Here is a 57,671-nt window from a genome sequence, read left to right on the forward strand (position 1 = left end):
TCATCGATTTCGGTCACGCCCTGCTCGGCGAGGGACGCGCGGTAATTCTCGGCCATCGCGTTGGCGATCTTCGACGCGAGTTCTGCGTCGATCGACGTCATGCGAATGCCGATGAAGCGGCTCTCTTTCGCCGTGTAGACTTCGAGACGGCTCCGCAATGCCGACATGACGCGATCACGTTCGCTTTCGCCGCTGCGGGGACCGCCGATGCCGATCATGCGGAGCACGGCGTCGAGCTGATCGACGGGGCCAAGCGCGCTGTTGAACTCGGGCCGCTCAGCGAGTTTCAGGTCGTTGGCGATTTGCAGCATCAGATCGGACGATTGCAAAGCGCGGACGTGGGTGTTGATGGCTTCCTTATCCATCCGCGTCGTGACGAGATCGGGGCCCGAGGACGCGCTGCGCGGATCGGAAAACGTGCTTGAGGCGCCTTTCGCAACGATCGCCAGCTCAGCTTCGCTTTGATAACGCGGCGCCATCATCATCAGCACGACAAAGGTCAAGCCGCCGAGCACGACGGACAGAGGCACGAGCCATCTGCCTTTCCGCTTCAAGGCGTCGAAGACTGTCGACATTTGAATTTCGTCGGGCGAAGCGGGGGCTCGCGGCGGCATATGTGGTGCTCGGTCAAGGATTTCAGCGCAGCTAGAGTAAGCGGTCCTCGAGGTTAGCAACTGCTTAAGCGCACCGAAAAAATACACCTTCTCAGGTTTTGTTAACCTCGCGGACCTAATGTTCCGGGTGTTCATTTGCCCCGGAAAAGTTGCTGATGTCAGTCCGCCTGATCTCGTTTTGTGCTGCCGCTCTGTCGCTCTTTGCAGGGGCATGTGCGCCTGATCAGGACATCGCGCACCTTAATACCCGGATTGGCGGCGATAGCGGTCCCGTGGCGGACGGATATCCGGTTCCGGTCGTGCCGGCTTCGGCGGAGTCCGTCGCATGGGGGAGGCCGGCTGTCTTCACGGTCGCTGCCGATGACAACGAGGGGCCGTACCGGCTCGATACCGGCGACCGGCTTCGGATCTTTGTCTATGGCCAGCCAAATCTCTCGCGCCTCTACATCGTCGATCAAGAAGGCAAGATTTCCGTGCCGTTGATCGGCAATATCGGCGCGCGCGGGAAGACAACCTACGAACTTCAAAAGCTCATACGTTCACGGCTTGGCACCGAGTTCGTCAAAGATCCGCAAGTCACGGTCGATATTCAGCAGAACCGGCCCTTTTTCATCCTCGGCGAAGTGAAGAGCGCGGGTCAGTATCCCTACGTTTCCGGGATGACCGTCGAAACGGCCATCGCCATCGCAGGCGGCTACACCGAGCGCGCCAGCGATCGCAGCTTCCGCATCAAGCGGCGGCAGAACGGGTTCGTTCAGGAACTCGAAGTTCCGGCCGACTATCTCGTGAAGCCGAGCGACACCGTTTACGTGTTCGAGAGGTTCTTCTGATCTCTCCTTTCCTTCGCCCGCCGTTCCCCCACAAATCGTCGAGTTGAGAAAAGATGCGGATCCTTCACTGTCTCCGGGCTCCTGTGGGCGGCCTCTTCCGCCATGTTCTCGACCTTGCCGAGGAACAGGCGAACCGCGGTCACGATGTCGGCATTCTCTCCGGCAACACAGCAGAGGACCGTCTGACGGCGGGAAGGTTCGCCGCTCTTGCTCCAAAGCTCACGCTCGGGATTTCGCGCATTCCAATGAAGCGCATGCCGGGTCTTGGAGATTTCGCGGCCGTTCACGCCGCTTTCCGGCATGCAGGCTCACTCGATCTCGACGTCGTGCACGGCCATGGCGCCAAGGGCGGCGCCTATGCGCGCCTTGCTTGCTACGGCCTGTCGGTTACCGGGCGCGATGTGAAGTCGTTCTACACACCGCACGGCGGTAGCTTGAATTTCAAACCCGGCACGCTCGAAAGCAGGGTTTTCCTCTCCGTCGAGCGCAGCCTTGATGCCATGACGACCGGTCTCATCTTCGAAAGCCAGTACGCCGCCGACAAATATGCCGCCCACGTCGGAACGCAGGGGGCGCCCCGGCGTGTTATTCCGAACGGTTTGGGAAGCCGGGATTTCGAACGCGCCGCAGCGCTGCCCAACGCGACTGACGTGCTTTTCATCGGCGAGCTTCGTCAGATCAAAGGCGTCGACATTCTTCTCAAGGCGATCGCGAAGCTCAAACCTTCACGCGCCGTCACAGCGACGATCGTCGGCTCCGGGCCGGATAGCGAGGCGCTTCGCAGCTTGGCGTCGAGCCTCGGACTTGATGACATCGTGCATTTCGCCGGTGCAATGCCCGCGCGCGAGGCGTTCAAGCTCGGTCGCGTCATGGTCGTCCCGTCACTGGCGGAGAGCTTTCCCTACGTCGTGCTTGAAGCATCGGCGGCTGGGCTTCCCCTGATCGCGACAAACGTCGGCGGCATTCCCGAGATTGTCGCTGGCACCGATACGGGGCTCATCGAACCGGGAAGCGTCGACGCGCTCGCGATCGCTCTTACCGATACACTCGGCGATCTCGACGCCGCGGCGGAACGCGCGAGCCGCGTCAGAGCAAAGGTCGAGCAGACATTCACGGTCGCTGCGATGACCGACGCGGTACTCGACTTTTATGAAGAGGCCTCGTTCCGCCGGACGCGGCTGCCGCTTCGGATTCCGAAGCTCCTCGGACAGCGCGGTTAACGCGACGTCGTTAATGGGTGTCGGCGTCGGTTTCGGTAGCTGATGCTTCGCGAGGGTTAACGGCGCGCGGCTGGTTGATCAGCGGATTGATCACAATCGAGAGCCGCACCTTGCCATGGCGAACGCGCGCCAGATGATGATCGATCAGCTCTGCGAGACGCACGCGGTTCAAATTCGAGACATAAGATTTAAAATACGTTGACATAAAACGGTACGTTCCCGGTCTCGGATGCGCTTTCGCGTGCCAGCCCTCGCGATGGATGCACGTTCTCTGCCAGCGAGCCGGTTCGGGAATTTTTCCCTATATAACTGTGGCTTGACGGCCAATGCGGTGTGGCTCAAAGCTATAATGTTACACAGATCCTGGCGATTTTCGGATGCCTCTCAGACGCCGCCTTCTCGCGCTTGTCGCGCTCGTCTTGGCGTTTTGCCTCATCGCCGGAGGTGCGCTCACCTATTGGCACGGGCTCAGGAAGGTCGATCTCGAGATGTCGTCGGCGATCGACGTCGGCTCTAGCGCCGTCAGCGATGCGTTGTCGACGATCGGCTCGAGCGCGGACGCTCCGGCTCAAGTGCACAGGCTCATTTCGTCGTTTGATGGCGACCGCCACCTCTCCGTGCGCCTTATCTCTCCTAATGGAAAAGTCACCAGCGCTTCGCGCCTTCCGCCACCGTCAGATCCTCCGCCGAGATGGCTTTATTGGCTGCTTTCCGGCTCACCGCGCACGCGCTTGTTCGACATGCCCGGTGAACTGAAGCAATTCGGAACGATCGCGATCGCTGCAGACTCTCACAACGAGGTGGGCGAGGTTTGGGAAGATCTCAAACTGAAGTTCACTATCATCGGGAGCTTTTGCTTTGTCGTGCTGGCCCTCATCTACGCCTCTCTGGGGCGAGCGCTGCGGCCACTCGAGCAGCTTTCCTCGGCGCTCGACCGCGTCGGCCAGGGAGATTATACGGCGCACGTCCCGGAAGACGGACCCCAGGATCTGAAGCTCATCTATCGCGCCTTCAACCGCATGGCCGGACAGCTGCAGGAGTCCGAGCAGCAGAACCAGCGGCTCAACGAACAGCTGTCGACAGTCCAGGAAGAAGAGCGCTCGGAAATCGCCCGCGATCTTCACGACGAGATCGGGCCGTTTCTGTTCGCGGCTGATGTCGACGCGCAGGCGATACCTCTTCTCCTATCGCGGGGCGCGGCGGACGAGGCCGTCGATCGCAGCAAGGCGATCCGGCAATCCGTCCAGCATATGCAGGTGCATTTGCGGGGTGTCCTCAGCCGCCTGAGGCCGGCACTACTCATCGATCAGGGTCTGACGCATGCGGTGGAGAACCTCGTCGCCTTCTGGAAGGCGCGGCGTCCCCAGATCGAATTTCGCATGGATATCGAGGACGCGCGGTACCCGTCTGCGATCGAGGACACGGCATTCCGCATTCTGCAAGAAGGTACCAGCAATGCCGTTCGCCACGGGCAACCGGCGTCCGTCGGGCTCGCCGCGCGGCGAACGGACGAGGGAATGCTGCGTGTCGTCGTCACCGATGACGGCTCTGGAATTACTGCAAAAGGAACACGTGGCTTCGGGCTTCCCGGGATGCGAGAGCGCGTTGCTTCGCTCGATGGGCGGCTCAGCATTGCCGATCGTGAAGAAGGTAAAGGTGTGATGTTGATCGTTGAAATCCCCCTCCCCGCCTCGACCGGCAGTGCCGCGCGGCAAGAACCCCTATCTGAGAGCGCGGCATGAAAATTCTCATCGTTGACGATCACGGCGTCGTTCGTGAAGGCTTGAGGAAGCTCTTCGTCGTGCATTTCGAAGCTACCGTCATCGAAACGGCAGGCCTTGAGGATGCGCTCGCGGTTTACGCGGCCGAGCGTCCGGACGTCGTCGTGCTCGACCTCAACCTCGAAGGCGCGGGCGGGCTCGAAGTCCTGAGGCGGATCGTGGCGGCGGATAGTGCGGCTCGCGTCGTCGTTTTCAGCATGCATCACGAACCGATCTACGCCGTGCGGGCGCTTCGCGGCGGGGCACGTGGCTATGTCAGCAAGAGCGCGCCTGTCGAGGAACTGATCTCGGCCATCCGCAAGGTGCGCGCGGGCGAGCAATACATCGACCGCGATCTCGCGTCTCGCATTGCGGTCAGCCAGATTTCATCCGACGATCCATTGCAATCGCTTTCGACACGCGAAGTCGAAATCCTGAGAATGCTCGGGCAAGGCAAGAGCATGACGGCGATTTCCGACAATCTGGGCATCGCGTACAAGACGGTCGCCAATATCTGCACGCAGATGAAGGTGAAGCTCGGCGTTGACCGCACCGCCGATCTCATTCGCCTCGCAATCGAGACGCTGAAGACGTGAACAAAAGGGCGCCGGATCGACCGGCGCCTTTTTGCGTGCTCTCTCTTTCAGCACGATAGCTTCGCGAGACCGTCCTGCGGTCAGTCGTCCGCCTTGGCGCCGGCCGTCGCTTTGATGTTGTCCAATCCGGCCTTGAAGATGCCTTCGATGACGCCCTTGGCTTCCGCATCAGGTTTGCCTTCAGCGTCGAAAACCGCCGACCAGGCAAAGTTGATCTCGTCCTCGTCATCATCGTCGGGCGTCAGCGCGAACTGAGCCTGATAATTTTTGACGGGCAGCGGGCTTTCGATGATCTCGTAGCGATAGAAGTTCGGCTTCTCGTCCAGAAGCTTTTCCTTGATCTTGCCGCCGTCCTTGAGCGTCAAAATGCGGAATTTCGCGTCACCTTCGGTGACCTCCTCGCAACTCGCAATTGCCGGATGCCAATCCTTGATTCCGCACCAGCCCCCGAACTTGGCCCAGAGCCTCGCCCGCTCTTCGTTCATCTTCGCGGCGTCGACTTTGAGTTCGAGCTTCTTGCCTACCGCGAGGCTTGCGGCGTCGGCGTGCGGAGCAGCGGCTAGCATTCCCGCAACCGCGCCAGCGATCACAAGGCCCTGTGCGAATTTCATTGGACGTAACTCCCTTCTCTTTTTTGCCCTACGCTATTACCGAAAAAACGCGGGTGGCTGCATTCACAACCGTGTTACTTTATTACAAGGAAGTTTTCTACGCCGACGTGGCCGGTGCAGCGGACGACATCACAGCACGGACCCAGCACGCCCCCTGTGCGGGTCGCCCAACTCATTCTAAGCGGCGGCCGTTCTCGGATGGGCTTTGGTGTCGAAAAACAACGCCTGGCTGATGATGGCCATGACCGTGTCGCGCTGGAAGGGCTTTGAAATCAGAAACGTCGGTTCGGGCCGTTCGCCGGTCAGGACCTTCTCGGGGTAGGCCGTTATGAAAATGATCGGCACCTCGCGCTCGGCGACGATCTCTTTGGCGGCCTCCAGTCCGCTGCTGCCGTCAGCGAGCTTGACGTCGGCCAGGATCAGCCCCGGCATCTGACGTTTGACCGCGGCGAGCGCCTCATTCTTCGTCGTCGCGACGTCCTGTACGGTGTGGCCGAGGCTCGTCACGATCGTTTCGAGGTCCATTGCGATCAGCAGCTCATCCTCGATGATCAGGACGTTTGTCGCCACCTGGTGAGCGATTTCCTGCCCAGCGATCTCGAGCAGCTTTTCAACTTCGGGCTCGCCGACTTCCAGAATTCCAGCCGTCTCAGAGGACGTGAAGCCCTCTACCGCGACCAGCAGGAAGGCCTGCCGCGGCAGCGAGCTTATGGAATTTATGCGCCTCTGGGCGGCGCCGAGAGAATTCGGGCCGTCCTCCGCGCCTTGTCCGTCCAGACGGACGGAATTCCATACCCGCAGAAACATATGATAGAGCGCCATCCGCGGCGGCATGTTCGCTGGAAAATCGGACGGCGTGGAAACCAAGCTTTCAAGCAGCGTGGCAACATAAGCGTCACCCGTTTGCTGAGCGCCGGTCAGCGTGCGCGCGAACCGCCGAAGGTACGGCAAATGCACGCGGATCATCTGGGCAATCGACATAATTCCTGAGCCTCCCGAACCAGCCAGATGAGCTTTTTTCAACTCTCTGGAACCACCAGCTCCACCGCGTGTTTCTGCATGGCGGCCAATATGCACCGTAACACCAACGCGGGACCAATCGGGACGGTTCCCCCTCAGGAACAAATTCTCTCGCGCCACGTTCGGCAGACGAGCCCCACATCAGAACTTTCCTAGAGGAGTTTGTCCCAATCGGGGCCAATCATGAACTTCAAGGGCAAATAGCTATCATGCAGCAGCGCCTCGACCCGCCTGATGATAGCGCGCGGACCGAAGATGAATTTCCGAATTCCGAGCGCCATCCGGAGCTCGATGTTGCACAGCCTGCGGTTCCGCAGCTTCCAGGCTTCGCAGCGCAGCTGATCGGGCAGCGCATGCGAGCCATGTACGACAACATCGCTCAGGAACCTGTACCTGACGACCTTCTCGATCTCGTTCGCCAGCTCGAGAGCAAGGAGCAGTCAAAGTGACAGAAACTCCAAGCTTCGGCGACGCCCTCATACAGGCGATCCCAAATCTCCGGGCTTTCGCTCATTCACTCAGCGGCGATGCGCAGCTTTCGAACGACCTCGTGCAGGAAACGCTTTTGAAGGCCTGGACGCACAAAGACTCGTTCGTGCCCGATTCCAACCTGAAGGCCTGGCTCTTCACCATCCTTCGCAACACGTACTTTACGCATTACCGCAAATCGCAACGCGAAGAGCTCGATGAGGATCACGCGGCCATGAACGCAAGCGTTCCGGCCACGCAACTTACCCACCTCGAATTCGACGATATGCAGAAAGCCTTGATGCGATTGACGGCCGATCATCGCGAGGCGTTACTGCTGATCACGGCGGAAGGATTTTCCTATGAAGACGCAGCGAGGGTCTGCGGTTGTGCGGTCGGCACGATGAAGAGCCGCGTCAATCGGGCTCGCAGCCGGTTGCTCGAGGAGATGACGGGGCGGCCGGCAACGGAAGATCACGGCCACGAGCCGTTCAAAACTTCGACCAGCCGCTGAGACCGGGGCGCCGAAGTCCCAAGGGGCCGACGCCGCATAAAAAAGACGGATAACGAGCCTCAGTAGGTAGAACTTGTGCTGTCCAAGAAGCCGGGAACTATTTTTCGGGGCCGGGCGTTGTTTGGGGTTAATTGTGACTCGCGGGGAGTTGTATATGTCGGAGCAGATTGTCGCCGTTGGGTCCGACCGAATAACTTCGGGGCCGGGCAGCATTCTGTTCGAGATGCTCCAAACACTTCAAGCGGTTAAGGCCGGCGATTTTAGCGTCCGCATGCGCGGCGATTGGGAAGGTCTGCCCGGAAAAATCGCCGACACGGTCAACGACATTATTATTACCAACCAGCGCATGGCGAACCAGCTTCAGCGCGTTGGCCAAGTCGTCGGCAAGGACGGCCTGACGAACGAGCGCGTGAGGCTCGGTCTTGCGCACGGCGCCTGGGGCGAGATGGAGCAGTCGGTCAACTCGCTCATCGACGACCTGCTGCAGCCAACGACCGAAGTGACGCGCACGATCGAAGCCGTGGCGCAAGGCAACCTCTTGCAGCCGATGCGTCTCGACGTGGACGGGCGTCCCCTCAGGGGCGAGTTCCTGCGTTCGGCGACCATCGTCAATACGATGATCAAGCAGCTTTCGGTCTTCACATCCGAAGTGACGCGCGTTGCGCGCGAGGTCGGCACGGAAGGCAAGCTCGGCGGGCAGGCGCAGATTCGCGAGGTCACCGGCGTCTGGAAAGACCTGACCGAGAGCGTCAACTCGATGGCCTCGAACCTGACCGCTCAGGTCCGCAACATCGCAGACGTTACGATCGCAGTCGCGAACGGCGACTTGTCGAAGAAGATCACGGTCGACGTGCGCGGCGAGATCCTGCAGCTGAAAGAAGCCATCAACACGATGGTCGAGCAGCTTCGCTCGTTCGCTGCCGAGGTGACGCGCGTGGCGCGCGAGGTCGGCACCGAAGGGCGTCTCGGCGGTCAGGCCGTCGTGCCGGGCGTCGGCGGCACGTGGAAGGATCTTACCGACAACGTCAACCTGCTCGCCGCAAACCTGACGACGCAGGTTCGAAACATCGCCGAAGTGACGACGGCCGTGGCGCGCGGCGACCTTTCGCGCAAGATCACCGTCGACGTCAAAGGCGAAATTCTCGAGCTCAAGAACACCATCAACACGATGGTCGATCAGCTCAACGGCTTCGCCTCGGAAGTGACGCGCGTCGCGCGCGAAGTCGGCACGGAAGGCCGCCTCGGCGGTCAGGCCACGGTGCCCGGCGTCGCCGGTACGTGGAAGGATTTGACCGACAACGTCAACTCGATGGCCGGCAACCTGACCGGACAGGTTCGCAATATCGCCGAGGTCGCGACGGCAATTGCGCGCGGCGACTTGTCGAAGAAGATTACCGTCAACGTGTCGGGTGAAATCCGGCAGCTGAAGGAAACCATCAACACGATGGTCGATCAGCTCAATGCCTTTGCTTCCGAAGTGACGCGCGTCGCGCGCGAAGTCGGCACGGAAGGCAAGCTCGGCGGACAGGCCCAGGTGTCGGGCGTCGCGGGAACGTGGAAAGATTTGACCGACAGCGTCAACTCGATGGCTTCGAACCTCACGACGCAGGTTCGCAATATCGCCGAGGTTTCGACGGCGATTGCGAGCGGCGACTTGTCGAAGAAGATCGATGTCGACGTTCGCGGCGAGGTGCTGGAGCTGAAAGAGACCATCAACACGATGGTCGATCAGCTCAATGGTTTCGCCTCGGAAGTGACGCGCGTTGCGCGCGAGGTTGGCACCGAAGGCAAACTCGGCGGTCAGGCGACCGTGCCGGGCGTCGCCGGTACGTGGAAGGACTTGACCGACAACGTCAACTCGATGGCGGGCAACCTGACGGGTCAGGTTCGCAACATTGCCGAGGTGACGACGGCCGTGGCGCGCGGCGACCTTTCGCGCAAGATCACCGTCGACGTCAAAGGCGAAATTCTCGAACTCAAAAACACCATCAACACGATGGTCGATCAGCTCAATGCCTTTGCTTCCGAAGTGACGCGCGTTGCGCGCGAGGTGGGCACCGAAGGCAAGCTCGGCGGCCAAGCGCAGGTGTCGGGCGTCGCCGGTACGTGGAAGGATCTCACCGACAACGTCAACTTCATGGCCGGCAACCTGACGGCCCAGGTTCGAAACATCGCGGAAGTGGCGACGGCTATCGCGAGCGGCGACTTGTCGAAAAAGATCACCGTCGACGTGCGCGGCGAGATTTTGCTGCTCAAAGAAACGTTGAACACGATGGTCGAGCAGCTTCGCTCGTTCGCGGCTGAAGTGACGCGCGTTGCGCGCGAGGTCGGCACGGAAGGGCGTCTCGGTGGCCAAGCCGTCGTGCCGGGCGTCGGCGGCACGTGGAAAGACCTCACCGATAACGTCAACCTGCTCGCCGCAAACCTGACGACGCAGGTTCGCAACATCGCCGAAGTGACGACCGCTGTGGCGCGCGGCGACCTTTCGCGGAAAATCACCGTCGACGTCAAAGGTGAAATTCTCGAGCTCAAGAACACCATCAACACGATGGTCGATCAGCTCAACGGCTTCGCTTCGGAAGTGACGCGCGTTGCGCGCGAGGTCGGCACCGAAGGACGCCTCGGCGGTCAGGCCACCGTGCCCGGCGTTGGCGGTACGTGGAAGGATTTGACCGACACCGTCAACGTCATGGCGGCGAACTTGACGGAACAGGTTCGCGGCATCGTGAAAGTCGTGACCGCGGTTGCCAACGGCGACCTCAAGCCGAAGCTGACCGTCAAGTCCAAGGGCGAAGTCGCGGCACTGGCCGAGACGATCAACGACATGACGGACACTCTGGCGCTCTTTGCCGATCAGGTGACGACGGTCGCGCGCGAAGTCGGCGTCGAAGGCCGTCTCGGCGGCCAGGCGAACGTTCCGGGCGCTGCCGGCACGTGGAAAGATCTCACCGGCAACGTCAACCTGCTTGCCGCAAACCTCACGACACAGGTCCGCGCGATCGCAGAAGTGACGACGGCGGTGACGAAAGGCGACTTGACCCGCTCCATTCAGGTCGACGCGCGCGGCGAGGTGGCCGAACTCAAAGACTACATCAATACGATGATCGGGAATCTGCGGTTGACGACGCAGCTCAACACCGAACAGGACTGGCTAAACACAAACCTCGCCCGCTTCACGAGCATGCTGCAGGGGCAGCGTGACGTCATCACCGTCGCGAGAAAGCTGCTGTCGGAACTTGTGCCCCTGATCAATGCGCATCAGGGCGTTATCTACCAGTTCGATGCCACGCGAAGCGAGCTGAAGATTCTTGCAAAGTATGCCGACGATGTGGACGTTCGATATCCCGAGAGGCTCGAGCTTGGTTCGAGCCTCATCGGACAATGTGCGATCGAAAAGAAACGCCGCGTCCTGACGGACATTCCGGAGCCGACGGCCAGCATCGACGCCGTTGTGTTCAAGGCCCCTCCTCGCAGCGTCATCGTGCATCCGATCACGTTCGAGGATCAGATTAAGGCCGTCATTTCGCTCAGTTCTCTGCAGAATTTCGAACCGGCTCAGCTGATGTTCCTCGAACAGCTATCGGTCAGCATCGGCGTCGTTCTCAACAGTATCGAAGCGACGATGCAAACGGAAAGCCTGCTCATGCAGTCGCAACAGCTCGCCGCCGAGCTTCAAGACCAGCAGAAGGCGATGCAGAAGACGAACGAGGAGTTGGCGCAGAAGGCGCAACAGCTCGCCGAACGCAACGTCGAAGTCGAACGCAAGAACGAGGAAATCGATCAGGCCCGCCGCGCCGTCGAAGAGAAGGCCGCCGAGCTCGCGCTCACATCGCGGTACAAATCCGAATTCCTCGCGAACATGTCTCACGAGCTTCGGACGCCGCTCAACAGCATTCTCATTCTCGGGCAGCAACTGACCGACAATCCCGACGGCAACCTCTCCGACCGGCAGGTCGAGTTCGCGCGGACAATTCATGGCGCCGGCACGGATCTTCTGAATTTGATCAGCGACATTCTCGATCTTTCGAAGATCGAATCCGGAACGGTGTCGGTCGACGCCGAAGAGATTGCGTTCAACGGGCTGATCGAAGCGGTTGCCCGGCCGTTCCGTCACGAGGCAGAGCGCCGCGCGCTCGATTTCCAGGTCGTCTTCAATGCCGATCTCGGGAAATCGATTTTTACGGACTCGAAGCGCCTGCAGCAGGTGCTGAAGAACCTGCTGTCGAACGCATTCAAGTTCACACGCGAGGGTCACGTTCGGCTGACGGTCAAGCCTGCGACCGGAAAGTGGGGGCCCGATCATCCGATCCTCTCGGCGGCGCAGACCATCGTCGCCTTCGAGGTGCAAGATTCAGGGATCGGCATTCCTGCCGACAAGCAGAAGCTCATCTTCGAAGCGTTTCAACAGGCCGATGCGAGTACGAGCCGAAAATACGGCGGTACCGGACTTGGCCTCGCGATCAGCCGCGAACTCGCGCATCTTCTCGGCGGCGAGATCCAGCTCCGAAGCGAACCCGGAGTGGGCAGCGTGTTCACGCTTTACCTGCCGCTCCGCTACGCGTCGCTGGCGAGCGAGGTTCGGACCAAGCCCGATTCCGTCGCTCCAGTGCCGGTCCCAATGTCACTCGCCGGTCCGCTGCCGCCGCCGATCGAAGACGATCGCGACAACATCGCGGCCGGAGATCAGGTTCTTCTCATTGTCGAGGACGATCCGAACTTCGCGCGGATACTGCTCGACGCGGCGCACGAGACCGGATTCAAGGGCATCGTTTCTCAACGCGGCATCGATGCCATGACGCTCGCGACCGATTTCAATCCGACCGCCATTTCGCTCGATATCCATCTTCCGGACGTGCTCGGCTGGTCGGTTCTCAGCCAGCTCAAGCACAACCCGCTCACCCGTCATATTCCCGTTCAGGTCCTCACCCTCGACGACGATCGTCATCACGGGCTGGCACGTGGCGCATATTCGTTCCTTACGAAGCCACTGCAGACTGAGCAGCTGAAAGCGGCGTTACGCAAGATCGGCACATTCTCCGCTTCCAGAACCAAGAAATTGCTGATCATCGAAGACGACGCTTCCGAGCTGTTGAGCGTCTCGGTGCTGCTCGAAGATAGCGACGTCGAAATCTTGACAGCATCCAGCGGAAATTCCGCCATCGAAATTCTAAAAAGCGAGAGCGTGGATTGCGTCGTTCTCGACCTCAAACTCCCGGATATGTCGGGTTTCGAAATCCTCGAACACATGAGCCGTCAGGATGCGATGCGGGATATCCCCGTCATTGTGTTCACAGGACGAGAACTGTCGAGCGAGGAGAACTTGCAGATACGGCAATACGCCCGTACGATCGTGGTCAAGGGCGTGGAATCCCCCGAGCGTCTTCTCGACGAGACCGCGCTATTCCTGCACCGTGTCGTTACCGAACTTCCGGCCGAGAAGCAGGAACTATTGTCTCGGCTGCACGAAACAGACGACTATCTGATCGGGCGCAAGGTTCTTCTGGTTGACGACGATGCGCGAAATATTTTCGCGTTGAGCAGTCTCCTCGAACGTCGCGGCATGGAAGTCCTGACGGCGACAACCGGATTGGAAGCGATCGAGACCTTGAGCAAGACCGATGTTTCGATCGTCTTGATGGATATCATGATGCCGGAGATGGACGGTTATCAGACCATGCAGAAAATTCGGAGCAGCGAGAAGAACCAGCGGCTGCCTATCATCGCACTCACTGCAAAGGCGATGAAGGGCGACCGCGAGAAATGTCTCGAAGCCGGCGCATCCGATTATCTCGCGAAGCCTGTCGATACGGAGCAGTTGATTTCCGCGTTGCGCATGTGGCTGCACCGTTGACGGGGAAACCATGACAGGCCAATCCGCTTCGACAGAACCCGTCAACATACTTCTCGTCGATGATCAGCCGGGAAAGCTGATGACGTATGAGGCCATTCTCGATGGCCTCGATGCGAACCTCATCAAAGCGACGACCGCGGAAGAAGCTCTGACCGCGCTGCTCAAAACGGACATCGCCGTTATCCTAATGGACGTTTGCATGCCGGATCTCGATGGCTTCGAGCTGGCGGCGATGATCAGAGACCATCCGCGGCACGAGAAGACCGCGGTCATATTCATCTCGGCGGTTCGCCTTGAAATCGACGACCTGCTCAAAGGTTACCGGACGGGCGCGGTCGATTACGTGTCGGTTCCGGTCGTGCCGGAAATTCTCAAGGCGAAAGTCCAGATCTTCGTCGAGCTCTACAGAAAGAGCCGGCAACTCGATACGCTCAACGCCGAACTCGAGGAGCGCGTGCGCCAACGCGCGCTGCAGCTCGAAGAATCCCATGCCCGTCTGCAGGAGAGCGAAGAACGGCTTCGCCTTGCGAGCGAGGCCGCGAACCTTGCAACATTCGAATTCGACCAGAGGGCGCAGACCCTGCAATGGTCGGCCAATATCTCCGAGGTTCTTCATAACAACCTGCCGGAACATCAAACCTTCGAGTCGTTCGTTCAGTTCGTGCACGAAGACGACCGCGAAATGGTCCGCAGCTATGTTCGCACCGCAAATTACGCGGAAACGACGGCCGAATTGGAATTTCGCGTAACGGGTGCGCGCGGCGTTGCATGGATTCTCGCCCGTGCGCGCGCCTTCAGCACCGGCAACGCAGAGACACCGCGCGTGCTTGGAACGCTGCTCGACATCACCGATCGCAAGTCCGCCGAGAGCCATCAGCAGCTTCTCATGGCCGAACTCGATCACAGGGTGAAAAACATTCTCGCCAACGTTGCGGCGATTGCCCGGCTCTCGAGTTCCAATGCGGTTTCCGTCGGATCATTCGCATCGGCGCTCGACGGGCGCATTCATGCAATGTCGGCTGCGCACGACCTTTTGCGGCAGAGCAGCTGGACGGGCGTCGATCTCCACGAACTCGTTCAGGGAGCGCTGGCGCCGTTCCGCTCGCGATCGGACAACGACATCGTCGTCGACGGCGAGCGCGTCCGGCTGACATCGAAGTTCGGTCAGTCCATGGCTCTCGTGCTGCACGAGCTCGTCACGAACGCAGTAAAACACGGCTCGCTTTCGGCACCCGGAGGAAGGGTTGCCATCGGCTGGTCGCGGATCCCGACGCCGGACGGCGACAAGATCGGGTTCTCGTGGCGAGAGAGCGGAGGTCCGCTTTGCGCCAAGCCCGAGCGCAACGGATTTGGGCTAGCCGTCATTCGCAGCGCTGCATCGGAATGCGGCGGCGTCGCTGAAATGAATTTCGCATCGGAAGGTTTTCAATTCGACTTCCAGGGCGAGCTGTCGACACGGACACACATGGTTGGCACACGCCACATCGCGATTGTGCCGAAAGCGCGGGGGCCGCTGGTGGCGGCCAACATGCCGGCGCCTCATCGTCCCTGTCGCATCCTGCTCGTCGAAGATGAAGCCCTCATCGCCATGCAGCTGAAGCTCGATCTCGAGGCGGAAGGTCATACCGTGCTTGGGCCGATTAGCCGGCTTTCCGATGGTCTCAAGGCTGCCGCCGATTCCAATTTCGACATTGCGTTAATCGACATAAATCTTGGAGCGGACAACAGCGCGCCGATAGCTGAAATCCTCGACCGGCGCCGGATCCCGTTCGCTTTCACCACGGGATACAACGATCTGGTGTTTCTGCCGCCACGGCTCAGGGATTACCCGCATCTGACGAAGCCCTACAATCCGGCGGATGTGAAGGATCTCGTGACCATGCTCGCGTATGGCGCCGAGGAGCGCCGCTCGGCCGATAGCGCTTCCAACCAAGTCGCGTAAATACCGCCGCCCCTGTGGGAATAGTGGACGGCTTCGACGCACACGATCGAAATGGATAACGGCGCGTTACTTAAGATCGCTCGTCAAAAGTCAGACATCTCGCTCTTGAAATGCCCATTTGTTGGCCCGATTTCCTACGAAGACATCGCCTTCTCGGAGCCTACTATATAAATTGGGCCGGACGCCCTGAAGCAGGCTCATCCCGTGATGCATGTCTCCGAGCGCTCCGGACGTCGACCCTGCCATCGTGCGCCGCAGGCAACCATCGCCGTCGCTTCGGAGTTGTTCCCGTTTGCACGTTTCACTCCTAGGGGGACCTGATGACCCTGTCCACTTCCCATCCTTATCGCTCGTCACTCGACGTCGCGGCGATTGGCAACGGGCGCATCGCTGCGCTCATTGATCAGAGCGCGCGCATCGTCTGGTGGTGCTTTCCGCGGCTGGATGGCGATCCAATCTTTTGCCGGTTGCTTGCCGGTGACGAGGAAAAAGGTTTTTGCGACGTCGTGCTCGACGGGCAGGTCTCGGCGTCATCGTATTACATTCGCAACACGAGCATTCTCGAGACGATCCTGATTGCCGAGAATGGCGCAAGCGTCAAAGTGACGGACTTCTGCCCGCGCTTCTGGCGCTACGACCGGCCCTTCCATCCCGCACAGCTCGTTCGCCGGATCGAACCGCTGAGAGGACGGCCGCGAATTTCCGTGCGCGTCAGGCCAACGTCCAATTACGGCCAGCCTGTCACCAACTCCTCGTACGGGTCTAACCACGTTCGCTACCTCTGCGGTTCCTCATCCGTTCGCGTCACGACCGATCTTCCGGTATCTTATATCGCGCACGAGACGTCGTTTTCGCTGACGCATCCGGCGACGCTCGTTATCGGCGCGGATGAGCCGATCGAAAGCTCGATCGATTCCATGTCGCGAGAGTTTCTGGAACGGACGCGCGATTTCTGGGTGACGTGGGTGCGCGGGCTTGCCGTCAGCTACGAATGGCAGCCGGAGATCATACGCGCTGCAATTTCGCTGAAGCTCTGCACCTACGAGGAAACGGGCGCAATCACAGCGGCCCTGACGACGTCGATACCGGAAGCGCCGAATACTCCCAGAACGTGGGATTACCGGTTCTGCTGGCTACGCGACGCATATTTCGTCATCCGCGCGCTCAATCGTTTGGGCGCCACGCAGTCGATGGAAAATTATCTCGACTACATCACGACGGTCGTCTCGGACACGCAGAGCCCCTTGAAGCCGGTATATGGCATCGTCCACAATGATGCGGCTCAAGAGAGCATCGCCCCGCACCTGCAGGGCTTCCTCGGCATGGGACCCGTGCGCGTCGGCAATCTCGCGTCCGACCAATTGCAGCATGATGCTTATGGCAGCGTCATACTCGGCGTCGCTCAGATGTTCATCGATCAACGCCTGCCGCGGATGGGCGACGTCAGCCTTTTTCGCGAGCTTGAATATCTCGGCGAGCATGCCCGCCGTCTCTATCTGGAACCGGATGCGGGCATATGGGAGTATCGCGGGCGGATGCGCATTCATACGCATTCCGCAGTGTTGTGCTGGGTCGCTTGCGACCGCCTGGCCCGGATAGCCACGCTTTTGGGATTGGGCGAGCGCGCCGTCTACTGGAAAGAATCCGCCGACAAAATCCGGGCAGAGATTTTGAGCAGAGCGTGGAGCGACAAGCGCGGCTCGTTTACGGGCGCGTTCGATCACGAAGAACTCGACGCCAGTGTCTTGTTGCTGGCCGATCTCGGTTTTCTGCCGCCGAGCGATCCGCGCTTCGTCAAGACGGTCAACGCCGTTGGCCGGGAATTGATGCGCAATGGTTTGATGCTGCGTTACGCAGCCGAGGACGATTTCGGCTTACCGGAATCGGCGTTTCTTGCATGCCAGTTCTGGTACATCGACGCGCTCGAATCCGTCGGACGCAAAGAGGAAGCGCACGGGCTTTTCTGCGAACTTCTCAAGAAGCGCAACGCATTTGGCCTCATGAGCGAAGACCTCAATCCCGCAACGGGGCAATTGTGGGGTAACCTTCCGCAGACCTATTCCATGGCCGGGATGATCAATTCGGCGATGACGCTATCGAAGACATGGGAAGACGCCTGGTCGAGCGTGACGCCAAAACACGATGTAAACCCCATTGAACAGGAGCGGGCCGAGCGCGAGCCTTCCTCCGCAGGCCTGCATCTGCCGCGCCGATCGCTGAACGTCAGCTGAGCTTCGACGTCAATAGAGCGAGGCTGCGCGGCCGCGCGTGCGCCGCGTCGTCGTCTGTTTCAAGACGGCGACCATGCGGCAGCGAACGCCCTGTTCATTGAACTCTCTCTCCACCTGCGCGCTCGGAAATCCGCTATCGATCAACGTGGTTCCAAGCCCTCGCCGTTCCGGGGCCGAGACGCGCGGGCCGCCTCGTTCGTCCCAGACAAGCTCGAAGGACATTTCATCCTCATCGATTTTGCTCAGGGTCCATTTCGCGCTTACCGTTCCGCGCGCATCGGACCAGGCGCCGTATTTGATCGCGTTCGTTCCGAGTTCGTGAAGCGTCAACGCGAGCGCGCTTGCGACGTCGCCCGGGATGATCGTATCCGGCCCGCCCATCTCGAACCGTTGCGTGCCGGGCGGCACCAGAGGCTTCAACGTTTCGGCGATCAGCTCACGCAGTGAGGCGCCGACGAAACTGCGCGTCGCGATCAGGTCCATCGCATTGCCCATCGCCGAGAGACGCCCTGCGAGCGATTGGGCAAAGCCGTCTACGTCGCGGCTATACCGCGCCGATTGGCTGACGAGACCAGCGATGACCGCGAAGGTATTTTTCAGGCGGTGGCGAAGCTCGATGTTGAGCTGCTCGAGTTGTAGCTCTCCCAGCGCGCTGTCCTGAAACAAGGCTTCGTTGCGCGCCCGCTCGTTCATCAGACTCTCGACCTTTCGATTGAGGAGATGAACGACTGCGATGATGAAGAACGAGAGGACCGCGAAGCTTCCAAGAGCAACGACCGTCGCGGGTGTGATCTCGCCCCATCCGGGACCCGGCAGGAAAAAATACCAGCTAAAGAAAAACGACGCTGTGGCGACCAGCAAGGCGGGCCCGGTTCCCGCGACGAGAGCCGTGACGAGGATCGCCAGAAAGAACGTCAAGAACGGGACGGTGTCCTGCAACCATCTCGATAGCCCCATCCGCGCCAACGCGGCGAGGGCGAAAATCGCGATGCCTATCGGATAGGCGTAGAGTGCCCGGCGCCGCAGACGCGGAAACACACGTTCGATCAGATTGTCGACGAGTTGAACCATTCGCCCCACGAACGGCCCTGCGCCTCCATCCAGCATTCCGGCGGAGCTCAAGAGCCGTCGCCGTCCCCCATTTGCGTTAAACCCCGTAGCTATCACGAATTGCGCGCACTTGCGAGGGCTGGACTGCCCACCGCGGCAAAGAATGCGCGTCGTAGCCGGCCTCTCTGCGTCACGGACCCAAGCAGAACAGGCTTAGAACAGTGCGTCCGGCCGAAAAAGGGAACCCTTAGCAATCCCGGGGGTTTACACGCAGGTGCAATGCCACGCGGGGGTCTGGCTTTTACCAAGCTCACGCGTCGGACAGAAGGAGTTATCGTGGCCAGGCTTGTCATGGTTTCGAACCGGGTCATCGACTTCAACGTGGCTCAGCAGGCAGGTGGAGTCGCGGTTGCGATTTATAACACTCTCGCACGTCAGAGCGGTTTTTGGTTCGGTTGGGACGGACAAATCGTCGATAGCGATTGCGCAGAGATAAAAGTCTCCCGCGCGAACGGCCATATGACGGTAACAGAGCCGCTGACGCCTGCGGATTATGCCGAATATTATCTCGGCTATTCGAACTCGGTGTTGTGGCCGGTGTTTCACAACCGTCTCGATCTCGCGCAGTTCGAGGCCGGCTATTATTCCCGTTATGTGGCGGTGAACGAGCGCTTTGCGGCTCATCTCGCGCCCCTGATCGAGCCCGACGACGTGATCTGGGTGCACGATTATCACCTGTTGCCGATGGCGCTCGAATTGCGCAAGCTCGGCATAGAAAATCCGATCGGCTATTTCCTGCATATTCCAGTCGGGCCAGCGCAGGCTTTACTCGCAATTCCGGAAAACAAGGAAATTGCCAGGGCGCTCAGCGCCTACGATCTTATCGGGCTACAAACGCAGTCAGATGTGCGCAATTTGATCGACTTTCTTCAGCAAAGCGTCTTCGGGAGGCTCTTGCCCTCGGGCCGCATTCGCGTTTTCGAGGCAGAGCTCGATATCGGGTGTTTCCCTGTCGGCATCGATCCGGCCGATTTCGCGTTCGGTCCCGGCGAGGTGGAGGCCTTGAAGGCGGCCGACACATCCGAGACAAATCGGATCATCGGCATCGACCGGCTGGATTACACCAAGGGCCTTCCGCAGAAATTCCGCGCTTACGGAAAATTCCTCGACGAATATCCAAACTATCGCCGGCGTATCGTGCTGTCGCAATTTGCGCCGCCGACACGTGAAAGCGTCGAAGCCTATGCCGACATCAAGGCCGAGCTTGAGTCCCTCGCCGGCTCGATCAACGGCCGCTTCGGCGAACTCGACTGGGTGCCGATCAATTACATTCACAGGACCATCCCCCGTGCCGAGCTTCGCGATGTCTATCGCTTATCCCGCATCGGGTGGGTGACGCCGCTTATGGACGGCATGAACCTTGTCGCGAAAGAGTTTATCGCGTGCCAAGATCCGGCTGATCCTGGCGTCCTCATTCTTTCGAAGTTTGCCGGCGCCGCGGCGCAGCTCACCGACGCGGTCCTCGTCAATCCGTATGACGTCAACGATATGGTGCAAGGCTTGCGGATCGCCCTCGAAATGCCGCTCGATGAACGGCGCGAGCGCCACGACCGGTTGCTCAGCGGCATTCGGAAGAACGATTCAAACGACTGGAGTCACAGCTATTTCTCGGCCCTCATGAAGGCCGGGCAGCGCCGCTTCGCGCGCTCGCCGAAGTCACCGCCCGAGATGGGGCAAGCTCTCGAACGATTGCAGAGTTCAGCCAAAAAAAACATCCCGCCGAGCCGACTAACGGCCAACGTGGTGACATAATGGGTGTCATCATGGATAGAATAAGCATTCCCAACCGGGATGATGCCATGTCCAATCCGAACATTCTGTGCGTGGACATAGGCGGGACGCTGGTCAAGACGGCGACGGTCAACGCCTCCGGTACGTTGATATCGGATTTTATAACGACGCAGACACCCAAGCCGAGCACGCCGGAAGCCCTCGTCAGCCTGATTACCGATATCGTGAAGACGTTGCCGACGTTCGGGCGCGTTTCGGTCGGTTTTCCCGGCGTGGTTGGACGAGAGCACATCAAGACGGCGCCAAATCTCGGCACGCAACATTGGACCGGCTTCGACCTCGAGAACGAACTCGGGCGGGCGTTCGGCGTGCCGGTTCGCGTGCTGAATGACGCCATCGTCTACGGCTTGGGCGTTGCCAAGGGACCTGGCCGCGAATGCGTGTTGACGTTCGGAACCGGCATGGGTTGCGCACTTTTCTGCAATGGGACCGCGTTCTTCGGTCTCGAGCTTGGCCAGCACAACGCGAACGACGAAACCAACTATGACCAGTATATCGGTCACGCCGCGTATCTGGAACTTGGCGACGAGGCTTGGAATGAACGGGCGAAGCGCGTGCTCGCCGCTGTGCAGGCTCTAACCAACGTCGATCATCTCTACATCGGCGGGGGCAATTCGCGGCGCATCACATTCGCGCTTCCGCCATGGGCCAGCGTCGTTCCACCGGCGAGTGGAATTGCAGGCGGTGCGCGCCTTTGGCGATCTGAAATGGACCAGTGGTTCAGGCAGTCGAGTAATCTTGTCGGGGAACGTACGGAGTCGAGATGAACGTCCTCACCATTGGCGGCGCAATGGTTGATACGATCGTCACGATTGCGAGCGACAAGATCGAACAAGTCAAGATGCGCAATGCCGAGAGCTCGTTCCTTCTTCTCGAAGAAGGACACAAGACGGAGGCGGAGGAAATCGCATCAAGCTGTGGCGGCGGGGCGGTGAACGCGGCGGTTGCGGCATCCCGCCTCGGGCATCATACATCCATCATCGCCAAGATCGGGCGGGACGATAAAGGGAAAACCATACTCGGCCTGCTCCGCGCCGAGGGCGTCGACGTGTCATGGATTGCCGTCGACGATCGAGAGCCGACGGGATCGTCCGTCATCATTTCATCGCACGACAGGAACGCCGCGGTCTTTACTTACCGTGGCGCGAACACGAAAATCGAAGCCAACGATCTGCCACACCAGGCATTCGCAGGCCTTGACCTGGTTTACGTAGCCAACCTAAGCAATCAGTCGGCGAACTGCTATCCGCTCGTTGTCGAACACGCGAAGTCTGCGGGCGCGCTTCTTGCCGTCAATCCCGGCGTGCGCCAACTCACCGCCCGTTTCGACGATTTTTGGCACAGCCTCAAGCACATCGATATCCTCTGCGTGAACCGTGCCGAAGCGCAGACCTTGATGCCGCGACTCCTGCAGTCATTCGGCGACGGCGGCGCCCCGCTCATCGCGAAAAACGATGAGCCTATTCCGCCTCTTGCCAAACGTGGCCTGCGTAGCGGCGGCTACGAAATGTCGTTGGTTAAATTCCTCGGCACGCTGATAGAGCTTGGCGTCGGCGTCATCGTGCTTACTGACGGTGCGAATGGCGCATTCATCGCGCGGGCTCAGGAACTTCATTACCGTGCTGCGGAGCATGTCGTCGCAGCGGCAACGACGGGCGCCGGGGACGCTTTTTCCTCAACATTCGCGTGCTATCTTGCAGATACTCAAGATCCTGGACGCGCACTGAGTGCGGCAGCAATCAATGCAGCCAGCGTCGTGAAATTCATCGACACCCAAACCGGTCTCCTTACCAGGGCGGCATTAGAGCGAGAAATCGAACGCGCCAGCGAGGCGCCGCTATTTAGTTTTTCCATTTGAGCAGGGGAATATTCTTGACGCAGCAATTGAAGACAAGCGCCACGTACAGCGAAAACGCCGTGTCGAGCGAGGAGCATGCTATTGCTGCGCGCAAGACGGTCGAGCGTCTCATCGCCAACGGTGAGCCGGTTGCGCTTTTCCTCGACGTCGACGGAACTCTTCTCGACGTTGCGCTGACGCCCTCGACGGTGCACGTACCCACCTACCTTCCGAAGCTTCTCGACGAGATCGCCGAACGGTTGCACGGCGCTTTGGCAATCGTGACCGGGCGGCCGTTGGAAGAAGTTGACCGTCTGCTTCATCCCGCGAAATTCGTGGCGGCCGGCGTTCACGGCGGGCAAATGAGATTGTCCGACAAGGGAAAGATTGAAACGCTCACGCCGGGCTTCAATCCGGAGCTGGTGATGGATCTCAAAAAGATCGTCGAGGATTTGCCCGGCGTCGTCTACGAGGACAAGGGCAGCGGGATTGCGCTGCATTACCGGCTCGCTCCCGAGCTTCAATCGTCCTTGTTGATGCTGCTCGAAACACTCGTGCCGAAATATCCGACCGAATTTTCAATTTGCGAAGGCCGCAAGGTCGTCGAGGTTTTGCCTGTCGGCTTCTCGAAGGGACGCGCACTTAGAAAACTCGCCACGCTCCCGGCGTTTGCCAACAAAATTCCCGTGATGGTCGGGGACGATATCGCCGACGTGGACGCGTTTCGGGCGGCCGAAGACCTTGGCGGGTTTGGGTTGAAGGTTCAGGGCGAAAATTTCTCCGAGTCCGAGTCGTCGTTCTATGGCCCCTCGGAAGTTCTCGACTGGCTTCAAAAAATTGCAAACATCTGACGCCCGCTAGGCGGCTTCGGCCTGCGCCGGTCCTTCGCTCCGGGCGCCGCCCGGTTCATTCAGCACCATCAGAAGCGGCGTCAGTCCATCTGTATCGACGAGCTTGAAGATTTCGATGTCACTCCGCGCCTTTTCGCTCCAGCCCGCGATCTCGAGCGCACGTTCCGCTTTCGAGAAGAGCCCGTGATTTCGAACGGCTCTCTTATCGACGTATTGTTTTAGGTCTTCGCCCGTCAGCCCCTGCTCTTCCGCCCATTTTTTGCGGATTGCGGTCAGGTCGGTATCGCTTCCCTGCGATTCCTCCTTTTTCAATTTCTTGAGTTCGTTCTCCTGGAAGAGCCACCACTTGCCGCCCTTCGGCCAGCGAACGAGATCGAGGTCGCTCAGCACGCCTGCCAATTGATTGACGGCCATTCCTTTCGCGGCTTCGTCCACATTATCGGGATCGCAGCTGTAGAGATTTGGGATCACCAGATACGACGCCTTGTTGTGATGAACGAAGTGCCGGCGCACCCATTCGAGATCGGCGCCGGGCGCCCGATTGATTGCGGTGTCGATCGCATCGCGAATTTGCCGGGCAAGCGTGCCCGAAGGGCGGACGGACGGCGGCTCGCGCGGCGGGTTGATGATCGCCAACGCGAGAAGGCCCATGTCGATGCCGATCGTCGCCAGAAGCGCGATGACATCGCGGCCCGTTATGGGCTCGCCTTCATCGGTGTGTCCGGCCGTTAGGACCTTGCCGCCGGAGACGATGTAACGGAACGCGCTCGCCGTGTAGGCCCCGATATTGCTCCAAAGATTTTTGACGGCATTCGCGACGCCGGCAGGCCCTTCGTTGAACACGGCTTCGCGCAGTTTCAGCTCGGCGGGTTGATCGGCTTGCGCCGCGGCATCGCGCAGCCGCTCGGCGAGCGTCGGATCGAAACACGATGACCCGGATTTTCCAGGCGGCTGCGATACGGAATCGGCGAGCGCGCGCATTTCCGACGCCGTCGATTGACCGAGCTGGTTGCTGCGGGCAGCGATGTTGCGCGCGAGGCCGCGAATTTCGGACGCTTTATTCTCGAAGTTGCGCTGGCGTTCCTCGATCGTCGCGCCGCCGAGCACATCCGCCGCTTGGCGCAGAGACTGCACGTCGGCCTGCACCGGTTCGAGCCACGACTTCGTCATGCCGTCGCGCAGCGCGCTGACGGCGTCGCGCACACTTCTGCGTGCGTTGTAGAGCGGCCCCTTCCCGGCCCCCGATGCAACGCCGCAGCTGCCGCCGCTCGTTTCTTCGCGCGTCATTTGGCTGTCGGACCAAGTGACGACGTTGTCGAGCTGGCCGCGTACGGCGTCGAGCCGCGCCGCGACGGCGGCGCTGGCGTCGCGTGCGTCCTCCTGGAGGCCCGCGAGGCCCGTCTTCGTTGCTTCCTGGCCCGAGATCAAGCTCCACCAGAACCCGTAGCCGAAGCCTATCGACCAGATGGCGAGGAATACGTAGAGCACCCCTGTGATCAGCCGCTGGCCGAATGGCCGCTTGGCGCCGAACGTCTCGCGAAGCGTGAGCCATAGCAGAAACGTCAGCGCTACGACGACCGCCGCGACGAGAACGTCATTCGAGATCGAAATGCCGCCGGCAGGTGCGGCAGGGGTCGACGAGACACCGACGATGAAGTCGCGCATGCCGTGCCAGGTCGCGTATCCCGAGATGATCAGGAGCATGAACGAGGCGATGCCGATCAGCGTGTTTCGGCCGAGGATGTAGTCGATCGTTCTGCTGATCAGGTTTGGCTGCGCTTGATCCGGCATACTCAATCCCCACGCTGACGCTCGGGTATTGAGATAGCGGAATTGCGGGGGATCTGCCGTTGCTCATGAGCAACAGTCGGCGCAATCGCGTGCGCCGGGGCGGCGGCCGGCCGTCAGGACATGCGCGAGACGAGATCAGACCGCTTCCGCCAGCGGCTGTTTGTTTTCGAGATACTTCGCGAATTGAAGCTTGAAGAGGCGATTGTAGGCCCCGCCGTTCGCGATCAACTCATCGTGCGATCCGCTCTCGATGACGCGCCCGGCCTCGATCACATGGATGAGATCGGCGTGCAGGATGGTCGACAGACGGTGAGCGATGACGAGCGTGGTTTTTCCCTTCGTCAGGTTGCGCAGCTCGCGCTGAATGGCGTCCTCGGTTTCGCTATCGAGCGCGGACGTCGGCTCGTCGAGGAGAATGATCGGCGCACTCTTCAGGTAGGCTCGCGCGAGCGCGATGCGCTGGCGCTGGCCGCCCGAGACCTGGGCTCCGAGTTCGCCGACCGGATTTTCGTATCCGCGCGGCAACGACATGATGAATTCATGAGCGCTGGCCGCTTTGGCCGCCTCGATGCATTGTTCGTCGGTAGCGTTGTCGAGGCCGGCTCTGATGTTATCGATGATCGAGCCTTCAAACAGAAATGCATCCTGGCCGACAACGGAAATGTTGTGGCGCAGCGATTTGAGAGAGACATCCGCTATCGCCTGGCCGTCAATCTCGATAACGCCGGAATCGGGCTCCCGAAGCCTTTGCAGCAATGCGAATACAGTTGATTTTCCGCCACCGGAATGGCCGACGAGTGCCGTCACCTTGCCGGCCGGAACCGAGAACGACATTCCATTGATGACGGGTTTGTTCGGGACGTATCTGAACGAGACATCGCGCAGCACGATCTCGCCGTTCCGGATCACAAGCTCGGGGCGCCCGGGAGGTTCATCCTCGCGTGCGGGGCTGTCCATCAATTCATACATCATGCGAACGCCGACGGCGGCTGTTGCGAGCGACAATTGAACGCGCGAGAGCCTGCGGGCGGGATCTGCGCACATCAGAAGAGCCGTGATGAAGGCGAAGAACTGCCCGGGGCTGTCACCGTGATAGAGATTTCGCCAGCCGGCATAGAAAACAACAGCGGCAACCGCACAGCCACCGATCGTCTCCATGAGCGGGTTCACGCCGGCGCCGATGCGGAGCATTTTGTTGGACAGGCGCTGGACAGCTTCGATCGCATCGAACATTCGAACTCGCATCTTGTTTTCGAGCTGGAATGATTTTACGACCTGCGCCCCTTGGCTGACTTCTCGCGTAATCTGAACGATGCCACTCAGCGAGTGAACCTCACTTCGCGTCGCCTTCTTGATGCGTTCGACCATCTTGCGAGACGATAGGGCAGCCACCGGGCCGCCGATCAGCGCAATGGCCGACAGGATCGGATCCAGTGCAATCATCGTGATGACGAGACCGATGATCGTGAAGAGATCGCGCCCGAGGTTCAGAGACACCATGTTCAGCATGTCTCTAACGGCGTTCGCGTTATGCGACATCCTGGTGACGAGTTCGCTCGAGCTGTGTCGCTGAAAGAAAGCGACGTCGACTTTCATCATATGCTCGAACATGCGCTTTTGCGTCTGCGCAACAAGACGATTGCCGATCGTACCGAGAACGACTTCGGAGAAATAAGCGGCAAACCCCTTCGCCACGAATATCCCGACAATGCCAAATGTGATGCCGACGAGCGCGGTACGATTCTGATGCACGAAAATCGTGTCGATCACGTACTTCAGCACGTACGCGCTCAGCGATGTCATGGCCGCGACCAGCAACATACAGACGACAACGAGCGCATACTGCGGCGCATACTCCCGGCCGTTTTCCTTCATGAGCCGTTTCAGGAGATCAAATGTCGTCGGCATAGGTTTCTCTAGGTCGCCCGTCGAAGAATTTGTGTTGGTTTCCGCCCGCTACACGTACGTTGATTTGCGCCCCGGCTAATGTCAACGGTTGCGGCCGCCCGCATCATACACGGATGCCGCCTCTCGCGCGCGCCCCGTGCGCCGCTCGTTAGTACGGCGACGGCTGCTACCCGTACAGTGGCATTTCTGCCGCCGGAGAGACCGCAGCGGCATTGGGGTCGGCTTGACCTTCGACACTTTCTTGGCCATCGGCAATACTATTGGGCTCGGCCCGAGACTTAGAGCTTCTGTCCCGCCACATATGGAAAATCTTCAACAGCCGATAGTCCGCCTGAACCCATGAATACCGGAGGCCGTTCCTGCCTCCCATGAAATGCCGTCTGCCAATGTAGTACTTGAAGAAATTGACGGGAAACTCGATGGCCATTCGCGCCAGGATCTTTGCGGGGGTCGAGTTGGCGTGCTTCGCTGAGAGCTGCATCCTTTCGGCGAGCTTTCGCTTCAGGTCCTCGTAGCTCCGGAATGAATAGTGGTAGGCGGGTGCGCGAAGTATGCCCACGGGGTGGCCGTCGGTTACGACGAGATCGTGCACGATGGAATCGCGGAACCTTACTATCCGGCGATCATACAATCGCACGTACCAGTGATCGCGCGCCCATCGCCTCGGCCGGGAGGTGTTCGGATAGACGAGTTCGATTGGCATGCCATAGGCGACGAAACGCGGGGCGACGTGCGCAAAGAGCGAGATAATTTCTCTCCTCAATGCCGAGGTGACGACCTCGTCCGCATCAAGGTTCAGCACCCAGTCATTACGGCACTGATCTTCCGCAAATCGCTTTTGTCCGCCGAAGCCCAGCCATCGCTGGGTGATCACACGGCAGCCCTCGGATGCCGCTACGCGGACCGTGTCGTCAGTGCTTTCGCTGTCGACGACGACGATCTCATCGACCCACGGGCGAACGGATCGGATGGTACGAGCAATCCGATCGGCTTCATTTTTCGCGATGATGAAACAGGAGATCGGCAATTTATCCATAAAAAATGCCCTTCAGAGGCTTCCTTAAACTCACCTCGCGGATAACTTATGTCCGCCCATCATCTCTTAAAATCGGGTGCCCGCACTTTGCACACTTTTCATTGTCCGGTGCGGCCGGGGGTCTCACGCCACTTTACTGAAATGCATTTGATTCATCCTCGACCTAACGGCCGATGTCGTTCGAACTAACTCAATTTTTTTCGGGCCGCGACCCGTCTGATTTTTCAAATAAACTTGGATATGAGCCGATTAGTCCGCATACACCTCAGGCATCGCGATTGACAGCTCCGGCACGAGTATTTGCACGATTATTATTTCGGAAGTTGCAGCTCTGTCCCGCACCTGCGGCTCCGCGAATACAGAAATTCCGGCTAGCTCCGAAACTCCCCTGTCCTCAACGCGTTTAGAACAAACACTGTTCGGTTTCATTTTCACGGGCTCTGAATGCGCGGTCTCCACTTTCAAGTTGCAGCAACCCAGCGTCCCGCATCGCATCAGATCCGAATGAAGGAATGTCGCCATGGCTACGAGCGGAGATTCTGAGAAACCTGTCACGAGAAGCGAACTGGCCGACCTGCTGAACGAGGATCTCGCTCGGGAGTATCAGGCGATCATCTCCTACACGATCTATTCTCAGGTTCTCAAAGGCGCGCAGTACATGAACATTGCGGATCAATTGGAATCGCATGCGCACGAAGAACTCAAACACGCTCTGATTATCTCGCGGCAGGTGGACTATCTCGGAAAAATGCCGGTCGCGATGCCGAAGCCGGTACGGATCTCGGATGATCCCAAAACCATGTTGAGATACGATCTCGACAATGAAAACCAGACCATCATGAATTATCGTCAGCGTGTTCGGCAGTGCGAGGCCTTAGGCGAATACGCCATGGCGGAACAAATCCGTGAAATCCTCATCGACGAGCAAGATCATCAAATCGATCTCGCGACAGCGCTTGGAGAAGATCCCCCCGATCTGACGAAGCGCACCCCCGAAGAGGCTCGCCCAAGCGCCCACCATTAAAATTGGCCGCCTAAGCGGCGTATCGATAGCGCATCATTCAATCAAGAGCCGCCTACGACGCTCGGTGCCGGAAATGATGCGTCGATCCTTCCCAGTAGCCGATAGAAGAGCAGCCCTGCCCATTCGTGAAGGGCTATGCGATCGGTCCGTCTGTCTGCCGCGGCCGGCCGACTGACCGGCCAAGCCAAAACGGTAAATCCAGCCTTCCGGAAGCACCCTACGGCACGCGGCATGTGGGACCGCGAGGTGACGAGGACCCACTGCTGCGATGGCCTTGGTCTCAAAAGCGCAGCTGTGAAGGTCGCATTCTCGAACGTGTTCGTGGCGTTGGGTTCTATCGTAAGCCTTGCGGCAGAGACCCCATGGTGCGCCACGATGCTGCGAGATTTCACGGGGTCCTCCCCGGTAACCACGACCCTTGCATCAGGATAAACCCGCGCAAGCTCCGCGGCGGCGCTAATTCTTGCGTCGTCGCCGCCGAGTGCAATAATTCCATCGATCGATTGGCCCGGCGACAACCTCTCTGCAGGGAAGCGCGCTTCGAGGGGATGAATTAGAATTTCGCCGATCGGCAACAGCGAGAGTGCTCCGACGGCAGCTATCGTGGCCGCCAGCAAGATCATTAGGCGTTGAGGCCCAAGCATTCGTGACTGCATCATAGCTTAGGGGCGTCGATCAAGAAGCTGACGAATCTAGCATAGTCCGCGATTCTCGATAATTCTTCTTTACTTTCAATTCCGTTAGCACGGCGTCCCACGCCAAAGCCGCTTGCTTCCTGTCGAAGTGCTGTTCGCAATATTCTCTGGCTCGCCGGCCCATGTCCTTAGCCGCTTCGCCGTTCTCAGCCAGTTCCAGGATCCTTTTCGCCAACCCCTCTCCGTCTCCGATGTCGACGACGAAGCCGCAGCCAATTCGTGTGAGATAACGGGCAATTTCTCCGTCCCTATCGCCGATGAATATCGTCGGACGTCCGGCTGCCGCGACACCGTAGAATTTACTCGGCACGATAAGGCCCTCGAGCTCCGCTTTGAGGGAGACCAAGTGGACGTTGGCAACCGACAGCGCTTCGGCAAGTATTTCGCGCGGCTGGTAGTTCTGGAATTGCAAAGACGTGAGCTTGCGGACCTGCGCTTCCCGTTTCAGGGGTTCAAACAACGCCCCTCCCCCAACGAACAGCCAGACGATGTGGGAAGCTTCTTCGGATCGACCGCGCTTTTGCTCGATCGATGCTGCAGCGGCAAGAATGGTATCGATTTCATGGGCCCGCCCCAAATTGCCCGAATAACCCACCACGAATGCCGAGCCCAATTCCCATTTGGATCGCAGCTTATTTGAACCCTGATCAATTGGCCGTATATCACCGCAATTCGTCCAATTCGGAATAATGCGCAGGCGCGAATTATCGACGCCCAACGACATCACCAGCTCAGCCATGCGATCGCCGATGACGATATTCATATCGGCTGCCCGCAGCGATGCGTTCCGCAGAGACTGCAGAGGACGGTACGTCCATCCCGTCACGGCGCCGCCGACTTCCACGGCCTTGGCAACCTCCGGAAAAATATCCTGGAGCCAGTTTACGAAGAGCGCGCCGCGAAGTTTGGCTATCGGCGCCGCCAAGACAGATATCATTGGGGGATCCGTCTTTGCGACGACAACGTCGCCTCTGCGCACTCGAGAGAGCAATGCCCAACTTGCCGACAAATAGAAGGTTAGATAATCGATCGCGCGAAGTGCGAGGTTGGAACGGCCAAATCTCGACGTCCAAACACGGAAAACGTCAACACCTTCAATCCGCTCGCGTGCGGCAAGCTGATCGCGGGGCGCGTCGTAAAGCTGGCGGCTGGTGATGACGGTTACCGGATATCCGGCTCGCGCAAGCCCGAAGGCCAAGTCGGAAAGCATCTGGCTGGTCGCTGAATGGTCCGGATAAAAAAATCGATTTAGGAAGAGTACTCGCATACCTACTCGCCTAAAAATCCGGCCCCTACAAAACTTCTAACACCGCGGCACGCCCGAACTTATGCTCGAAAGATGCGAACCCGGTGCTCGCCCGCCTTTTTCCTTCGTCAGTAGTCAACGTAATTTAAACGTGCACAATTGTCTCGATGTGCACTAGCATCGCGCGATGCGTGGGAAAAAAGTTCGATGAGTGAGGTTCGTTTGACCGATACGGCGAATAAGGCTTGGCTAGCCGTCAATACGCAGCCACATCGAGAAGCTCTCGCGATGGAGAACCTCAAGCGGCAAGAATATATCAGCTACTGCCCCATGGTGCGTAAGCGGATGGTTCGACGCGAAGTACTCCGCCCGATGTTTTCGGGATATATATTTGTGGGGCTCGACCCATCGCAACGCTGGCACCCTGTTCATTCGACATTGGGTGTGAGACGTATTTTGAGTTTTGGCGGTGCACCTAGTCTCGTCGCCGATGGGTTCATCCAAGCTCTCAAAGCACGTGAAATCGATGGCGCTGTGATCCGTCCAGCCCATCCCTATGAAATCGGACAAAAGGTTCGCGTTACGGCTGGTCCTTTCGATGGAATCATCGCAAGCATCGTTGATATGAATGAAGCAGATCGGATTGTCGTATTGTTCGAATTGCTCGGTACAAATGCCAAAGCCAATATTGATATTCGTTCATTGGCGTCGCTAGATATGTGAACAATGTTTTTCGGACGTTTCGTAGTATCTTTTTCGAATAATCCAAAATTGGCTATTTCGTGGCAATGCCGCAACATTTGATTCGTCATATTGCATAGGCACCGCGAGTTCGCTTGACTGGAACGCGGTTAATCGAGCCTCTAACAGAGACTATTTCAAACAAATTTATAGCGGGGTGTTGATATGCGTTCTCATTCTTCTGATGATGTTTCTGCGCAAATGAGAAGCAACAAATTGAGGTCACGCCGTAGTGTCATTCGCAATTTAGTGGGTGGCGCGGCCGTTCTCAGTTTGGCAGTTGGCTCGCGAGCGAGCCCCGCGAAGGCCGGGTCTGGCGGTGGCGGCGGCGGCCCTGGTGGCGGCTGGGGTGGCCCAGGCGGAGGCGGCGGCCCCGGTGGCGGCTGGGGCGGCCCAGGCGGTGGCGGCGGCCCCGGTGGCGGCTGGGGTGGCCCAGGCGGTGACCACGACCCCCGCGATCCCGGTGATCGTTGGGGCCATTGTTTCCTGCGCGGGACGCGCATAAGCACGCCGACAGGCGATATTCCAATTGAATCACTGAAAATAGGCGACCCCATCCTGACAATTTCCGGCGACGTGCAACCGATCCGCTGGATCGGACGCATGAGCTTTAGCCGCCAACAGGGCAAGTCCTGGGGCAAAGGCGTCGCGCCGATCAGGATCTGCCGTTCGGCGATTGCCGATGGCGTCCCGCATACCGACGTTTTGCTGTCGCCAGCGCATATGCTCTTACTGGAGGGTTTTCTGGTTCCGTGCGGGCAGCTTGTGAACGGCATCACAATCAGACAAGAGCGGATGAGTTCTGAAACGCAGCTCGATTACTTCCATATCGAACTCGCCACCCACGACGCCCTATTTGCCGAAGGGCTACCTGCAGAGACACTGCTGGGTGACGCGCGTCGAACTGAATTCGACAACTATCATGAGTACGAACTTCTCTATCCGACCGAAACGCACGTACCGTTCGCGCCGTTCGCACCGATCATTAGCCTCAACGGCGGCCGCGAAGAATTGCGCTCAAGGATGCGGAGCGCGTTCGCGCCGTTCGTTGATCGCCGCGAGCCTTTCGACATCGCTCGAGATCGGTTGGAAGAACGCGCTGAAGAGATGCGGTTAGGCTAAGAACGTAAAGGCTCTGAAAGCCGGCAGTCTAAATCAGCTTACGAATGCGGGGGGCGGGACCGGATAATTGTCGGCCATCGCCGCGAAAGGCTTGCCCCTGGCTTACAATTCGCTTCGCAAGTGCGCCGGAACATCCCAAGGGTCCACAGGGGATTGCATTGCGGCGGTAGGCGAGTCTCTGACATTTTACTGGCGACAGCGAAGATGAGGACTAGACCCAGAGCCAGCTTAGTCGGCAACCAGGCCGTAACGTTCGAAAGAAATTGAAGCAGGCCGCTGTCACTGCGGTGCCTTGTTACCAGAAGCACTCAATTCGTCTGCCGCCTGACCACCCAATCGCCTAGCACCAACACATCCATCTCCGTTCTCAAAAAACAGTCTAGCGCCTCCTCGGGCCGGCAAACGACGGGCTCATTCTCATTGAAGGATGTGTTGAGTACCATTGGCACTCCGGTCAATGCACAAAACGCGTCGATTAGATTCCAATAACGCGGGTTCGTTTGCTTGTAGACTGTCTGAAGCCGACCCGAGCCATCAACGTGCGTTACGGCAGGAATCAAGCAGCGTTTCGATTCCCGAATTTGGAATACCTGCATCATAAAAGGGACGTCATCGTCCTCCTCAAACCATTCGGCGACATGCTCTCGCTGGATGGATGGCGCAAAGGGGCGGAAACTCTCGCGCCGTTTGATCTTTAGGTTCAAGATTTCCTTCATATCCGCTCTGCGAGGATCGCAGATTATTGAGCGATTGCCGAGGGCACGTGGCCCCCACTCCATACGGCCTTGAAACCAGCCCACCACCTTGCCTTGAGCAACGACCTCCGCAGCCCGGTGGCACAGATCCAACTCGTCAGTCACGTTCTCGCTGCTACAGCATTTCGCTGCGAGTTCGTCCGCTCTGCGTTCCAATAGTAGCGCAACATCTTGGCTATCAAGCCCCAATCCAAGATAAGCGTGGTCCATCACAGGGCGGCCTACATCAATGTCTCCCGACAGTGCGGAAGGTGTCGACGCGGAGGAATTACAATCCGGACCGGCAAGTTCGAACCAGACATGCATCGCGGCACCGATGGCGCCTCCCGCATCTCCGGCCGCTGACTGTATGTATGTGCGCTTGAATGGCGATAGCCGCCTGATTTTGCCATTCGCCACCGAGTTCATCGCGCAGCCCCCGGCCAGCGCAAGATCTGTAAGCCGGTAGCGATCATATAGTCGCCCAAGGAGGTGAAAGAACGCTTCTTCGTACATCGCTTGCACCGACCGCGCGATATCACGATGGCGATCGGTCAGTGGTTCGTCGCTTTTCCTAGGTGGACCAAGAAGGGTCTCCATCTCCGGAGAAAACAGAGTTCCGACGTGCGGACTTCCACCCGACCACTCGTAGGGGATCTTCTCTCGGTGGTGGCGGAAATACTTAAGGTCAAGAGCGAATGTCCCGTCGCTTTGCAGCAGAACGATGTGGCGCATCTCGGATAGGAAGCGCGGCTCGCCGTAAGGTGCAAGCCCCATTACCTTGTATTCGTCGCCATAGTGCGGGAAGCCGAGGTACTGTGTCAGTGCCTGATAAAATGCCCCCAGAGAATGCGGGAACCACACCCGCCCGTCGAGCGACAGCGTGGAGTTTCTACCAATCCCCCATGCCGCGCTGGCGAAGTCTCCGAATCCATCAATCGAGACGGCGACGACTTCCCGGAATGGCGATACGAGATAGGACGATGCAAGATGCGCAAGGTGATGCTCGACGCGGCGAACCTTCCCGCGGATTACGTCACCAGGGAACGCCCGCGCGAATTCGCTCTCGATCGACGCTCGCTTTCCCTGATTCCGAACACGATCAATTATCAGCCCTAGGTCGGGTCGACGCGTAGCCGCATAACCAAGGCGACGAAGCATGTTTGCTTTGGGATTGCTGTTGATTGCGATGTAGTCAACATCCGAAAGCCTTGCGCCGGCCTCCTTGAGGCAATAGCGAATGGCTTCCGAGGGGAATCCCGCCCAGTGCTTTATTCGCCGGAAGCGCTCTTCTTCGGCTGCCGCCACGATCCGTCCATCACGCACGCAGCAAGCCGACGCGTCGCCGTGGTAAGCGTTGAGACCAAGAATAATCAATTCAAATTTCCTAACAGAATGGCGAGTGTCTCTTACGCGCGGCCGTCACTGAAAATCGGCGAGCCGCCAATACGATTGGCAATGCCATTTCCTCTGGCCGCCATCTGCAAGCAGCCTGCTGAGCTAACTCTGGGAATTTTTTCGTCATCGCTGCGAGCGTTAGAAAGCCGAAGCGGCGCCTGCTGCGGCTTCAATTGGGATCGCGATCTCAGTTCAGGTCGCTAGGGTTTACGATGTGCGCGTGACTGGGGAGCTGGCCTTCAACACCGCGAAATTGGCCCGGTGGCGGCTTATCCATTGTTGAGCTTTTCATCAAGTGCAAGGTGGCCGCTCTAACAGCCGCTGAATCAGCTTGAGCGGCGGAAAAGTACTTGCTCGCGATGATGCTCGGCTTTTCGATAAGCGCATAAACAACCGCCGAAACAGCAATAGTTGCAAAGATTCCTACAATCACGAATCCGACTTGATGGAGACCGCTTTCCCCGCTCACCAACTTTTGCAGAAGCGCGATTGTGATACCGCCGATCAGCATATGAAAGAGATAGATGCAGTAGCTGAGCGCGCCGAGCTCAGATAGCAGGCGGTTGCTGAGCATCTGAGACAGTGGACGCCACCACACGGCTGCCATTAGCAGAAGCGATGACGCCAAGCTGGCGAGCACGTAGGAATCTCTGGAGAAGCCGAATGCCGCCAGCATTACGCCGGCGTTGAGCCAATAGAGCGCCAGCGCGCCGCGCACTCTGCACAATGTCAGCGCAGCAAGGATGCCGCCGAGGAAGGTGTGAAGATGGTGGTACAGCCATTGTTCGTCGAGTGACACCAGGTTGGCAAGGCGTAAGGCAGACGCTGCGATAAGCAGGAGGGCAACGGCACAAAAGGCGATATCGCGAGGCAGCCCCTGCTCTTCGAATCGATTGAGCAAAAGAACGATTAGCGCAAAGAATACGTAGAACTGTACCTCAACGCCAAGCGTCCAAGCCACGGGAAGGTAGAGTCTTGCGTTGAGAGGCAGGAAGTAAAATATATTCTTGCTCATCTCTACGGCGCTGCCCTCACGCACTGGGAAGATGTCCAAACTTGAGATACTGAGCAGAAGAGGTACACCCAAAAAGTAGGCCGCAAGGGCCGTCCAGTAGGTGGGATCTAAGCGGACGCTGCGCCTAATAAAATACGTGCACACTGCTTTTGATGAGTTGATGGTGCGGTCGTTGTAAAGCGTGTACGCAATGACGAATCCTGAGATGACGAAGAACAATTGGACACCGAATCTCCCCCAGACCGAAGCCGTATTGAAAGCCGACGGCATCGAGTTGCTGACCAGAACGCCGCCATTTTGTGTGTAAGTGTGGAACCAAGCGACACTTAAAGCGGCCATGCCTCGCAAGCCGTCAACGCTGCGAACCTTTTGCATTGTAATGCTTATCGCCAATAGCCCTTTTTCATCGCCTTACGAATGTGAGGCAAAGGGAGCACGCGGGTCCAAAACCATCTGACTGCAGTGAGGAAGCAGCTGAACACTCGCTACGAGACCAAGACCTTGAAACACGCACAGGCCGTACTGCTGTCATCTAATTGTCGAGCGACTTTTCTAACTTGCCTCTACGTATAGGGATTCAATTTTGCGGCTTGGAGAGTCGCGAAGCAATTTCGGATCTCCACCTTCGCCTTCATGTAGATTTGCGCGGGCAACGCAGCCGCCGGTCTACCATCTCGAGAGCTATCATTGTTTCGGCCAGTGTGCGTTGAAGTACGTAAAGCCAGCCTGCCCAGCCATCGAAAATGCACAGTTTGAAGATGAGTGTATATGTGAAAACTAGAACCGGTGCGGGCCAAGCCATCAATCTGATTTGATCGATGCGAGTGAGCGCGCTGCGTGGCACGGACAATAGATAATGGGCCTCCAGCTCGGCGTACCGTTTCTGGGATGCGAACCAGCGCGCCAACGGCTTGCGGTCGTCATGATAAACCGGCGCATTTAGACGACCGATCAATCCGTCCAACACGACTCGGTGCCCGTGTCCTTCATTCCGGTAAATCGCGCGGTCGCGGCGATAAAGAATGGTTCTTGGCGGATATAAAGCAGAACGCAAAGTCCTCCCGTAGATGCGATAGACAAAGGACGCGCTGAATCCCGAGATATCCTCGGAGGGGGTGAGACCGATCATCTCATCAACAAGGGCTGCGTCCAGCTCGTAGTCGGCATCAAGCGACAGCACCCATACCGTCTCCACTTTGGAGAGCCCGAAATTGCACTGCTGTGCAAAGCCGTCGAATGTCCGGGTAATGATTTCCGCTTGCGGATAGTTCCTAATAATATCTATCGTTTTATCCGTGCTGCCGCTGTCGATAATGACGATCCGCTTGGCCCACTTCACCGCCTCCAGCGTCCGCCCGATGTTGGCCTCCTCGTTGAAGGTCAGAATCAAGACGGTGATATGATTCAGAATGCTCAATCCGCGGTGGTCCTGCGGGGCGTCCGGACATTCTGGTATATCTCGATCAATCGTTGTCCCATGACGCGGCTGGAGTATGTGTCCTCGGCGAAAATCCGAGCTCGGTTTGCCATGGAGCGACGCTTCGCTTCGTCGTCGAGCAGACTCTCAAGCGCCTGCGCGACTTCAGCCGCCTTCGGCAGCACGACGATCCCGGCACCGGCACGAGCCACATCTTCGGCGATTGCGACGCCTTCCGCCAATACGCAAGGTAAACCTGCGAAAAGCGCTTCTGCCGCGGCAATTCCAAAATTCTCAGAGAACGAGGGGAGCACGAACACGTCGGCAGCATGTAGTGCGGCAGCCTTTGCATCGCCCTCCACATGGCCTAGCCAAACCACCAAATCTGCGATGCCTCGATCCTTGGATCTCGCCTTGAGTTCGTCGACGTAGGACGATGAGCCTGATCCCGCAATTAAGAGCGCACTTCCTGCTCTCAGCATCGGCGAAAAAGCAAACGCGTCTATCAGTGCCTCGATGTTCTTCTTCGGATCGAGACGCGACAGAAACAAAACGAGGCGGCGATTGCAATGTTGCAGATGAACAAGGGCCGGATGTTGCAACACAATTGCTGGAGCCTCAACTCCCAAGGGAACGACAACGCCGCGAAACGTGAGGCCCAACTCTTCCGCCTCGCGCCGCTCTACATCGCTCGTAAAGTGGACAACTGCAGCGTTGCGCAAGATGGCCTTTTCGATCAGAGCCACCGAGAGCCGCTTGAGCAGTCGCCGGCGCGCATGCATCCCATAGTCGCTCAAGGTTCCAAGCGGCCGCACGACGTAAGGCACACCACGCACACGCGCGGCCCACGCAGCAATCGTCGAAGCGAAGGTGAACAGCGCGTGGATATGGACAACGTGATAGTCGCTCACACTTCGGAAAATGATTGGGACTAGACCGGGCGCGAACTTGTAGGCATTCGTCCATTTGCGAGCGTAGATGCGCCTCGCATTTCGGAAAGGTGCGGAGTTGTCCGTGAGTGGCGGACCCGGTCGAGTAAGTCCATGGTCTGTACTGAGCGTCGTCACCGCAACGCCTAACGCGCTCAATGCTCGCTCCATCATTACGATCGCATACGATGGCCCCCCATCTCGTGGAGATACCGACGGTATAACGTGAAGGACCCGCAATTGCGTCATCGACGCTGGGCGACCAAGAGCCATGGCGCCCAGCGCGGGATTATGAGTGTCACCAATGCCGCGGCTACGAGGAGCGCAATAACCAAGGTGCCAAAAACCTTGGTGAAGCTGTTTTCAAGAGGGCCTACAGGCAAAATCACCGCAGTTGCGACTGCCATGCCGAGTAGAGAAGGTGAAGCCTTCCATCGCAGGAACCACCGAAAGAGCGCTCCATAAAAGAGTCCGATGATGAGTAACGCAATCATCATACCGAACTTCCCGAAATCGATATAGCACTCTGCGACATAGCCCAAGCTGATCGACGTACCTTCGCTGTTTCCAGCAAGGCCACCCGTATACAAATTCGTTCTCGCCGTATCGTCTATCGCTGCCTTATCGGGGAAGAACATTCGCGGCATGAATGGCCGCGACACGGCATCCCAAAGGATAGCGCCATTCTCATGCGGAACCCGCGAGGGAACGTAGTTTAGAACAGATGCGAAGTACTCAACGTAGGTCACGCGGCGAAAAAGCTTCTCGGTACTTTCGTCCAACGTCTGCGCGTCCAGTCCCAAAACCAGTTCGGAAAGCTTCTCCATTCTCGTTAGGTAGTCGACCGTGACGATCTGCGTTGCCTCGCCTCCTGATATGTAGCTTCGGTATTGACCTTTCACTGCCGTCCAGACGATTCCGAAGCCAAGCAATAGTGCGCCCAACACGCTCATCATGATTAGCGAGCGCATCGTGAATCGGACGCCCGATGCGAAGCCCGCAAATATCGTAATAAAGAACACCGACTTGAAATCTGAAAAATAGCCGCCAACTCCAAGCGCGAGTTCACCCAGGAAGGCGATTGCAAACAAAAGCCTGGCACGAGCCCCGCGAACAAATGAGGCATAGGCGAACATAAAAAAGAACGCCCATTTCAAACCAGCAAGTGCCAGCATCGGTTGCGATAGCGCCGGGACAGTCCACGCGAAAGCTAGAGCAGCAAAGCTCACCGCCGCCGACACGGCATATAGCCAAAACCATTTTTCGATAGCCTGAGACAGAGCGAGCGCTCGTGCATTGCGCGCATCTTGGCTATACCACGCCCCCGCTCCGAGCCGCATGCCGATAGCAAGGATCAGAATTCCAAACAGAGACAGCAGAATTGCCGTCTGCATATCACCGCTCAACGGCGCATAATCGGTAACTCTGATGCCGAGCCAATTTGAATGAAAGATCGAGATTGATGCCTGAATCCAAGGGTAAGCAAAAGTGAACAAGAGGATCGGCGGTTCGCCTGGCCTCCAGAGCAAGGCGCTTGCTACGAGAAGTACGAGCACGGCAATAAACGCCAGCTCTATATTTGGACCGAGCCCCCCAATAAGAAAGACGCCGATCGCTGTGGGCAAGGCTGCATGCGGAATTCGGAATGAGATAGGCGCATCCTGCCGCGTCAATCGTTCCCCCGAAGTCCACCTTCCGCCAGTCATCTATAGTAACTTCGCGCTCTTTGACCGCGGTTACGCTCTGAAAGCACCCAATCGAACGCGTCGCGTATCCCGCTTGCTGCCGCTTCGAGGCTATAGGCTCGCGAGATTGACACTAATTGATGAGGTTTCGGCCGGTTGGCGACACGTTCCGCTAGCGCATCGGCAAAGCTGCGTGTGTTGCCCATGGGAAATGTGCGGCCGACAATTCCGTCACGAGCCAAGTCGGGTGCGCAGCCACATTCTTCAGAAACAATGATTGGCCGACCGCAGGCCAGAGCTTCATTGGCCACGAGACCCCATGTCTCACACCCATTGGACGGTAGCGCGAGAAAATCGGCAGCCGAGTATACCGCCGGCATTTCGGATTGATTGCAGAATCCCAGCATGTGGAGCCGGATACCTGCAGTTGCGGCCGCCTCGACCAGTTCCCTCCTTAACGGCCCGTCTCCGGCCACAACGATCTCAAGCGAAAGGCCCTGCCGCCGACAAATCTTGACCGACTCGACAAGGTCGAGCGGTCGCTTAAACGGCACGAGTTTGCCGGCAAAAAGCACTATTGGCGTATCTGAGCGAATGCCAAGTCGCTCCCGCAGGCGTGCCCCAGCTTCGGCCGTCGCCCGCGACGCGAACCAGTTTGTATCGACCGCGTGCGGGGAGAAGAATAGCCGCCTTTCTGGATAGAGATAATGCTCATAATACGCGCGGGAACGCAGGCCCACGTAGAGCGCCGCATCAAACCTACGAAGCAAGCCCGGATAAACAATCGCCTTCATCACAGTCTTTAAATTTGATCGCGGCGTGTTGAGGTGGCTGTCACCACGAACCAAAACCGGCATACCTAAACGCTTAGCAGCGAGTAGCCCTTGCAGATACGCTTTGAGATGCCAACCCATCACAAGGAGAGCATCGAAGCCGCCATTTCGAAGACGGTGTTGGATCTCAGGCGTATCACACCCAGAGAAGTGGTCCGTACCAGGCCGACGCGAAACATTCCTGAGAAAGCTATGTTCATAGCCTCCAGTAATATCAATGTCCCATTCAAATGCCTTCTCGAAGCCTGCGCGTGCTTGTTCTTGAGGCGTCGCCCGATGCGCGAAGAAAATATGCAGATCAAGCTGCTTCGCAAGCTCTCGGAACAATGGCCCATAGTACTGTATGGGGTGCGAAGAAAGGATGGCGAGGCGTGGCACGCCCGTTATCTAAATCAACAACAACGATGAGTTCTTATGCATCGGCACGAGGTCTATCCAAGGCGAACCACTGATTTACATGGGCATAAATCCGAGTCTCGAGGTGGGGTGCGATCGCAATCAGCATTCCCATCCCGAGCAATGAAGTAGCTAATCCGCCGAGTTCGGTTCGGCTGCTCGCTAGGAATAAAAGCAAAGGATAGTGCAAAACGTAAATGGTATAGCTGCCCCGCCCCACCGAACCGAATAGCCGAACAATGCCATCAATGTAATGAAGGCGTGTTAGCTGCGTCTGCCATCGAACTATTTTGACAAGCAACACGACGCAAAGAGCCAATATGCATCCGTCGCTTAAAATTCTCAGGGTGTCCGAACGAATTTCTAAAGCCATTGACCAGGTCACGAGCGCCATAAGGCCGAGCCAGAAGATGACACGCCTCTCGATCGGTGTCTGACCAAAGCTCGTTCCATAGACATACCCCGCTATCCATAGAGGCCAAAGGGTCGCGAATAAGAAGAAGGGATTGGGAAGTATGGCGTTTACTCCTATCGCCGCGATGCCGACGACAAAACTTCCTAACAATGCAGCATCAATTCGAACTAGTGGATTCGCAATTTTGGAATAGACCGCCCAATAGAAGACCGGCAGAGAAATATAATACCAAGCCTCGTTTGAGAGGGTCCACAAGGGCCCATTTCCGGCGAACGGAGGAAACCAAAGCCCTCGTAGCGAGGCCGGCGTATCCAGAAACAGAAGGTTGCCCACGAGTACATCGAACGACGTATCATTGAAATTGCGCTCGCCAGCCCATGATAACCCTCCCGCCCACAAAAGTGACAACAAAAACATAGGAAGAATTCGACGGGCTCTTTGCAAAAGATAAAGTCGCCAAGGGCCAATCCCATTCAGGGTTCCGAGCCGCTCGACAGCAAGAAAAATGCTCCACCCCGAGATGAAGAAGAAAAACAGAATGGCTGTAACGTTCCATTCTGATATGCCCCTGAAGGCGCGCAGCAGGAGACTTTCATCGCCGATCAACGCGGCCATCTCGTGATCAAAGAACACCATCAAATGATGATGAACGACCACCAGGGCCGCTAAGCCTCTACCTGCATCGAGATATATCCAACGCGCGCTGCTCATTTTGCGCTCCAATCCGCGGGCCGGCAGACCCGAAGAATGAGACACAGAGGACGGAGCGTTCGTGGGAGACAACATTCAACGTTTGTGATGATGCATCAGCGCCGAGGAATTTTGAAACGCTGACATGTCATCGATCTTCGCGGTGCCAGAAGATAAAAGTGCGAAACTCGGATGCGTTCTCATTCATGTTGGCGCAAGGTCTCACCTGACAAAACTTGGACTCCATTTTTGTGCAGCTTCTCGAGCATAACGATCGAGCGCCTCGTCCATGGCTGCCGCAACTTGGCGCGCGCTCTCGCGTGCGGAATAGGCTTCAAATTGGTCCCATTTCACGGAATCGGCGCAATAATGGGTGCTTGCGAATCTTTCGAGCGCGTCAGCAACCTGCGAAGGCTCGGGCAATCTCCGCTCGGAAAGCGTGATCGCCATGCCGGCGCGACTGCGCTCCAGCACCTGCACAGCCGTGCTAGCCTCGTGAAGGAGAGCTAGGACGGGCCGTCGCGATTGAACTGCCTGAAACACCTTTGACGGCGTGTAGTGCCTCTCTGTCGATCCGACTATCAGAACGCCGGATGCACCGGTCAGATGCACCAGAACATCGAGGTACGCCATCCTGTGAGGATGCTCCGTCACGACGTCCCCGAGCCCGAGGCGCGAAGCAACGGGCAGCACCGCGTGACCATTCGGGTCGTTTGGTGACTTGCCTGTGCCGATGAAGTGAACCCGCAGCCTGTTCGAAAGCAGGCTGCCGCGCTCGCGAAGAAGGGCAACACCCTCGAGGAAACGCTCGAGCACGCCCACTGCTTTCGGCAGCAATGCGCCAGCATACAGCAGGTGCATATTGCCATCGTTCGGATCGAACAAAGAGGGTGCTCGAGACATAATGCTTGGTGCGGAAAAATCTCGTGTCGAAAACCCGTACGGCATCGCAGCGGTAACGCAGGTTTCACGAAGATTGGGGTTTCGTTCCAGTACGCCCTCATAATAGGCGGTGGCAACGCCGGTTATCAGTGCAGCATTTCGGACCGCCCAAGGCTCGAGCCTCTCTGAGAGCTTCATCGACACCCATGCCTTGGAATATTTGACCTCGGCATCCGGCCAGACATGCACCCAGGGGTCTATGTAATCAATCCCAAATGGTATTGGCGCTTCCCGGTAGAGCAACTGACCCAGGGTAGCCGAGTAGAAAGATGGAACAGTGATATACAGAAAATCGAAGCGCTTCTCTCGCTTCAGTTTTCGCAGTGCTGAAAGGTGCCAGGGGAGCGCGCGGACTCCGACGTCGCCAATCACCCTGATCGGCTTTGTCGGAAGCGCAGGCGTACGGATGACTTCGAGCTCAGGGTCGACAAGCGACGCCAGCCCCCAATCCAGAGCCTCCTCGTAGTGCCGCCAATGCGTTGTGACGATCACGGGGCGCCAGCCAAACTCATGGAGATGCTGGCTCAACAGACGCGCGCGGTGCACTCCGGCTAAATTGCTTGGCGGAAAATGCGGAGCGACGAGAGCGACCGTACGTTCGGCTTGCTTCATGGCAGGAGATCGCACGATATTTTCGCGACCGACTCGCAATCGGATCTCGCGCGTATTCCCTCAGCGAAAGCCCACACCCATCCAGCAGCCTTGCATAAGCTCGTAGATGAGAAGCCGGACTTCATGCAGCCGTCACGGCTCGATACTCCGCCGGACCTGCACCACGCTACAGGATCCGTCCTGGCGCGGAGATGGCCCGATTTACCGCTTCGACCAGACCTCCGCTCTCTCTCTCCCAGTTGTATCGGTTCTGCCCGAGCCGCCATGCGTCTGCGCGAGCTGTAGCGAGACGATTTGGGTCGCCGAGCACCTGGTCGAGGAGACCCGCGAGTGCGTCCACGTCGTCAATCGGATAAATGAAGTCGGTCATAAAAGTTTCCTCCGCGAATTTCCGATGCGCGGCCGTGTCAGACATCAGAGGAGGCACTCCCGCAAGCAGATACGAAAAGAGTTTGTTTGTCAGGCAGAGTTGACGGCTTTTGCTGTGGCCGGTTTCAGCAACGAGGCCTATGTCGTAGGCAGCGGCCAGACACTCCATTTTTTCGGGATCGTCTGGGGGCAGGATATGAATCAGGCTCGCGGCTCCGGCATCAACAGCAATTTTCTTCAAGTATTCCCCATAGTCTGCAGCGGGCGTACCACGGAGATGGAGATGCGGACGCGTCCGCGCCAATCCAACTGCGCGGACTGCGCACTCCAGTCCGCGCCCCGGTCCGATCGTCTGAGAAAACCAATAGACTGACGGGCCTTGCTCTGCTGTTCCCCTCGGCGTCGGCGCCGGCGGGGACTGGCTCAATGGGAACACATTAAGGATTACTCTGGGCCGATCGATATCAAAGGCTTCGCAATAGGCATCGGCGATTCCCGGCGCAGCGGCCGTGACATACGCACACCCCGGCAGGTACCGGGCCTCAATGCCGCGAACCAACCGCCTCTCCATGGCATATGCCGGATCATCCGGCCAATCGCCGAGGTGAAAGTCCTCTGCATCATAGGCATAGAGCGCACCGTAACGGCGAGCTGCAGCGGCGGCGGCGGGGAGCGCTGCGGGATAGTGCGCGATATAGAGTTCTGCCCGCGTGCGCATCGCTGCGATGAGCAACGGCATGGTAAAGGCGCTGTAGCCCAGATCCCCAAACCGCTCAACTCCGATGCATGCATGAGCGTGCCGGAGCGAGACCTGGATGCCCCGTCGCAACCGCCAACGCCACCTCGACCGCAAATCGATCCTATCGAGATGCCAGGGTATCCGGTGCATCAGGGCTCGGTCCCGCGGTTCAACTTGATCGAGTGTCTGGGTCGCGACAACCGAAATTCGAAAGCCCGCCCGATAGAGTGCATCCGCTTCCTTCACGACGCGTGGATTGGAGCCGATCTGCCCTGGCGTGACGATGCATACGTGCGCAGATGCCGATCGACTCGAAGGCAGCGGTCCTATTGAAGTCACGCCGGGCTCACCGGCGCTGGATGGTATCCGGCACGATATAGCCCTTTCTCTAGGATAGTGATCAGTTCGCGTCGGAAATCCGACCATTGCTTGCGGCGGGCGGTTTCCAGCGCGTGAAAGCGCATCTGGAAGAGCCGGTCTCGATTATCGAGACACCAGCGGAGAGAGTCCGCCAGCGCTTGCGGATCAGCAGCGGGGATGATGAGACCGTTGTCCGCCGTCACCAGGTCAGCAGCACCCGCTTGATCGCTGATGATGACCGGCAGTCCGCGGGCCATTGCCTCGGCAACGACCATCCCGAAGCCGTCAGAGAGGGTAGGAAACACCAAAACGTCGCCGGCCTCGTAAGCCTTGAAAAGCTCGGGCTGGGTCACAGAGCCGTGGAAGAAAATGTCTTCCCGTTCCATGGCGCGAAGACGGGCCGGAAGACCGAAGCGGCCGTAGACGTTGAGGCGCGCCGCGGGTCCGGCATTCAACAGTTGCCACGCTCTCAGAAGGTAGTGCGCCCCTTTCCCCAAACTGAATTGACCCGCCCAGATTACTTCAAGAGGCCGCGCCCGATATTTCGGATCTGCTCGGACCTCCGCAATCGGCGCGGGGGCAGCGAGCGGCACGACGAACATCCTCGACGCATCAGCGCCAGCCCTAATATGGGATCGAGCGGTGAGCGACGAATTGGCGATCATGACTTCCGCGAGCGCGATCTCTTGACGGCGCCTTTCGTAGCGACGCTCGAATTTTCCGTTGAAATAGGAATCGTGCTTGCCGACGAGTTCTGGCCACTCGCTCTTCTCTCGCTGCTGGACCTCGTCGAACTGTTTGCTATCGAGCGAGGGAAGATGGAGCACTCTGGAAACCCCTTCCTTCTTCGCGCGCTGAAAACTAGCCAGCGCCGTGTATTCGAATGCGTGAATTGACTTCGTCTGCGGGACGTATCGATGTGCGACCAGTGCATCGAAGCTATGGCTCATGCGATCCCAGACCATGTCTTCGAGGACCGGACCCGCTCCCGACATCATGACCGCGCTGCGGAGGATCTCCCACATTGGATAGCAACGTAACAAGTGAGCGGGTACTTGATCGATCGCTCGGCGGCCCAACTGTTGCGCGATACGGGTCGCTCTCTCCGTTGGCATCCGCGACAGGAGTGAACTCAATGCGCCGTCTAGCTGAAAGGACAGCGTTGTAACAAAGGCTTCGAGCAACCCATGTTCAGCCAGCGCGCGCGCAGCGTGCTGCGCATGGGCCATATTTCCAGGGTAAGAAAAAACTGCTCGCACGAAGAACTGTTTCGGTGTGCGGTGGTTAGGTCGTCATCCGACCATCACGGCGCGCTATCATCTCCGCGTAGATCTCGAGGTAGCCATCCAGCACCGCCGGTTCGCTGTAGAATGTCTTGACCCGATCGCGGCACGCGGATCGCGCAATCTGCCCGATGCGGCCCGCTGCAATTACCAATTCGTCAAGCGTGTCGACGACAAAGCCCGTCACGCCGTCCTCGACGACCTCCGGCACGGCTCCGCGGCGAAGGCCGAGTACCGGCGTGCCGCAGGCCATGGCCTCGGCCATTACTATCCCAAATGGCTCGTCCCACAAAATGGGCATCAGCAGAGCGGCGGCCTTCCCCAACAGCTCGCTCTTTTGCCGGTCGTTTACGGGACCTACGTAAATGACCTGATCGCCATCGATATGCCCGGCAATGTGCGTCGCGAACCACGCACGATGCTCGTCCGGAATATTCCCGGCCAAGATCAGCCTTCGACCAGCTCGGCGCGCAAGTTCGATGGCGAGATGCGGGCCCTTGATCGCTTCGATCCGACCAAGGAAGACAAATGGCGCATCGGGGGCGACCGCTGAGGCAAAATCGTAGACATCAACTGGAACTCCGTTCGGTACGAGATGCCAGCGGGCGAGATGCTCTACGTCCCTCGCCATCCAACGGCTAATGCCTGAGAACTCCAGCGAACCCCGAGAAAGGCCGTGTCCGAGCCGGACGCTCCTCGCGGAAATTTCGCGCTGGTAAGTCATCAGCTTTGGAATGGTCAGAGGAAGAATAAGCGCCATATAGGCAACACGGGAGAAACTGTGAACAATCTCACACTTGCGCGCGGCGATGCCCCTCGCAAGAACCGCAGCATTCAACAGCGTGTCCAAATTGCTTCGGCTGGACTGTCCGGGCCAAGCGATCAGACTTCCGCCTGTTTTCGATTCAGGGTGCGCAAACACGGTGACCTCATGGCCACGTTTGACGAGACCAAGGGCAAGCATGTCTACGATGCGTTCGATGCCCCCGTAGAGCATGGGGGGGACCGGCAGTTCTGGATCAACCGTGAGTGCGATCCGCATCGAATAGCCTTCTACGGGTGCCTATAAAGAAAATGAGCGTCGAGACCCAGGGGAACCGACAGCATTGCAAATCGGTGCCGCTTCTTATGCGCATTTAGAATCGGCTCCGCTTGCTCTCGGGATATTGCAATTTCGCAGTTCTTCGTTTGCACGATGGCGTTTTCCGCAATTTTCACGTGATCAAGCCGCTGCGATTTCGAATCCGCGTGCCGTCTGAAATGTCCAAGCTTACGGGACGTTTGCAGAATTTTTGAGCCAGGCGCCAACCGCTGGAACCAGTCATAATCCATGCAGAACATTAGCGATTCGTCGAACCGACAGTCCCTAAATCGTCCCAAATTCCAGTACGAGGATTCTTGGCAAACCTGATAGGAGTGCTCGCCGCATAGGAGCGGATCATTCAAGGCAACAAGTCGGGCCTGCCAATAACTCCGCTTAAACAGCCAGGATTCAAACGTCACGTTGCTGGTGTTGCGTCCAAGAAGAATATCCCATTCATAACGCCTAAAGGTATTTCCGACATATCCCAATGAACGACGCAGCAAAAGATCGTCGCTATTCAGGTAAGTGCCTACTTCCCCCGATAACAACGCCAAGCCCTTATTGATCGCGTGCGCCTGTCCCTGATCCTTCTTGCTTTCCCAGTGATTGAGCCAGTGGGAATATTTCCTGATGATTTCGACGCTGTTATCGGTCGAGCCTCCGTCCATGATTACGTATTGAAGATCGGGGTAACCTTGCAACAAGACGGACCGAATGGTCTCCTCCAGGTATTGCCCTTGATTGAAGCTTGGAGTGACTATCGAGATCTGTGGCCATGGTCTACCGTCAGGCATGGCATCGCTCAGCCTTGGCGATTCGACCGTCCACGGCCAGCCGGTTTTGCCGGATGGAGGATCTGGGAGATCCACTAGACTAGGGCAGCGCATGATTACGTGGCTCGATACCCCCGATGTTTTTAAACTCTCGGAGCAAGCCAGTCGCTAATAGCATTTGGGATACGTCGCCTCGGTGCGCTAGTACGGTGCAGCCTCGCCTGCTGCCCGTTTCGTCATCGGATCGCAGACTTGGCATTAAGGTCGCGAGGTCGAACTTCCGGCAGACACTCTCGATGTAAAGTGGAGTGAGCGCCCTTCCCGCTCCGTAGTCGTCGAACTCGTAGCCTGGATCATCGGGTACTTGGAAGTCGTCAATCATGGCGATTGCGCTTTGATCCCAACCAAAGACTAACTCCAATTCTTCCGCAAGTGGAAGATCTTCCTGCCAATGGGCATCCAAATATACAAAAATGTCACCAGATTCGGGGCGAGATCCCATGCGATTAAAAAGCTGCATCAAGACCTTCCGACTATCCCCCATGTACAATTCAACATTCGAAAAGTTGCGTAAGCGAGCTTTGGAAAATCCGTAGTTTCGTGCGCCAGACTCGATTGTCACCACACGAATGCCGGTATGGGCAAATAATTCAGTTGTGGCTCCGAGATACGTTCCGGTTTCGATAACGAGTGCTGGCGATCGGAGACGGATGATCTCATCAAAAATCTCTCGCCTTCCTACTTGCCCCGTTGAACGGCCCGTCCCATGACAATCCTCGCTCAGGGAAGCGGTAAAAATCGAGCCGGCCTTTGACAGTCTCGGGTAATACAGCAGACAAGATTGTTCGAATGCCCATGAACTTCCCTTCTTTCTGACAAAAATCGGGTTATGCAGGAGTCCTCAGAAGAGCGTTCCGGACAGCGACATCAGCTCTGCCCCACCGGCGATCGAGTCCATGACCAGTTCGGGGCAAGTATTCCGGGCCGAGCGTTCATCCAATAGGGTGAGTCACTCAAGCCTCCGCGTATTTCAAAGAAAATGATCGGGCTATTGTGACCAGGGCGCGCGATCCATTCCCGGCAATGCAGGCTGGCCATGAGCTCTATCCTGTAAGTACCCTCGTTCAAAAATCGTTTAGGTAACGCGCAATAAAGCTCCTGCTTTCCCTTTTGAAGTTGGACCCGAGAAGTTTCATCCGCGTCCGAACTTAGCGACCACAGCAATTCTTCAGAGCGACCGCTAAAAATGGCTATTCCGATATTCAGTGCAGGATCATTTTGGCGAACATCAAAGCGGACGACAATGTGGAGCTGTTCGTCATTTCGAGCAGGCGCCGTTACGGCTTTTCCATCCAAATCGACGACCGCGAAATACAACGGCTGCAGGACCGGGTGATCTATTTCGCGGCCCGGGTTAGACCACTCGCTTGCTGATCCTTCGCTGCTTCTTTGCGACGAAAGATAATGGCTTATCGTTGCACGTACGGAGTCACTCAATTCTTTTGGTTGAGCGCCCTTTTCCAGCAACATCGCACTTGAGCAGAGGGCATCCACGGCCCCCATGTTGTGACTCACGAAGAGAACAGTTCTTCCGTGACCTGCCACATCCTGCATTTTGCCGAGACACTTCTTCTGAAACTCTGCGTCGCCGACGGCCAGTACTTCGTCGATGATCAGGATTTCCGGCTCGAGATGGGCGGCGACTGCGAATGCGAGCCGGACGTACATTCCGGACGAATAGCGCTTCACCGGCGTGTCCAAGAACTTTTCGATTTCCGCGAAGGCGACGATCTCGTCGAACTTGCGGCGGATCTCAGCGCGAGTCATTCCGAGTATGGCGCCGTTCAAGTAGATGTTTTCGCGGCCCGTTAGCTCTGGATGGAAGCCCGTGCCGACTTCGAGCAGGCTTGCCACCCGGCCCTTGATCTCGACGCGGCCTGCACTCGGCTCGGTAATGCGCGACAAAATTTTGAGAAGCGTGGATTTACCCGCCCCGTTTCGACCGATGATGCCGACGACCTCTCCGCGTTTAATTTCAAAATTGACGTCTTTGAGCGCCCAGAACTCTTCGATCTCATCACCAACGACGAGCTGACGCCCCGCGATGACGTCGCGCGCCGAACGGGTGAATGCCGTCACGTTACGTCCGATGACATCGCGAAGAGAGCGATAGCGCTCGCGCTCGACTTGATGGCCGATCAGGTATTTCTTGCCGAGTCCCTCAGCGCGGATCACAGCGTCCGTCATGGACTTACATCATGTCCGCGAAGGTGCGCTCGGTGCGGCGAAAGTAGCGAATACCGAACCAGAGGAAGAAGGCCACGACGCCGAGGCTGGCCAGAAAGCCAGGCATGTAGAGCGGGCTCTGTCCGCCGAGGAGACACCAGCGGAATCCGTCAATGACGCCGACAAGCGGATTCAGGTTGTAGAGCAGGCGCCACTGCTCCGGCACCACCGAGCTCGAGAAACCGACTGGAGAAATGTAAAGCCCGAATTGGACGATGAACGGAATGACGTAACGGAAATCTCGATACTTGACGTTGAGCGCAGTAATCCACAGCGCAGGGCCAAGGCTGCCAACCATCGCTAGCAGAACAAAACCTGGCAGGAATACGATCTGCCAGCCGGGCACGAACCTGTAATACGCCATAATCAGTGCGAGCATCGCCAGATTGATCATGAAGTCGACAAGCGCGACAATGACCGACGCAGCAGGAACGACAAGGCGTGGAAAATAGACCTTCGATATGAGGTTCGCGTTGCCGATCAGACTGCCGGAAGCGTCGGCGAGTGCGCTGGAAAACAAAAACCAAGGCAATAGTCCGGCGAAGACCATTACCGGATACGGAGCCTGCCCATCGCTCGGCAGCCCTGCGAGCTTACCGAAAACGACCGTAAAAACGACCATAGTAAGGAAAGGGCGGATTAGAGCCCACGCAACCCCGATGACCGTCTGCTTATAGCGCACAGCGACGTCGCGCCAGGCGAGGATCGCGAAGAGTTCGCGATAGTGCCAGAGGTCCGACCAGTAGTTGCGCTCCGCGCGGCCCGCTTCGAGCACGATCGTGCGATCGTGCGCTTGCGGAGCATCGGCAGTACCCGCGCCCTCTCCGGTCAAGGGCCGGCTCGCGATCGCTGCGTGAGCCAGAACGTGTTTCATCCTAGAGGAAGTTTTCGAGAAGATTGTCGACATGAGTGTTGAAATTTCCGGCACGGAAGCGGTCATGAGAAGTTGGTTGCGCCTGTCGACCGCGACCAGCGAGCATGTTGCAGACGGCATCAACGAGTTGCGGCGCGTCCTCAGGATCGATGAGTGTCCCGATCGCGCCATCCGCCAGCGCGTCGACGCTGCCGTCGCGATCGCCCGCGATTACGGGTAGGCCACAGGCCGCGGCCTCGAGATAGACAATGCCAAATCCTTCGCCGGTGCTCGGCATGGCAAATACGTCTGCGAGACGGAGGTAACCAGGAAGCTCACGCTCGGGCACGTGTCCGGCGAACAGAGTGATGTCTTCGACTCCTGCGGCTTTCGCCATTTTCTTCAGGCGTTCCCGATCGTCGCCATCGCCGGCGATGACATAGACGACGTCCGCAATACGCTCTTTGATCGCGGGCAAAGCGGCGATAATTCGATCGTGGCCCTTGTACTGTTCGGATGCGGTCAGGCGCGAAACGGTAAGGATGACCCGGCGTCCGTGTATGTTCAGGCGGTCCAACAAATATTCAGGCTTTGGCCCGGCGGTGAAGGACGGTTCGAAAGTGTTTGGCAAAACGCGGACACGCTCCGGCGCTATGTCGGCCCATCGTAGAAAGCGGCTGCGTGTAAACCGGCTGACGGCCGTTACCAAAGCTGCGCTTTCCGTCGCCGTTCGCGCCAGTCTGCCGCCGCGAGGTTGCCAGGCATCGATACCATGAAGCTGCAGCCACATCGGCTTCTTGAGAAATTTGGAAATCGCGGCCGCAATAGGCGACATATAGATATGACCGCAGAATACGATGTCGAACGGACCGTCTAACGCGGCACGCGCAATCGCTTGCGTGGAAAAGGCCAGTCGCGCGGCGCTTGCCCGCGCCTGCAGAACTTTTTGAGGCAGAGCCTGATGGCCGAGGCTTCCCTGCCGAGGAAGAACGCAAATCTCTCGTACGCGTGCGGAAGTGGCAAAGGCCGACATCAAATCCTGATTGTAGCGGGCAATCCCGCCGTTACCGCCGAATGCATCGGTCACAAGCGCCAAGATCCGTAAACCGCTCACGCGTGCGCCACCGGCGCCGAAGCTACGCCATAAGCCCAGCGGCGCGACCAGTGACATCCGGTATCGCTGAGAGAGGACACACTCCGATACTTAATTTCGCCGCCGCCGCGTTTCAGCCAATCGCCGATCGGTGTCGTGAACCCTGTCTTCGAGCGCTTCGTTATGGTCTCCGGCAGCGGCGTACGCGGAGCCAGCGCGAGGCTCATTTTCGAACCACGCTCAGGATCGCTCATGCGCTGCGAAGCGGTAGATCTGAGAAGCACTGCGTCGACGAGAGGAACGCGCACCTCAAGTCCGTGCGCCATGCTCGCCCAATCGGTATCGCGCAAAAGCTGATTGCGCATGTAAAGCGAGGCTTCGAGAGCGGCGACTTTTGCGAAAGACGATTTCGGCCGCGGGGTCAGTTCAGTCTCGACCATCATCAATGGTTTCAGCCGTCTTAGCCCGCTGTGTACCGTCTCCGGATCGAGTACCTCTTCGAGTTCCCAAGGCATGAAGAGCCCCCGGCGCAGAAGATAGGCTCCCGAATATGTTCCGGCATACTCCACGAAGCCCGCCGCCTTCGGGCTGTTGAAACGCCTGTCGAGGCCACTGGCGAAGAGCGCCTTGCGGATCGCACGTCCGAGAAACGGAATTCGCGACGGCATTGCCATCCGGGCGGCCCACACCGGGATTTCGCGAAAAGACGGGTAGCCGCCGAATAGTTCATCGCCTCCGAGGCCGGACACCGCTACTTTCAGTCCCAGCTCCTTAGCGGCCTTCGAGACGAACCAAGTATTTATGCCATCGATGGACGGCTGATCCATCGCCTCGAGGATGTCTGGCAGGTCGGCTTGGAACTCTCTTTCGGTGACGACACGCGTCGTATGCCGGGTGCCGTAGGTCCGCGCAACTACTGCTGCGAGCAGCGCTTCATCTTCCGCACGACCTTTAAATTCTTCGAAGCTGAGCGTCACTGTCTGAATATCGGATTGGCCGGCATCACGCATCAAGCCGACGAGCGCTCCGGAGTCTATGCCGGCGGAAAGAAAAGCGCCGACTGGCACGTCGGCGACGAGGTGATGCTTGACGCTATCGAGCAGAGCTTCGCGAATTTGTGCTTGGCCATCTATCGATCGCGGCGCCCGGCTGTTTTGATCTTCGGCTTCACGGTAAGCGGCAGCAATCGAATGGTAGCGCTTAGGTTCGTGTGCGCCGATGCGGTCGACAACAACAGTGCTTCCAGCGGGCACTGCTCGAATAGCCCGATAGCTCGTGAAGGGCTCCGGGACGCTGCCCCAGAGATAGAACCCGACCTGTCCCGCCGGTTCCGGATCACGCGAGACTTTGCCACCCGCCAGCAGGGACTTCACCTGCGACGCGAAGCGGAAGGTCCAGCCATCGTCGGCGTAGTAGAGCGGCTTAATCCCGTAGGGATCTCGGGCGAGAAATACCTTCCTCTTCTCCGCATCCCAAATCGCGAAGGCGAACATTCCCCGAAGGTCGTGCACCATCGCATCGCCCTTCTCGGCGTAAAGATACAGGAGAATTTCCGTATCCGAATTGCTTTGGAATGTTCGGCCTTTGGCCTCCAGCTCTTTGCGCAATTCACGGTAATTGTAGATTTCGCCATTGAACGTCACGACCAGCTTCCCGTCGGAGCTGATCATTGGTTGCGACGCCGCTTCACTCAGATCGATGATCGACAAGCGACGATGCCCGAACCCCACGCGTTCATCATCAGACGTCCATTGGCCTTTCCCGTCGGGACCGCGTGATGCCATGTCATCGCGCGATCGCGCAAGCTCCTCGCGATCAATCGGATTAGCCGCGTAATGGTAGGCAAAGATGCCGTTAATCCCGCACATACTAACGCCAGGAACCAGCCACCGGCCGTGCGAAGTGGCCACGCATCGGGTCCAGCTGCTGGCGTTCGTGCCACGCCCACGCGGTCTGAACAATATCGCTGAGGCTTGAGATTCTTGGCTTCCAAAGCAATTCTTCTCTCGCCCTCGTCGCATCGCTGATCAGCGCCGGCGGATCTCCTGCGCGACGCGCACCAATAGCGACAGGCACACGGCGACGGGTGACACTTTCCACCGTATCGATCACCTGACGGACCGAAAATCCCCATCCGTTTCCGAGGTTGTACGCTGACGACCCTGTGCTCCGCTCCAACGCTTGGAGCGCCTTTACGTGCGCGTCGGCCAAATCCGAGACATGGATATAGTCGCGGACGCACGTTCCATCGTCCGTGTCGTAATTGGAACCGAACAACGTCACGCTGCTTCGCTTGCCTGAACACGCGTCCAATGCAAGAGGGATGAGATGCGTTTCCGGATCATGGTCTTCGCCGATTTCGTTTTCGGGATCAGCTCCCGCGGCATTGAAATAGCGCAGCGCTATTGAATTAATCCGGTGCGCCGTTCCAAAATCCTGGAGTATGCGCTCGACCATCAACTTCGACGCCCCGTACGGATTGATGGGCCGCTGGGGTGTCTCCTCCGTGATCGGTAAGCTCTCTGGGATGCCATAGGTTGCGCAGGTACTCGAGAACACTATGGAACGAATGCCGTGATCGCGCATTGCCTCGATGATATTCAGACTGCCGCAAACGTTGTTGCGGAAATATTTTCCAGGATCGGCAACAGACTCACCGACATAGGCGCATGCCGCGAAATGCATGACCGCTGAAGGCCGGTATCGGTCGATGGCAGCATCGAGCGACGCACGGTCGAGAATATCGCCGATGACCAGCGGCCCCCATTTTACGGCCCATTGATGTCCGTAACTGAGATTGTCGAAAGTGACCGGCGCATATCCCGCTTGCGCCAAGGCCTTGCATGCATGCGAACCGATGTATCCGGCACCTCCCGTTACGAGAACCGTGCGATCAGCGGAACGCATGATCAAATTCTGATGGGCGCAAGCATAGCCTTCGATTGAAGCGACTGGGGTTTCTCGAAATAGCCGATCGTCAGACGAAGGCCCTCGCGCAGCGGCACGGTCGGCTTCCATCCAAGTTCGTCATTGGGCAAACGGATGTCCGGTTGCCCCTGCCTCGGATCATCCTGAAGAAGAGGCTGATAGAGCAGCTTCGATTTCGAACCCGTCATGGACAAAAACGCCAAAAGCTACCGCACTCCGGGTGAAATGAACTCACCGGGCCACTCACAATACCAGTATTCACGCCAAGTGGCGGCAATAGATCGAACTGCTAATTTTACAATCGTCGTCGGTTTACTTCGTCATTGCGTCACTTTTTTTGTACTATGCGACGCGTGCCGTCGGCGCATTCGCTGAGGAAACCTCGTTGTAAAACTGTCTGTCGGTTTCCGCCGGGTTCGGGCAAAAGCCGCTCCGCCGCAGGTCGCGCCATGCTCGAGCGATTGCGAGCGTATTCACACGCTCGCCGAACACGATCATTCCGAACGTCTGCCACAATATTTTAATGTCGAGCTTGAGTGACGCGTTCTTGAGATACCACACATCGAGGGCCGCCTTGTCGGCCGCGGAAATGTCCCGGCCTCCTTCGACCTGCGCACATCCGGTCAAACCAGGCCGGATCATCAGCCGGGCAACGTATTCCGCCGGCTGATCTGCCGGTAAGAGCGGCCGCGGACCGACGAACGACATTTCGCCAGCGAGAATATTGTACAGTTGCGGCAGTTCATCCAAGCGAGTTCGCCGGAATATTCGGCCCCAAAACGTTATGCGCTCGGCTTCCGATAATTTCTGGCCATCGACAGAATGCTCGGCTCGCATGCTGCGGAATTTGTACATGCAGAATGGTATTCCGCCGACGCCTGGGCGCTGCTGCCAAAATACGACGGGAAAGCCCACTTCAACGGCGACGATCGCAGCGACCACCACCATGATCGGCGCGAGCAATACGAGCGAGGCCGCAGCGACCGAAATATCGATAAGCCTTTTGAATCGCCAATAGGGCCGTTTCATCAGGGCGGAAAGACGTTCATCGTCGATTGCAAACGCCGCTCGCCCATCGGGGATTACCCTGAGGCCTCGCGTATTGCCGGTCGCAACTCGCTCAAATCCCAATCGCTCTCCTATGAAGTCGACGATGATGATCGTCGTCTTTTCCAGGTGCAGCAAGGCGTCCCTCACTTCTTGGGCGAGTGAATCAAAAGCCTGGGTGACAGCAATCCGGTTGATGGCTACGCCATGGACCGAAAGCCGCTGAATGACCTCCAGAATATCCTCGGGGTTGCCCAAAATTTGATGACGAAGGACCAGCCTGCCGAGGTGACGGTCATGTGTCCCGAGAATTCCGGCCACTCGCACGCGGTCGTTTCCGAACTCGGCGACAGACCTCAGATAAAGCTCGGTCAGTCTGGACATGCCGATGACCAATACTGTCTCCGCGGCACCCGGGACGATTGGCTTTTGAAACTGCGCGGGGCGGCCCCGGGCGACGTATCGCATGCGCATGAGCACCCGGATTCCGACCAGGCCGCAAATCATCAGCATGCACTGCAATATCGGAAGCGCGCGCGCGATCCCATCCAACCGATTGATCGCAAAATCCACGGCCACCGCCCCGACCACGATCACGACCGAGGCGCTAACGACCCTCAAGTAGTCCGGGAGAGCGGAGAAACGCCAAATCGTCCGATCTAATCCGAACAACGGAATAACGATGATAGAGACGCCGAGAGAGCAGAGAATGTAAGCGAGCTCGGCCGCCTGCCGCTCTCTTGAAATGTCAAAATTATCTCGCAAGATCAGAGCGAAAATCGTCGCCAAGACTATAAGAAAAAGGTCGCAAAATAGCTGAATGAACCGACGCATTATCAAGTGCCCCCCGCAACGCAAAATGAAATTTCCGATTCCCCTTCGCAAGCATTTCCTCTGCAGGCTGTATATCAGCACGCGCATCAGTTAATGGCAATGAGTTGCTTATAGATCCGCGCGGATTCGAAGGATGAAGGCGAGATG

Annotated in this window: 46 protein-coding genes (1 of these 46 cut by a window edge); 16 read left to right on the forward strand and 30 right to left on the reverse strand. The window is 58.0% G+C overall.

Translation table 11 applies throughout. The annotated features are described in order from the left end of the window. On the reverse strand, window positions 1-575 hold the start of the coding sequence (locus BM399_RS08195; RefSeq protein ID WP_244531152.1) for a GumC family protein. Its footprint begins 1,651 nt before the window's first position; only the first 575 of its 2,226 coding nucleotides appear in the window; its start codon is at window positions 573-575; its stop codon lies off the left edge, out of view. Window positions 576-769: 194 nt separating this feature from the next. Here BM399_RS08195 and BM399_RS08200 point away from each other — a divergent pair, with 194 nt between their 5' ends. Both BM399_RS08200 and BM399_RS08205 read left to right on the forward strand, forming a co-directional pair. Further along, window positions 770-1,444, forward strand: a complete 675-nt coding sequence (locus tag BM399_RS08200) for a polysaccharide biosynthesis/export family protein (RefSeq protein ID WP_092866955.1) — start codon at window positions 770-772, stop codon at window positions 1,442-1,444. A 53-nt stretch (window positions 1,445-1,497) separates the two neighbouring features. Next, window positions 1,498-2,664, forward strand: coding sequence for a glycosyltransferase family 4 protein (locus BM399_RS08205; protein WP_092866957.1), 1,167 nt, complete (start codon window positions 1,498-1,500; stop codon window positions 2,662-2,664). A 10-nt stretch (window positions 2,665-2,674) separates the two neighbouring features. Here BM399_RS08205 and BM399_RS20900 read toward each other — a convergent pair whose 3' ends face one another. Beyond that, window positions 2,675-2,869: a hypothetical protein gene (locus BM399_RS20900; protein WP_143111370.1), complete on the reverse strand. Its 195-nt coding sequence runs from the start codon at window positions 2,867-2,869 to the stop codon at window positions 2,675-2,677. Window positions 2,870-3,041: 172 nt separating this feature from the next. On the opposite strand from BM399_RS20900, the gene BM399_RS08210 reads away from it, so the two are divergent. Then, window positions 3,042-4,406, forward strand: coding sequence for a sensor histidine kinase (locus BM399_RS08210; RefSeq protein ID WP_092866959.1), 1,365 nt, complete (start codon window positions 3,042-3,044; stop codon window positions 4,404-4,406). Further along, window positions 4,403-5,020, forward strand: coding sequence for a response regulator (locus BM399_RS08215; RefSeq protein WP_092866961.1), 618 nt, complete (start codon window positions 4,403-4,405; stop codon window positions 5,018-5,020). The genes BM399_RS08210 and BM399_RS08215 overlap by 4 nt, the downstream gene beginning before the upstream one ends. 80 nt (window positions 5,021-5,100) lie before the next feature. On the opposite strand, the gene BM399_RS08220 is transcribed toward BM399_RS08215, so the two are convergent. Both BM399_RS08220 and BM399_RS08225 read right to left on the reverse strand, forming a co-directional pair. Beyond that, window positions 5,101-5,631 carry an SRPBCC family protein gene (locus BM399_RS08220; protein ID WP_092866963.1) on the reverse strand — a complete coding sequence of 177 codons (531 nt, stop codon included), beginning with the start codon at window positions 5,629-5,631 and terminating at the stop codon, window positions 5,101-5,103. Window positions 5,632-5,808: 177 nt separating this feature from the next. Continuing rightward, window positions 5,809-6,612 (reverse strand): response regulator, encoded by an 804-nt coding sequence (locus BM399_RS08225; protein WP_092866965.1) that lies wholly within the window; start codon window positions 6,610-6,612, stop codon window positions 5,809-5,811. A 248-nt stretch (window positions 6,613-6,860) separates the two neighbouring features. Between BM399_RS08225 and BM399_RS08230 the strand changes: the two genes are divergently transcribed. The 5 genes from BM399_RS08230 to BM399_RS08250 all read left to right on the forward strand — a co-directional run bounded on the left by BM399_RS08230 (window position 6,861) and on the right by BM399_RS08250 (window position 17,657). Beyond that, window positions 6,861-7,100: a NepR family anti-sigma factor gene (locus BM399_RS08230; RefSeq protein ID WP_092866967.1), complete on the forward strand. Its 240-nt coding sequence runs from the start codon at window positions 6,861-6,863 to the stop codon at window positions 7,098-7,100. Beyond that, window positions 7,097-7,633, forward strand: a complete 537-nt coding sequence (locus tag BM399_RS08235; protein WP_092866969.1) for a sigma-70 family RNA polymerase sigma factor — start codon at window positions 7,097-7,099, stop codon at window positions 7,631-7,633. The genes BM399_RS08230 and BM399_RS08235 overlap by 4 nt, the downstream gene beginning before the upstream one ends. Before the next feature lie 154 nt (window positions 7,634-7,787). Next, window positions 7,788-13,484: a HAMP domain-containing protein gene (locus tag BM399_RS08240; RefSeq protein WP_092866971.1), complete on the forward strand. Its 5,697-nt coding sequence runs from the start codon at window positions 7,788-7,790 to the stop codon at window positions 13,482-13,484. Between the two features lie 10 nt (window positions 13,485-13,494). Beyond that, the gene (locus tag BM399_RS08245) at window positions 13,495-15,426 is read left to right on the forward strand and encodes a response regulator (protein WP_092866973.1); all 1,932 of its coding nucleotides are present in this window, start codon (window positions 13,495-13,497) and stop codon (window positions 15,424-15,426) included. Between the two features lie 320 nt (window positions 15,427-15,746). Beyond that, window positions 15,747-17,657 (forward strand): glycoside hydrolase family 15 protein, encoded by a 1,911-nt coding sequence (locus BM399_RS08250; protein WP_092866975.1) that lies wholly within the window; start codon window positions 15,747-15,749, stop codon window positions 17,655-17,657. Window positions 17,658-17,666: 9 nt separating this feature from the next. Here BM399_RS08250 and BM399_RS08255 read toward each other — a convergent pair whose 3' ends face one another. Then, entirely contained in the window at window positions 17,667-18,728 is a 1,062-nt protein-coding gene (locus BM399_RS08255) for an HWE histidine kinase domain-containing protein (protein ID WP_244531153.1), read from the reverse strand. A 315-nt stretch (window positions 18,729-19,043) separates the two neighbouring features. Between BM399_RS08255 and BM399_RS08260 the strand changes: the two genes are divergently transcribed. From BM399_RS08260 to otsB, 4 genes are read left to right on the forward strand one after another with little or no spacing between them, the layout of a single operon-like run. Continuing rightward, window positions 19,044-20,519: an alpha,alpha-trehalose-phosphate synthase (UDP-forming) gene (locus BM399_RS08260; RefSeq protein WP_092866977.1), complete on the forward strand. Its 1,476-nt coding sequence runs from the start codon at window positions 19,044-19,046 to the stop codon at window positions 20,517-20,519. Window positions 20,520-20,566: 47 nt separating this feature from the next. Then, window positions 20,567-21,325: an ROK family protein gene (locus BM399_RS08265; protein WP_244531154.1), complete on the forward strand. Its 759-nt coding sequence runs from the start codon at window positions 20,567-20,569 to the stop codon at window positions 21,323-21,325. Next, window positions 21,322-22,416, forward strand: coding sequence for a carbohydrate kinase family protein (locus BM399_RS08270; protein WP_092866981.1), 1,095 nt, complete (start codon window positions 21,322-21,324; stop codon window positions 22,414-22,416). Before BM399_RS08265 ends, BM399_RS08270 begins: the two co-directional genes overlap by 4 nt. 14 nt (window positions 22,417-22,430) lie before the next feature. Continuing rightward, on the forward strand, window positions 22,431-23,246 hold the full coding sequence (gene otsB, locus BM399_RS08275) for a trehalose-phosphatase (protein ID WP_244531155.1): 816 nt from the start codon (window positions 22,431-22,433) through the stop codon (window positions 23,244-23,246). 6 nt (window positions 23,247-23,252) lie between these two features. Here otsB and BM399_RS08280 read toward each other — a convergent pair whose 3' ends face one another. The 3 genes from BM399_RS08280 to BM399_RS08290 form a co-directional block, all read right to left on the reverse strand. Beyond that, entirely contained in the window at window positions 23,253-25,037 is a 1,785-nt protein-coding gene (locus BM399_RS08280; RefSeq protein WP_092866983.1) for a hypothetical protein, read from the reverse strand. Between the two features lie 135 nt (window positions 25,038-25,172). Next, a complete protein-coding gene (locus BM399_RS08285; RefSeq protein WP_092866985.1) occupies window positions 25,173-26,945 on the reverse strand; it encodes an ABC transporter ATP-binding protein in 1,773 nt (590 codons plus the stop codon). A gap of 166 nt (window positions 26,946-27,111) precedes the next feature. After that, a complete protein-coding gene (locus BM399_RS08290) occupies window positions 27,112-27,981 on the reverse strand; it encodes a glycosyltransferase family 2 protein (RefSeq protein WP_092866987.1) in 870 nt (289 codons plus the stop codon). Window positions 27,982-28,501: 520 nt separating this feature from the next. On the opposite strand from BM399_RS08290, the gene BM399_RS08300 reads away from it, so the two are divergent. Beyond that, a complete protein-coding gene (locus BM399_RS08300; protein ID WP_092866991.1) occupies window positions 28,502-29,005 on the forward strand; it encodes a ferritin-like domain-containing protein in 504 nt (167 codons plus the stop codon). A 41-nt stretch (window positions 29,006-29,046) separates the two neighbouring features. Here the strand turns inward: BM399_RS08300 and BM399_RS08305 are convergent, their stop codons facing one another. Both BM399_RS08305 and BM399_RS08310 read right to left on the reverse strand, forming a co-directional pair. After that, window positions 29,047-29,628, reverse strand: a complete 582-nt coding sequence (locus tag BM399_RS08305) for a YdcF family protein (RefSeq protein WP_244531156.1) — start codon at window positions 29,626-29,628, stop codon at window positions 29,047-29,049. A 52-nt stretch (window positions 29,629-29,680) separates the two neighbouring features. Next, on the reverse strand, window positions 29,681-30,910 hold the full coding sequence (locus tag BM399_RS08310) for a glycosyltransferase family 4 protein (protein ID WP_244531157.1): 1,230 nt from the start codon (window positions 30,908-30,910) through the stop codon (window positions 29,681-29,683). A gap of 243 nt (window positions 30,911-31,153) precedes the next feature. On the opposite strand from BM399_RS08310, the gene nusG reads away from it, so the two are divergent. Next, window positions 31,154-31,669: a transcription termination/antitermination protein NusG gene (nusG, locus tag BM399_RS08315; protein ID WP_092866995.1), complete on the forward strand. Its 516-nt coding sequence runs from the start codon at window positions 31,154-31,156 to the stop codon at window positions 31,667-31,669. 234 nt (window positions 31,670-31,903) lie between these two features. Continuing rightward, window positions 31,904-32,809 (forward strand): Hint domain-containing protein, encoded by a 906-nt coding sequence (locus tag BM399_RS08320; protein WP_143111371.1) that lies wholly within the window; start codon window positions 31,904-31,906, stop codon window positions 32,807-32,809. A 308-nt stretch (window positions 32,810-33,117) separates the two neighbouring features. Here BM399_RS08320 and BM399_RS08325 read toward each other — a convergent pair whose 3' ends face one another. The 20 genes from BM399_RS08325 to BM399_RS08420 form a co-directional block, all read right to left on the reverse strand. After that, a complete protein-coding gene (locus BM399_RS08325) occupies window positions 33,118-34,869 on the reverse strand; it encodes a carbamoyltransferase family protein (protein WP_244531221.1) in 1,752 nt (583 codons plus the stop codon). A gap of 259 nt (window positions 34,870-35,128) precedes the next feature. Beyond that, window positions 35,129-36,331, reverse strand: coding sequence for an acyltransferase family protein (locus BM399_RS08330; RefSeq protein ID WP_092867001.1), 1,203 nt, complete (start codon window positions 36,329-36,331; stop codon window positions 35,129-35,131). A gap of 256 nt (window positions 36,332-36,587) precedes the next feature. After that, complete coding sequence (locus tag BM399_RS08335; RefSeq protein ID WP_177228082.1) at window positions 36,588-37,373, reverse strand: glycosyltransferase family 2 protein; 786 nt, start codon at window positions 37,371-37,373, stop codon at window positions 36,588-36,590. Further along, entirely contained in the window at window positions 37,370-38,575 is a 1,206-nt protein-coding gene (locus tag BM399_RS08340) for a glycosyltransferase (RefSeq protein ID WP_092867005.1), read from the reverse strand. The genes BM399_RS08335 and BM399_RS08340 overlap by 4 nt, the downstream gene beginning before the upstream one ends. Further along, window positions 38,548-39,975, reverse strand: coding sequence for a hypothetical protein (locus BM399_RS08345; RefSeq protein ID WP_143111372.1), 1,428 nt, complete (start codon window positions 39,973-39,975; stop codon window positions 38,548-38,550). Before BM399_RS08345 ends, BM399_RS08340 begins: the two co-directional genes overlap by 28 nt. A gap of 29 nt (window positions 39,976-40,004) precedes the next feature. Beyond that, entirely contained in the window at window positions 40,005-41,198 is a 1,194-nt protein-coding gene (locus BM399_RS08350) for a glycosyltransferase family 4 protein (protein ID WP_092867009.1), read from the reverse strand. Window positions 41,199-41,232: 34 nt separating this feature from the next. Next, the gene (locus BM399_RS08355; RefSeq protein WP_177228084.1) at window positions 41,233-42,342 is read right to left on the reverse strand and encodes an acyltransferase family protein; all 1,110 of its coding nucleotides are present in this window, start codon (window positions 42,340-42,342) and stop codon (window positions 41,233-41,235) included. Between the two features lie 201 nt (window positions 42,343-42,543). After that, a complete protein-coding gene (locus BM399_RS08360; protein WP_092867013.1) occupies window positions 42,544-43,875 on the reverse strand; it encodes a glycosyltransferase family protein in 1,332 nt (443 codons plus the stop codon). Between the two features lie 166 nt (window positions 43,876-44,041). After that, window positions 44,042-44,983, reverse strand: a complete 942-nt coding sequence (locus BM399_RS08365; RefSeq protein ID WP_143111373.1) for a glycosyltransferase family protein — start codon at window positions 44,981-44,983, stop codon at window positions 44,042-44,044. A 335-nt stretch (window positions 44,984-45,318) separates the two neighbouring features. After that, window positions 45,319-46,368 (reverse strand): glycosyltransferase family 4 protein, encoded by a 1,050-nt coding sequence (locus BM399_RS08370; RefSeq protein WP_177228085.1) that lies wholly within the window; start codon window positions 46,366-46,368, stop codon window positions 45,319-45,321. A 259-nt stretch (window positions 46,369-46,627) separates the two neighbouring features. Continuing rightward, the gene (locus BM399_RS08375) at window positions 46,628-47,668 is read right to left on the reverse strand and encodes a glycosyltransferase (RefSeq protein WP_092867019.1); all 1,041 of its coding nucleotides are present in this window, start codon (window positions 47,666-47,668) and stop codon (window positions 46,628-46,630) included. Window positions 47,669-47,679: 11 nt separating this feature from the next. Next, window positions 47,680-48,597, reverse strand: coding sequence for a glycosyltransferase family 2 protein (locus BM399_RS08380; RefSeq protein WP_092867021.1), 918 nt, complete (start codon window positions 48,595-48,597; stop codon window positions 47,680-47,682). Then, the gene (locus tag BM399_RS08385) at window positions 48,584-49,003 is read right to left on the reverse strand and encodes a hypothetical protein (protein WP_143111375.1); all 420 of its coding nucleotides are present in this window, start codon (window positions 49,001-49,003) and stop codon (window positions 48,584-48,586) included. The genes BM399_RS08380 and BM399_RS08385 overlap by 14 nt, the downstream gene beginning before the upstream one ends. Before the next feature lie 407 nt (window positions 49,004-49,410). Further along, entirely contained in the window at window positions 49,411-50,730 is a 1,320-nt protein-coding gene (locus BM399_RS08390) for an ABC transporter ATP-binding protein (protein WP_092867025.1), read from the reverse strand. Window positions 50,731-50,734: 4 nt separating this feature from the next. After that, window positions 50,735-51,643, reverse strand: coding sequence for an ABC transporter permease (locus BM399_RS08395; protein ID WP_092867027.1), 909 nt, complete (start codon window positions 51,641-51,643; stop codon window positions 50,735-50,737). A 1-nt stretch (window position 51,644) separates the two neighbouring features. Beyond that, window positions 51,645-52,736, reverse strand: a complete 1,092-nt coding sequence (locus BM399_RS08400; RefSeq protein WP_177228086.1) for a glycosyltransferase family 4 protein — start codon at window positions 52,734-52,736, stop codon at window positions 51,645-51,647. Beyond that, window positions 52,733-54,583, reverse strand: coding sequence for an asparagine synthase (glutamine-hydrolyzing) (gene asnB / locus BM399_RS08405; protein WP_092867031.1), 1,851 nt, complete (start codon window positions 54,581-54,583; stop codon window positions 52,733-52,735). The genes BM399_RS08400 and asnB overlap by 4 nt, the downstream gene beginning before the upstream one ends. Before the next feature lies 1 nt (window position 54,584). Next, window positions 54,585-55,622 carry a UDP-glucose 4-epimerase GalE gene (gene galE, locus BM399_RS08410; RefSeq protein ID WP_092867033.1) on the reverse strand — a complete coding sequence of 346 codons (1,038 nt, stop codon included), beginning with the start codon at window positions 55,620-55,622 and terminating at the stop codon, window positions 54,585-54,587. A gap of 2 nt (window positions 55,623-55,624) precedes the next feature. Continuing rightward, window positions 55,625-55,831 (reverse strand): hypothetical protein, encoded by a 207-nt coding sequence (locus BM399_RS08415; RefSeq protein WP_092867036.1) that lies wholly within the window; start codon window positions 55,829-55,831, stop codon window positions 55,625-55,627. Window positions 55,832-55,985: 154 nt separating this feature from the next. Continuing rightward, the gene (locus tag BM399_RS08420) at window positions 55,986-57,164 is read right to left on the reverse strand and encodes a sugar transferase (RefSeq protein WP_177228087.1); all 1,179 of its coding nucleotides are present in this window, start codon (window positions 57,162-57,164) and stop codon (window positions 55,986-55,988) included. Window positions 57,165-57,671 lie beyond the last annotated feature (507 nt).

Origin of the sequence: Hyphomicrobium facile, assembly GCF_900116175.1 — a bacterium.
In the GTDB taxonomy this organism is placed as follows: domain Bacteria; phylum Pseudomonadota; class Alphaproteobacteria; order Rhizobiales; family Hyphomicrobiaceae; genus Hyphomicrobium_B; species Hyphomicrobium_B facile.

Excerpts from the sequence above, each read along its gene's own strand:
- BM399_RS08200 (WP_092866955.1), top strand. The coding sequence starts at position 770 with ATGTCAGTCCGCCTGATCTCGTTTTGTGCTGCCGCTCTGTCGCTCTTT.
- BM399_RS08205 (WP_092866957.1), top strand. The coding sequence starts at position 1,498 with ATGCGGATCCTTCACTGTCTCCGGGCTCCTGTGGGCGGCCTCTTCCGC.
- BM399_RS20900 (WP_143111370.1), bottom strand. The coding sequence starts at position 2,869 with ATGTCAACGTATTTTAAATCTTATGTCTCGAATTTGAACCGCGTGCGT.
- BM399_RS08210 (WP_092866959.1), top strand. The coding sequence starts at position 3,042 with ATGCCTCTCAGACGCCGCCTTCTCGCGCTTGTCGCGCTCGTCTTGGCG.
- BM399_RS08215 (WP_092866961.1), top strand. The coding sequence starts at position 4,403 with ATGAAAATTCTCATCGTTGACGATCACGGCGTCGTTCGTGAAGGCTTG.
- BM399_RS08220 (WP_092866963.1), bottom strand. The coding sequence starts at position 5,631 with ATGAAATTCGCACAGGGCCTTGTGATCGCTGGCGCGGTTGCGGGAATG.
- BM399_RS08225 (WP_092866965.1), bottom strand. The coding sequence starts at position 6,612 with ATGTCGATTGCCCAGATGATCCGCGTGCATTTGCCGTACCTTCGGCGG.
- BM399_RS08230 (WP_092866967.1), top strand. The coding sequence starts at position 6,861 with ATGCAGCAGCGCCTCGACCCGCCTGATGATAGCGCGCGGACCGAAGAT.
- BM399_RS08240 (WP_092866971.1), top strand. The coding sequence starts at position 7,788 with ATGTCGGAGCAGATTGTCGCCGTTGGGTCCGACCGAATAACTTCGGGG.
- BM399_RS08245 (WP_092866973.1), top strand. The coding sequence starts at position 13,495 with ATGACAGGCCAATCCGCTTCGACAGAACCCGTCAACATACTTCTCGTC.
- BM399_RS08250 (WP_092866975.1), top strand. The coding sequence starts at position 15,747 with ATGACCCTGTCCACTTCCCATCCTTATCGCTCGTCACTCGACGTCGCG.
- BM399_RS08255 (WP_244531153.1), bottom strand. The coding sequence starts at position 18,728 with ATGGTTCAACTCGTCGACAATCTGATCGAACGTGTGTTTCCGCGTCTG.
- BM399_RS08265 (WP_244531154.1), top strand. The coding sequence starts at position 20,567 with ATGTCCAATCCGAACATTCTGTGCGTGGACATAGGCGGGACGCTGGTC.
- BM399_RS08270 (WP_092866981.1), top strand. The coding sequence starts at position 21,322 with ATGAACGTCCTCACCATTGGCGGCGCAATGGTTGATACGATCGTCACG.
- BM399_RS08280 (WP_092866983.1), bottom strand. The coding sequence starts at position 25,037 with ATGCCGGATCAAGCGCAGCCAAACCTGATCAGCAGAACGATCGACTAC.
- BM399_RS08285 (WP_092866985.1), bottom strand. The coding sequence starts at position 26,945 with ATGCCGACGACATTTGATCTCCTGAAACGGCTCATGAAGGAAAACGGC.
- BM399_RS08290 (WP_092866987.1), bottom strand. The coding sequence starts at position 27,981 with ATGGATAAATTGCCGATCTCCTGTTTCATCATCGCGAAAAATGAAGCC.
- BM399_RS08300 (WP_092866991.1), top strand. The coding sequence starts at position 28,502 with ATGGCTACGAGCGGAGATTCTGAGAAACCTGTCACGAGAAGCGAACTG.
- BM399_RS08305 (WP_244531156.1), bottom strand. The coding sequence starts at position 29,628 with ATGATCTTGCTGGCGGCCACGATAGCTGCCGTCGGAGCACTCTCGCTG.
- BM399_RS08310 (WP_244531157.1), bottom strand. The coding sequence starts at position 30,910 with ATGCTTTCCGACTTGGCCTTCGGGCTTGCGCGAGCCGGATATCCGGTA.
- nusG (WP_092866995.1), top strand. The coding sequence starts at position 31,154 with ATGAGTGAGGTTCGTTTGACCGATACGGCGAATAAGGCTTGGCTAGCC.
- BM399_RS08330 (WP_092867001.1), bottom strand. The coding sequence starts at position 36,331 with ATGCAAAAGGTTCGCAGCGTTGACGGCTTGCGAGGCATGGCCGCTTTA.
- BM399_RS08340 (WP_092867005.1), bottom strand. The coding sequence starts at position 38,575 with ATGGCTCTTGGTCGCCCAGCGTCGATGACGCAATTGCGGGTCCTTCAC.
- BM399_RS08355 (WP_177228084.1), bottom strand. The coding sequence starts at position 42,342 with ATGAGCAGCGCGCGTTGGATATATCTCGATGCAGGTAGAGGCTTAGCG.
- BM399_RS08360 (WP_092867013.1), bottom strand. The coding sequence starts at position 43,875 with ATGAAGCAAGCCGAACGTACGGTCGCTCTCGTCGCTCCGCATTTTCCG.
- BM399_RS08365 (WP_143111373.1), bottom strand. The coding sequence starts at position 44,983 with ATGCCGTTGCTCATCGCAGCGATGCGCACGCGGGCAGAACTCTATATC.
- BM399_RS08370 (WP_177228085.1), bottom strand. The coding sequence starts at position 46,368 with ATGTGGGAGATCCTCCGCAGCGCGGTCATGATGTCGGGAGCGGGTCCG.
- BM399_RS08375 (WP_092867019.1), bottom strand. The coding sequence starts at position 47,668 with ATGCGGATCGCACTCACGGTTGATCCAGAACTGCCGGTCCCCCCCATG.
- BM399_RS08380 (WP_092867021.1), bottom strand. The coding sequence starts at position 48,597 with ATGCGCTGCCCTAGTCTAGTGGATCTCCCAGATCCTCCATCCGGCAAA.
- BM399_RS08385 (WP_143111375.1), bottom strand. The coding sequence starts at position 49,003 with ATGCAGCTTTTTAATCGCATGGGATCTCGCCCCGAATCTGGTGACATT.
- BM399_RS08390 (WP_092867025.1), bottom strand. The coding sequence starts at position 50,730 with ATGACGGACGCTGTGATCCGCGCTGAGGGACTCGGCAAGAAATACCTG.
- BM399_RS08395 (WP_092867027.1), bottom strand. The coding sequence starts at position 51,643 with ATGAAACACGTTCTGGCTCACGCAGCGATCGCGAGCCGGCCCTTGACC.
- asnB (WP_092867031.1), bottom strand. The coding sequence starts at position 54,583 with ATGTGCGGGATTAACGGCATCTTTGCCTACCATTACGCGGCTAATCCG.
- galE (WP_092867033.1), bottom strand. The coding sequence starts at position 55,622 with ATGCGTTCCGCTGATCGCACGGTTCTCGTAACGGGAGGTGCCGGATAC.
- BM399_RS08415 (WP_092867036.1), bottom strand. The coding sequence starts at position 55,831 with ATGACGGGTTCGAAATCGAAGCTGCTCTATCAGCCTCTTCTTCAGGAT.
- BM399_RS08420 (WP_177228087.1), bottom strand. The coding sequence starts at position 57,164 with ATGCGCATGCGATACGTCGCCCGGGGCCGCCCCGCGCAGTTTCAAAAG.